Source organism: Sorangium sp. So ce117, from assembly GCF_051524395.1.
Taxonomy (GTDB): domain Bacteria; phylum Myxococcota_A; class Polyangia; order Polyangiales; family Polyangiaceae; genus Sorangium; species Sorangium cellulosum_B.
Window position 1 is genome coordinate 3,712,501 of record NZ_CP150309.1, and the last position, 57,671, is coordinate 3,770,171.

The 57,671-nt window shown below is 71.6% G+C and carries 41 protein-coding genes and 1 tRNA gene (2 of these 42 only partly in view); 21 read left to right on the top strand and 21 right to left on the bottom strand.

Annotated features, from left to right (window positions below; translation table 11 throughout):
• A protein-coding gene (locus WMF46_RS14025; protein WP_437986068.1) for a transglycosylase domain-containing protein crosses the window boundary here: on the top strand, window positions 1-2,168 show its 3' portion. Its footprint begins 202 nt before the window's first position; only the last 2,168 of its 2,370 coding nucleotides appear in the window; the start codon falls outside the window, past its left edge; it ends in the stop codon at window positions 2,166-2,168.
• A 24-nt stretch (window positions 2,169-2,192) separates the two neighbouring features.
• On the opposite strand, the gene tadA is transcribed toward WMF46_RS14025, so the two are convergent.
• The 3 genes from tadA to WMF46_RS14040 all read right to left on the bottom strand — a co-directional run bounded on the left by tadA (window position 2,193) and on the right by WMF46_RS14040 (window position 4,116).
• A complete protein-coding gene (gene tadA / locus WMF46_RS14030; RefSeq protein WP_437986069.1) occupies window positions 2,193-2,717 on the bottom strand; it encodes a tRNA adenosine(34) deaminase TadA in 525 nt (174 codons plus the stop codon).
• 43 nt (window positions 2,718-2,760) lie between these two features.
• Window positions 2,761-2,834 (bottom strand) — tRNA-Arg (locus tag WMF46_RS14035).
• Window positions 2,835-3,492: 658 nt separating this feature from the next.
• Entirely contained in the window at window positions 3,493-4,116 is a 624-nt protein-coding gene (locus WMF46_RS14040) for a hypothetical protein (RefSeq protein ID WP_437986070.1), read from the bottom strand.
• 24 nt (window positions 4,117-4,140) lie between these two features.
• On the opposite strand from WMF46_RS14040, the gene WMF46_RS14045 reads away from it, so the two are divergent.
• The 5 genes from WMF46_RS14045 (at window position 4,141) to WMF46_RS14065 (ending at window position 11,907) form a co-directional block, all read left to right on the top strand.
• Complete coding sequence (locus tag WMF46_RS14045; protein WP_437986071.1) at window positions 4,141-4,995, top strand: redoxin domain-containing protein; 855 nt, start codon at window positions 4,141-4,143, stop codon at window positions 4,993-4,995.
• A 39-nt stretch (window positions 4,996-5,034) separates the two neighbouring features.
• Window positions 5,035-6,438, top strand: a complete 1,404-nt coding sequence (locus tag WMF46_RS14050) for a VWA domain-containing protein (RefSeq protein WP_437986072.1) — start codon at window positions 5,035-5,037, stop codon at window positions 6,436-6,438.
• Window positions 6,439-6,454: 16 nt separating this feature from the next.
• On the top strand, window positions 6,455-7,987 hold the full coding sequence (locus WMF46_RS14055; RefSeq protein ID WP_437986073.1) for an acyl-CoA carboxylase subunit beta: 1,533 nt from the start codon (window positions 6,455-6,457) through the stop codon (window positions 7,985-7,987).
• A gap of 90 nt (window positions 7,988-8,077) precedes the next feature.
• The gene (locus WMF46_RS14060) at window positions 8,078-10,513 is read left to right on the top strand and encodes a S8 family serine peptidase (RefSeq protein WP_437986074.1); all 2,436 of its coding nucleotides are present in this window, start codon (window positions 8,078-8,080) and stop codon (window positions 10,511-10,513) included.
• A 125-nt stretch (window positions 10,514-10,638) separates the two neighbouring features.
• Window positions 10,639-11,907, top strand: a complete 1,269-nt coding sequence (locus WMF46_RS14065; RefSeq protein ID WP_437986075.1) for a pyridoxal phosphate-dependent aminotransferase — start codon at window positions 10,639-10,641, stop codon at window positions 11,905-11,907.
• Here WMF46_RS14065 and WMF46_RS14070 read toward each other — a convergent pair.
• From WMF46_RS14070 to WMF46_RS14095, 6 genes are all read right to left on the bottom strand, one after another.
• Window positions 11,894-13,579 carry a L,D-transpeptidase gene (locus WMF46_RS14070; RefSeq protein ID WP_437986076.1) on the bottom strand — a complete coding sequence of 562 codons (1,686 nt, stop codon included), beginning with the start codon at window positions 13,577-13,579 and terminating at the stop codon, window positions 11,894-11,896. The two genes, WMF46_RS14065 and WMF46_RS14070, sit on opposite strands and share 14 nt — an antisense overlap.
• Window positions 13,580-13,673: 94 nt before the next feature.
• Window positions 13,674-13,832: a hypothetical protein gene (locus WMF46_RS14075; RefSeq protein ID WP_157906653.1), complete on the bottom strand. Its 159-nt coding sequence runs from the start codon at window positions 13,830-13,832 to the stop codon at window positions 13,674-13,676.
• A 196-nt stretch (window positions 13,833-14,028) separates the two neighbouring features.
• Entirely contained in the window at window positions 14,029-14,763 is a 735-nt protein-coding gene (locus tag WMF46_RS14080; RefSeq protein WP_437986077.1) for an AgmX/PglI C-terminal domain-containing protein, read from the bottom strand.
• Window positions 14,764-14,849: 86 nt separating this feature from the next.
• Window positions 14,850-15,683, bottom strand: coding sequence for a metallophosphoesterase family protein (locus WMF46_RS14085; RefSeq protein ID WP_437986078.1), 834 nt, complete (start codon window positions 15,681-15,683; stop codon window positions 14,850-14,852).
• Between the two features lie 76 nt (window positions 15,684-15,759).
• Window positions 15,760-17,928, bottom strand: a complete 2,169-nt coding sequence (locus WMF46_RS14090; RefSeq protein WP_437986079.1) for a DUF1565 domain-containing protein — start codon at window positions 17,926-17,928, stop codon at window positions 15,760-15,762.
• Window positions 17,929-18,011: 83 nt separating this feature from the next.
• Window positions 18,012-19,706 carry a hypothetical protein gene (locus WMF46_RS14095; RefSeq protein WP_437986080.1) on the bottom strand — a complete coding sequence of 565 codons (1,695 nt, stop codon included), beginning with the start codon at window positions 19,704-19,706 and terminating at the stop codon, window positions 18,012-18,014.
• 254 nt (window positions 19,707-19,960) lie between these two features.
• Between WMF46_RS14095 and WMF46_RS14100 the strand changes: the two genes are divergently transcribed.
• Window positions 19,961-20,332: a hypothetical protein gene (locus WMF46_RS14100; RefSeq protein ID WP_437552426.1), complete on the top strand. Its 372-nt coding sequence runs from the start codon at window positions 19,961-19,963 to the stop codon at window positions 20,330-20,332.
• A 241-nt stretch (window positions 20,333-20,573) separates the two neighbouring features.
• Here WMF46_RS14100 and WMF46_RS14105 read toward each other — a convergent pair whose 3' ends face one another.
• Together WMF46_RS14105 and WMF46_RS14110 are read right to left on the bottom strand one after the other, a co-directional pair.
• The gene (locus WMF46_RS14105; protein WP_437986081.1) at window positions 20,574-21,095 is read right to left on the bottom strand and encodes a hypothetical protein; all 522 of its coding nucleotides are present in this window, start codon (window positions 21,093-21,095) and stop codon (window positions 20,574-20,576) included.
• A gap of 148 nt (window positions 21,096-21,243) precedes the next feature.
• Window positions 21,244-21,969 carry a hypothetical protein gene (locus tag WMF46_RS14110; RefSeq protein ID WP_437986082.1) on the bottom strand — a complete coding sequence of 242 codons (726 nt, stop codon included), beginning with the start codon at window positions 21,967-21,969 and terminating at the stop codon, window positions 21,244-21,246.
• A gap of 112 nt (window positions 21,970-22,081) precedes the next feature.
• On the opposite strand from WMF46_RS14110, the gene WMF46_RS14115 reads away from it, so the two are divergent.
• From WMF46_RS14115 to WMF46_RS14125, 3 genes are all read left to right on the top strand, one after another.
• Window positions 22,082-23,086 carry a beta-ketoacyl-ACP synthase 3 gene (locus WMF46_RS14115; protein ID WP_437986083.1) on the top strand — a complete coding sequence of 335 codons (1,005 nt, stop codon included), beginning with the start codon at window positions 22,082-22,084 and terminating at the stop codon, window positions 23,084-23,086.
• 186 nt (window positions 23,087-23,272) lie between these two features.
• A complete protein-coding gene (locus tag WMF46_RS14120; protein WP_437986084.1) occupies window positions 23,273-25,459 on the top strand; it encodes a glycoside hydrolase family 3 N-terminal domain-containing protein in 2,187 nt (728 codons plus the stop codon).
• A gap of 204 nt (window positions 25,460-25,663) precedes the next feature.
• A complete protein-coding gene (locus tag WMF46_RS14125; RefSeq protein WP_437986085.1) occupies window positions 25,664-29,584 on the top strand; it encodes a DUF2169 domain-containing protein in 3,921 nt (1,306 codons plus the stop codon).
• Window positions 29,585-29,594: 10 nt separating this feature from the next.
• On the opposite strand, the gene WMF46_RS14130 is transcribed toward WMF46_RS14125, so the two are convergent.
• From WMF46_RS14130 to WMF46_RS14140, 3 genes are read right to left on the bottom strand one after another with little or no spacing between them, the layout of a single operon-like run.
• The gene (locus WMF46_RS14130) at window positions 29,595-30,005 is read right to left on the bottom strand and encodes a PAAR-like domain-containing protein (RefSeq protein WP_437908989.1); all 411 of its coding nucleotides are present in this window, start codon (window positions 30,003-30,005) and stop codon (window positions 29,595-29,597) included.
• 28 nt (window positions 30,006-30,033) lie between these two features.
• The gene (locus tag WMF46_RS14135) at window positions 30,034-30,909 is read right to left on the bottom strand and encodes a DUF3540 domain-containing protein (protein ID WP_437986086.1); all 876 of its coding nucleotides are present in this window, start codon (window positions 30,907-30,909) and stop codon (window positions 30,034-30,036) included.
• Window positions 30,906-32,843, bottom strand: a complete 1,938-nt coding sequence (locus tag WMF46_RS14140; RefSeq protein ID WP_437986087.1) for a pentapeptide repeat-containing protein — start codon at window positions 32,841-32,843, stop codon at window positions 30,906-30,908. The genes WMF46_RS14135 and WMF46_RS14140 overlap by 4 nt, the downstream gene beginning before the upstream one ends.
• 126 nt (window positions 32,844-32,969) lie before the next feature.
• Between WMF46_RS14140 and WMF46_RS14145 the strand changes: the two genes are divergently transcribed.
• On the top strand, window positions 32,970-34,682 hold the full coding sequence (locus WMF46_RS14145; protein ID WP_437986088.1) for a hypothetical protein: 1,713 nt from the start codon (window positions 32,970-32,972) through the stop codon (window positions 34,680-34,682).
• 58 nt (window positions 34,683-34,740) lie between these two features.
• On the opposite strand, the gene WMF46_RS14150 is transcribed toward WMF46_RS14145, so the two are convergent.
• Window positions 34,741-37,683: a type VI secretion system Vgr family protein gene (locus WMF46_RS14150; RefSeq protein ID WP_437986089.1), complete on the bottom strand. Its 2,943-nt coding sequence runs from the start codon at window positions 37,681-37,683 to the stop codon at window positions 34,741-34,743.
• Window positions 37,684-38,106: 423 nt separating this feature from the next.
• Here WMF46_RS14150 and WMF46_RS14155 point away from each other — a divergent pair, with 423 nt between their 5' ends.
• Window positions 38,107-38,958, top strand: a complete 852-nt coding sequence (locus WMF46_RS14155) for an SDR family NAD(P)-dependent oxidoreductase (RefSeq protein ID WP_437986090.1) — start codon at window positions 38,107-38,109, stop codon at window positions 38,956-38,958.
• Window positions 38,959-39,064: 106 nt separating this feature from the next.
• Here WMF46_RS14155 and WMF46_RS14160 read toward each other — a convergent pair whose 3' ends face one another.
• On the bottom strand, window positions 39,065-39,598 hold the full coding sequence (locus tag WMF46_RS14160) for a hypothetical protein (protein ID WP_437986091.1): 534 nt from the start codon (window positions 39,596-39,598) through the stop codon (window positions 39,065-39,067).
• A gap of 28 nt (window positions 39,599-39,626) precedes the next feature.
• Between WMF46_RS14160 and WMF46_RS14165 the strand changes: the two genes are divergently transcribed.
• A complete protein-coding gene (locus WMF46_RS14165) occupies window positions 39,627-41,213 on the top strand; it encodes a hypothetical protein (RefSeq protein ID WP_437986092.1) in 1,587 nt (528 codons plus the stop codon).
• Between the two features lie 55 nt (window positions 41,214-41,268).
• Window positions 41,269-42,099 (top strand): hypothetical protein, encoded by an 831-nt coding sequence (locus WMF46_RS14170; RefSeq protein ID WP_437986093.1) that lies wholly within the window; start codon window positions 41,269-41,271, stop codon window positions 42,097-42,099.
• Here WMF46_RS14170 and WMF46_RS14175 read toward each other — a convergent pair.
• Entirely contained in the window at window positions 42,044-43,009 is a 966-nt protein-coding gene (locus WMF46_RS14175) for an alpha/beta hydrolase (protein WP_437986094.1), read from the bottom strand. The genes WMF46_RS14170 and WMF46_RS14175 overlap by 56 nt on opposite strands.
• 167 nt (window positions 43,010-43,176) lie before the next feature.
• Between WMF46_RS14175 and WMF46_RS14180 the strand changes: the two genes are divergently transcribed.
• From WMF46_RS14180 to WMF46_RS14195, 4 genes are all read left to right on the top strand, one after another.
• The gene (locus WMF46_RS14180) at window positions 43,177-44,418 is read left to right on the top strand and encodes a hypothetical protein (protein ID WP_437986095.1); all 1,242 of its coding nucleotides are present in this window, start codon (window positions 43,177-43,179) and stop codon (window positions 44,416-44,418) included.
• Window positions 44,415-44,654, top strand: a complete 240-nt coding sequence (locus WMF46_RS14185; RefSeq protein WP_437986096.1) for a hypothetical protein — start codon at window positions 44,415-44,417, stop codon at window positions 44,652-44,654. The genes WMF46_RS14180 and WMF46_RS14185 overlap by 4 nt, the downstream gene beginning before the upstream one ends.
• Before the next feature lie 376 nt (window positions 44,655-45,030).
• Window positions 45,031-45,789: an SDR family NAD(P)-dependent oxidoreductase gene (locus WMF46_RS14190; protein WP_012235241.1), complete on the top strand. Its 759-nt coding sequence runs from the start codon at window positions 45,031-45,033 to the stop codon at window positions 45,787-45,789.
• Between the two features lie 96 nt (window positions 45,790-45,885).
• Window positions 45,886-46,881: an aldo/keto reductase gene (locus tag WMF46_RS14195; protein ID WP_437986097.1), complete on the top strand. Its 996-nt coding sequence runs from the start codon at window positions 45,886-45,888 to the stop codon at window positions 46,879-46,881.
• Here the strand turns inward: WMF46_RS14195 and WMF46_RS14200 are convergent.
• On the bottom strand, window positions 46,823-47,098 hold the full coding sequence (locus WMF46_RS14200) for a pentapeptide repeat-containing protein (protein WP_437987894.1): 276 nt from the start codon (window positions 47,096-47,098) through the stop codon (window positions 46,823-46,825). The two genes, WMF46_RS14195 and WMF46_RS14200, sit on opposite strands and share 59 nt — an antisense overlap.
• A gap of 213 nt (window positions 47,099-47,311) precedes the next feature.
• On the opposite strand from WMF46_RS14200, the gene WMF46_RS14205 reads away from it, so the two are divergent.
• The gene (locus WMF46_RS14205) at window positions 47,312-49,084 is read left to right on the top strand and encodes a hypothetical protein (RefSeq protein WP_437986098.1); all 1,773 of its coding nucleotides are present in this window, start codon (window positions 47,312-47,314) and stop codon (window positions 49,082-49,084) included.
• 19 nt (window positions 49,085-49,103) lie between these two features.
• On the opposite strand, the gene tssI is transcribed toward WMF46_RS14205, so the two are convergent.
• The 3 genes from tssI to WMF46_RS14220 form a co-directional block, all read right to left on the bottom strand.
• Window positions 49,104-52,037, bottom strand: coding sequence for a type VI secretion system tip protein TssI/VgrG (tssI, locus tag WMF46_RS14210; protein ID WP_437986099.1), 2,934 nt, complete (start codon window positions 52,035-52,037; stop codon window positions 49,104-49,106).
• A 147-nt stretch (window positions 52,038-52,184) separates the two neighbouring features.
• Window positions 52,185-53,576, bottom strand: coding sequence for a sigma-70 family RNA polymerase sigma factor (locus tag WMF46_RS14215; protein ID WP_437986100.1), 1,392 nt, complete (start codon window positions 53,574-53,576; stop codon window positions 52,185-52,187).
• Window positions 53,577-53,831: 255 nt separating this feature from the next.
• Window positions 53,832-55,475 (bottom strand): ribonuclease J, encoded by a 1,644-nt coding sequence (locus WMF46_RS14220; protein WP_437986101.1) that lies wholly within the window; start codon window positions 55,473-55,475, stop codon window positions 53,832-53,834.
• A gap of 177 nt (window positions 55,476-55,652) precedes the next feature.
• Here WMF46_RS14220 and WMF46_RS14225 point away from each other — a divergent pair, with 177 nt between their 5' ends.
• Both WMF46_RS14225 and WMF46_RS14230 read left to right on the top strand, forming a co-directional pair.
• Window positions 55,653-56,195 (top strand): SPW repeat domain-containing protein, encoded by a 543-nt coding sequence (locus WMF46_RS14225; protein ID WP_437986102.1) that lies wholly within the window; start codon window positions 55,653-55,655, stop codon window positions 56,193-56,195.
• A gap of 222 nt (window positions 56,196-56,417) precedes the next feature.
• Window positions 56,418-57,671, top strand: the start of a protein-coding gene (locus WMF46_RS14230; protein WP_437986103.1) for an AAA family ATPase. Its footprint extends 3,741 nt past the window's final position; 1,254 of the gene's 4,995 nt are visible here — the first part of the coding sequence; its start codon is at window positions 56,418-56,420; its stop codon lies off the right edge, out of view.

The window sequence follows — 57,671 nt, forward strand, 5'->3', positions numbered from 1 at the left end:
CGAGCATCTCCATCCGCCTGGAGGAGGTCGCCGTCGCGCTGGGCGTCTCGGGACGGCGCGTGACGATGCGCGGGGGGACGGTCTCCGCCGTCGGCCCGCGCGAGGCGATCCTCCACGAGCTGGAGACCTGGCGGGCGGGGCAACCGGCAGGACGTCCCGGCACCGCGACGAGCGAGGGGGGCGGTAGCACCGAGCTGGAGGGCTTGCGGCTCGTCTGGACCGATCGGGCTGACTCACCCGTGGAGAGCCTCTCGGCCGATAACGTGCACCTGTCGCGCGCGGGAGGGCGGACAGCCATCGCTGCGCGCGAAGCGATCCTGTCCCTGGGACGGGCGGCCTTCTCGGTCCGGCACGGCCGGCTGGTGCTCGCCCTGGAGCAGGGGCGATACCAGGTGAGCGAGCTCTCGGCCGACTCCATCGACGCCAACGTGGCGCTCCCGGAGGGGACCCCTGAACCTCAGGTCGTGCCTGAGCAGAGCGGGCGCACCCATCCGGCACAGCTGACGAGGACGGCCGAGCGCGGCGACGGGGCCGATGCGGGGCGGAATCGAGGGGCTGCGGTTCGAGAAGCCCTTCTGCGGGCCGCGCATGGCATCGATCTGGCGCTAGGCAAGGACGCCAAGGTCGACGTCGCAGGTGTCACCGCGCGCCTCCGGCGCGACGCCGATCACCTTAACCTGGGACCAGGGCACCTCGCCGTGCGGCGCGAGGCTGGCTCGCTCGTGGTGGAGCTCTCGCCTGGAGAGGCCGCGATCGCGGCCGCCGGCGCCGACGCCCAGCAAGCGCTCACCTTTCGCCTTCGCGTGCCGCTCAGCGACGCGAAGGAGACCCCGCAGGAGATCGTCGCCGACGTGCAGGGCGGACCGATCTGGCTCTCCACCCTCGGCGTCCATGAAGGGGACATGGGCCTGTTTGATGTGGCGCGGACGTCGATCGTCAGCCGCGCGCGGGTCGTCCTCTCGGCCGACGGCCAGACGCTCGGCGTCGACGGTGAAGGAAGGCTGAAGAACCTCTCTCTGCGGAGCGCGGCCCTGGCAGACGAGCCCATCGCAGGCCTCGACCTGGCATGGCGGGCGAAGGCGAACGGCAAGCTCGACGGGTCCAAGCTCGTCGCCGAGGACGCCGAGGTCGACCTCGGTGCGCTGAGGCTGATCGCGCGCGGCGAGTACGAGCACGCCGGGAACTCACACCGGGTCCGCGGTACCTTCGAGGTGCCCCTCACGGCTTGCCAGTCGATGCTGGATTCGGTGCCCAAAGGGATCGTGGCGAAGCTCCACGGAATGAGGCTCGCCGGCTCGTTCGGGATCGAAGGGAAGCTCCGGTTCGATACCGCGAACCTCGACCGGAATTTTTTGCTTGACTGGGGTGTCTCCAACACCTGCCGCGTGACGGAGATGCCGCCGGAGCTCAGCGTCGATCGCTTCAAGCGCGCGTTCCGGCGTCTGGTTTACGGGCCCGGGGGCAAGCGCGTCGACATCGAGTCCGGGCCAGGGACCGCCGATTGGGTCCCCTACGAGGACATCTCCCGCTTCATGGAGGTCTCCGTGCTGACCACGGAGGACGGCGCCTTCCACCGGCACCACGGGTTCGACGAGGAAGCCATCAAGAACTCGATCCGCGAGAACCTCCGGAAGAGGAGGTTCGTGCGGGGGGCGAGCACCGTCAGCATGCAGCTCGCCAAGAACCTCTACCTCGAGCGGACCAAGAGCGTGGCGCGCAAGCTCCAGGAAACCTTGCTCACCATGTACCTGGAGCAGGAGCTCACCAAGGAGCAGATCATGGAGCTCTACCTGAACGCGGTGGAGTTCGGGCCGCTGGTCTACGGCATCGGCGCCGCCGCGCGGCACTACTTCAACGCGTCGGCGGCGCAGCTCTCGCTCGGACAGGCGCTGTACATCGCCTCGATCCTTCCAAACCCGAGCGTGCAGCACTTCGATGCCAACGGCGAGGTCACCGCTGCGTGGAGCGGGTACCTGCGCAAGCTCATGCAGATTGCGCACAGGCGCCATCGGATCTCCGACGAGGAGCTGGAGAAGGGGCTCCAGGAGGTCGTGGTGCGAGGCTCCCCTGCGCCTCATCTGGCGCCCCGTCAGCCCTCCGAGGACGGCGGTGAGGCGGGTGAGGACAGATCGGGAGAGGACGAGGGGGGCGCCTGGGCGGCGCCTTGACGCCCGCACGCGCGGGCCGGGCCGTCAGCGCTTCGACGCGGCGGTCCGGAGCTTCGCGAAGAACGCGCGGAGCACGCCGGCGCACTCGTCTGCCAGCACGCCCGACGTGACCGCGAAGCGATGGTTGAGCCGGTTGTCGCGCCCGATCGCGAAGAGCGTGTCGACCGCTCCCGCCTTCGGGTCCGGGCAGCCGTAGACGAGCCGCGCAATCCTGGCATTGACGAGCGCGCCGGCGCACATGGGACACGGCTCCAGCGTCGCGTAGACCGTCGCCCCTTCGAGCCGCCAATGACCAAGCCGTCTGGCCGCCGCCCGCAGCGCGTCCACCTCGGCGTGACCGGTCGGATCCTGATCGATCTCGCGACGGTTTCGACCGCGCGCGAGCACCGTCCCAGACCCATCGACGATGAGCGCCCCCACGGGGACGTCACCGGCACCTGCCGCAGCCTCGGCCTCCGCGAGCGCCTCGCGCATCCACAGCGCGTCGACGCTCGCTGGGTCCTCCGGCTGTGCCACAGGGGAGAGGAGCAAATCCGCTCCGTCATCCATGACATCCATGAGAGGCTCAGGACCTTTTACACGACCGATCAGGCGCGCCCAGGAAGATTCGAACTTCCGACCCCCGGCTTCGTAGGCCGATGCTCTATCCAGCTGAGCTATGGGCGCTCTGGTGAAGACAAGTGCAAGGCGTGGCTACGCCACCGCACTCCCGCGTCGCGCTCGGTTGCGCGAAGTGAGTGCCGGCGTTTATACGCCCCTGAGCGAGCTGTCAAAGGAAAAGTGATCGATGCCTGAGGGCGCCTGCTCGGAGCGCAGGACAAAAACAGGGCGCGCGGCGACTCCGTCACGGAATGGCCGCGCGCTTTCACACGCTCTCGAAGGGCAAGCGAAGCTCTGAAAGCGCACCACGAGACGAGCAGGCCAAGCTGACGAAACGGGAAGAAGCCGTAAGCCAAGCAGCAGCGGCGCCATGAAAAGGCGGGATGGCGCCCGCTGAACGACCAAGCACAAGCTAGTGAGGCCCGTTACGAGGGGAGGAGGACCGAGACACGCTGCAGCCCACAGCGCAGAACACGGCCAATTCCGCCTGGAGCAGCCTCTGTGCCATCTCGCAGCCTCCTCCTCGGCGCGTCCTCGCGCGCGCGTACGTCCAGCGGAATACTCACGTTTCGCCGCGGTTTCTTCGGCTGTCGTGGATCCGTGTCCGACGAGGTGCTCGGGCAGCGGTGTCGCGTGCCATGCCGTGTTTCGCAATCTTTGCGGACCAAGAGCCCCGGCCAACGGACGCTGTGACGCGTCGCGCTACCGAGGGCCACGCGAGCGCCTATCGGGGGCCGCCGAAGAGGTGGTCGTGCGGGGCGTCGGCATGACAGCGCTTGCAGAGGGGCAGGGCGCCGCGGTGGGTGGAGGTGCCCTGGGGCGTGAGGACGAGGTACTCCCAGTTGCCGCCGTCGGGGTCGTAGCCAGCCGGTCGCTTCACCATGGCCAGGAGCGTGTCCGGCTCCGATGCGCCCGCCCGGTAGTGGAACTCGACCACGGCCGCGCCAGAGGGGAGGACGCGATCTGGACCGAGCTGCGGGTAGGGCGCAGCCGCCGCGTTGATCCTCACCTCCGCCTCCATCTCGCCGGTGAAGTGCTGGGAGCGAGCTCGACCCGTGACGGGCTGGAAGCTCGTGAGCTGCCCGGCGAGCTCCCACGCCGAGGGCGCCGCGGCCGGAGGTGCAGCCGGCGCCGGGGCGGACGCACGCGCCTCGGGGACGGAGCTGGAGCCGCGTCCGATCCACTCCGTGGTCTCTGCGACGTGAACGGGGGACGGCGGGGGCGGCGCACAGCCGAGCGGCAGGGGGGCCCACCCGGAGCGGACCCGCGCCTCCGTCGAGAGCGTCATCGAGGCGAGCGACGCCGCAGCGAGCGCGCACCACGCAGAGAGGCGGGTTCGGGACCGCACCGGTCGAGATGCTACACTGCCCGGATGTACCTGGCCTCTTCCAGGCGAGGCCGCGCATGGCGCGCCCTCTGGGCCGCCACGCTGGTGTCGCTGTCGGGCGCCGCGCTGCTGGGAGGCGCCCCGCACGCAGCCGCCGAGGAGGCGTCCCGCCGCGCCTGGCTGGGCGTGGAGCTGGAGCCAGGGCCGGCCGGGGGGGTGGTCGCGAAGCACGTCGTCACCAGCTCGCCGGCGGCCAAGGCGGGCATCGTGGACGGGGATCAGGTCATCGCGGCGGATGGCGTCCAGATCGACGAGCCAAAGCAGCTCGTCGCGCGTGTCGCGCTCGCGGGGCCTGGAAACGTGGTGAACCTCCGGATCCGGCGCGGCGGACGAGAGCGAGACGTCGCTCCGACGCTGGTGCCGTTCCCCGGGCACGATCAGATCCTTCGCCTCGACAAGATCGGCACGTTCGCGCCAGCCTGGAGGTCGCTCACCACCGTCGGAGGGACCGTCCCGGCGAACATCGGGACCCTGCGCGGAAACGTGGTGCTGCTCGATTTCTGGGCGACCTGGTGCGCGCCGTGCCGCTTGATGGCCCCGCAGCTCTCGGCGTGGCACGCGGCGTACGCCGCGCAGGGGCTGCGGGTCGTGGGCGTGACGACCGACGACGTGAGCGTCGCGACGAAGACAGCGCAGGCCCTCTCGATGCGCTACGCGGTCGCGGCGGACGCGTCGGAGTCGACCTCCGCGGCCTATGGCGTCAAGGCGCTCCCCACGATGTTCGTGATCGACAAGAAGGGCGTCATCCGGGACGTGGTGGTCGGGTACGACCCGACCCGGCACGCCGAGGTCGAGAAGCTCCTCAAGGCGCTGCTCGCGGAGCCCGCGCCGGCGCCGTAGCCGCCGCGGGGTCGCGCCGGCTGGACCGGTACGCTCTCCATGCTCCTCTCCATCGACGAGTTCCTCTGGGCGCTGCGCCGCGACGGCTTCGCCGTCTCGACGGCGCAGGCCATCGATGTCACGCGCGCGTGCGCCCTCGTCGGGTTCGGCGACCGAGGGACGCTGCGCGACGCCATCGGCGCGGTGGTCGTCGAGCGCGCCGCCGATCTCCGCCGGTACCGCGCCTGCTTCGATCGCTTCTTCTCCCCCGCGGGCGCGCACGTCGGCGATCTGTGGGGGCGCCTGCGGGAGCGAGGGTTCTCGGATGGGGAGCTCTCCGCCCTGCGCGATCTGCTGAGCGCGGCGGCGGAGCGGAGCGGCGCCTCGGGCGACGCGATCGCGTTCCAGGCGCTCGCAGGGACCGCGGGGGAGCTCGACCGCGCGCTCCAGGCGGCCGGGATCGCGCGCGTGCTCGCGCCGATGACGAGCTCGCTCCAGGTCGGGTTCTTCGCGCAGCGGGTGATGGATCAGCTCGGGGTGCCGGCCGTCGCCAGCGCGCTGCGGCGGATCCGGAGCGCGCTCGAGGAGGCGCTCGGCGAGGAGCGGGGGAGGGCCCTCGCTGAGGCGCTCGCCGCCGAGCTGGAGCGGATGCGGCACCGCGTGCGCGAGCACGTGACGCTGTCGCTCCGGCGCGTCGAGGGCGAAGAGCCAGCTGCGCAGGGCCGCATGGATGTCCCGTTCGCTTCGCTCGGCGAGGGCGAGATGGAGGAGGTGCGCCGCGCCGTGAAGGAGCTGTCCCTGCGGCTCCGGGGCGCGGAGCGGCTCCGGAGGCGCCGCGCGCGGCGCGGGAGGATCGATCCCCACCGGACGCTGCGGCGCAGCCTCCAGACCGGCGGCGTGCCGTTCCAGCCGGCGCGTCGAGCGCGGCGGCGCGACAAGCCGCGCCTGATGATCCTGTGCGACGTGTCGGACTCGGTCCGCGTCGCCGCGCGGTTCATGCTCGAGTTCGTCTGCGCGGCGCAGGAGCTCTTCGACCGGACGCGCTCGTTCGTCTTCGTGAGCGAGCTCGCCGAGACGACCGAGCTCTTCGAGGCGTTGCCGGCGAGCTCGGCGCTCGAGCGGATCCAGCGCGGCGAGGTGGTGAGCCGGGCGCACAACTCGAATTACGGGCGCGCCCTGCTGGCCTTCGAGGAGCGACACGGGCGCGACGTGGACCGGCGGGTGACCCTCGTGATCCTGGGCGACGGGCGCACGAACTACTTCGCGGACGAGGCGGAGGTCGTGGGGAGGCTCCGTGACCGGGCGCGGGCGCTCCTGTGGCTGTGCCCCGAGGGGCCGGGCGCCTGGGGGACGGGAGACAGCGCGATGCCGCGCTACGCCGCCGCGGCGACGAAGGTGCTGGTCGCCCGGACCGCGCGGGAGCTCGAATCGGCGGCGCGGGAGGTGGTCGCCCGGCGCGCTTAGGGCTATGGGTCGCGCCATGTCGCTCGATCAGAAGCTGCGGGATCTCACGGCGCGCATCGAGAAGGGAGGCGCGCAGAAGTACCACGACAAGAACGCGGAACAGGGCAAGCTGTTCGCGCGGCAACGCGTCGCGCTGCTCGTCGATGAAGGCAGCTTCATCGAGGACGCGGCGCTCGCCAACGCGGTGGATCCCGAGCTGCCGGCCGACGGCGTCATCACGGGCACCGGGACGGTGGGCGGGCGCCCCGTGTGCGTGATGGCGAACGACTCGACGGTGAAGGCCGGCTCGTGGGGGCGCCGCACCGTCGAGAAGATCCTGCGCGTGCAGGAGACCGCGCGGCGCCTCCGGTGCCCGCTGCTCTACCTGGTCGACTCCGCGGGGGCGCGCATCACCGACCAGATCGAGATGTTCCCCGGGCGGCGCGGCGCGGGCCGGATCTTCTACAACCAGGTCGAGCTGAGCGGCCTCGTCCCGCAGATCTGCCTGCTGTTCGGCCCGTCGGCGGCGGGAGGCGCCTACATCCCGGCGTTCTGCGACGTCGTGTGCATGGTCGAGAGCAACGCGAGCATGTACCTGGGCTCTCCGCGGATGGCCGAGATGGTGATCGGCGAGAAGGTCACGCTCGAAGAGCTCGGCGGAGCGCGCATGCACTGCTCGGTCTCGGGGTGCGGCGACGTGCTGGTGAAGACCGAGGAGGAGGCGATCGCCTTCGCGAAGCGCTACCTCGCGATGATGCCGCAGAGCTCCGCCGAGACGGCGCCCCGCGTCGAGCCGAGGCCGGAGAAGCCGGGGCAGCGGCCGCTCGAGGACGTGATCCCCGCCGACGAGAACAAGCCGTTCGACATCATGGCCGTGATCGACGCGATCATCGACGAGGGCAGCTTCGTCGAGATCAAGAAGCTCTATGCCCGAGAGATCGTCACGGGGCTCGCGCGCGTGGAGGGACGCGCGGTCGGCATCGTCGCGAACCAGCCGAAATACAAGGGCGGCGTGCTGTTCGTGGACTCGGCCGACAAGGCGGCGCGGTTCATCTGGCTGTGCGACGCGTTCAATATCCCGCTCCTGTACCTCGCCGACGTGCCCGGCTTCATGATCGGGACCGTCGTCGAGAGGCAGGGGATCATCCGGGCCGGGGCGAAGATGATCGCCGCGGTGAGCGAGGCGAGCGTGCCGAAGCTGTCCGTCGTCGTGCGCAAGGCGTACGGCGCCGGGCTCTACGCGATGTGCGGGCCGGCGTTCGCGCCCGACGAGTGCATCGCCCTGCCCTCGGCCTCGATCGCCGTGATGGGGCCGAGCGCCGCGGTGAACGCCGTCTACTTCAACAAGATCCAGGCGATCCCGGCGGGGCCCGAGCGCGATGCGCTCGTCCAGAAGCTGCGCGACGAGTACCGGGCCGACGTCGATCTGGAGAAGCTCGCGAGCGAGCTCGTGATCGACGCGATCATCCCGACGGCGAACCTCCGCCGCGAGGTGGCGCGCCGCTTCGAGCGGTACGCCGGCAAGGTCGAGGAGAGGCCGCGAAAGAAGCACCTCGTGCCGCCGGTGTGAAGCGGCCCGCGGCGCGCTCCGGAGAGCGCGCCGCGAGGGCAGCGCTCTTCGAAACCTCGGCCGCGCGCGGACGTGGTGTAGACTCGCGGCGTGCTCGCCCGCAGGTTTCCGCTCTCCATCGCGCTGTTCGGCCTCGCCCTCGCGGCGGGTGAAGCGCGCGCCGACGTCCCGGCCACGGCTGTGGCGCGCCTGCTCGGCTCGCGCCTGGGTCGGCACCCGCTCGCCGATCTGCGGGGGCGCATCCCCGTGATGGTGCCGTTGCCCGCCGGCGCCGACGCGCGAGCGCTCGGGCTGCTCCCGGTCGCGCCAGGCTTCGGGACCATCCGGCTCGCGCCCGGCGACGTCGGCGCCTTCTCCGCCGCGCACCCGGAGCTCAGGCTGCTCTCAGGACCGCCGCGGCGGCCCCTGCTGGATCGCTCCAAGGGGTGGATCCGCGTCGAGCCGTACAGGAAGGCGACCGGCGCGGACGGCGAGGGGGTGGTCGTCGGCGTCGTCGATACCGGCCTCGACGTGACCCACCCGGATTTTCGAGACAAGGACGGCAAGACACGGATCCGATGGATGCTGCAGGCCGGAAGCCCGAAGGGGCTGCACGCGGCGCTCGAGCACACCTACGGGTGCGATGATCCGGACCAGTCGGCGTGCGCGATCTTCTCCGACGCCGACATCGACGCGATGCTCGCGCAGAGCAAGCCCGGCATCCTCCGCGATATCGCGGGGCACGGCACGCACGTGGCCTCCATCGCCGCGGGCAACGGCGGGCCGATGGTCTCGGAGCGGCCCCGGTACGTCGGCGTGGCGCCCGCCGCGACGCTGATCATCGCCGCGCCGGCGCGGCCCGGCGAGGGCTTCGACGATCCGGACATCCTCAAGGCGGTGCAGTTCATCTTCGACCGCGCCGAGGAGCTGAACATGCCGGCGGTCGTCAACCTGAGCGTCGGGAGCGATTTCGGGCCCCACGACGGGACGAGCCCGCTCGAGGCGGGGCTCGCCGCGATGGTCGGCAGCGCTCATCCGGGGCGGGCGATCGTCGTCGCCGCCGGCAACAGCGGCGCGACGTACGAGATCGACGGCGAAGGGCCGCTCGGGATCCACACCGAGGCCCACGTGTCGGCGCACGCCGAGACGCGCGTGCCCATCCGGACGCCGAGCGCGGAGCGCGGCGAAGGATACGTCTGGATCACCTTCCGGCCCGGGGACGAGGTGTCGGTCGGCCTCGACGGGCCAGGTGGCGAGGCGTGGATCGGCCTGATCGAGCCCGGAGATGACGCCGGCTACACAGGCGATGACGGCGAGACGACCGGCGCGGTCATCAACCGGCTCGCGAACGGGAAGTCGCCCATCACCGCGGCGACGAACAGCGCCGTCGTGGCCTTCAGCGGGGCGTGGAAGGCGGGCGAGTTCGCGATCCGCCTGCGAGGCCAAGGGGACGCGCAGCTCTGGGTGACAGGGCTCGGCGACGTCTCGCCGTCGCACGATCTCGGGCTCCTGTTCCCGCGCGCCATCAAGCAAGGGACGATCAACGTGCCCGCGAGCCACCCTGGGCTGCTCGCCGTGGGGTGCACCATCAACCGCGTCCGCTGGCAGCCGCAGGGGAGCTCCACGAGCGTGCGCCTCACGAGCCTCGACGGTGTGGACATCGAAGAGGACAGCGCCTGCTACTTCAGCGCGGCTGGTCCCACGCCGTTCGGCGTGGCCAAGCCGGAGATCAGCGCGCCCGGCGGCCTGGTCGCGGCCGCCATGGCCAGCGGCGTCGACCCGCGCGACGATCCCGGAGGGCTGTTCGATACGCCCGGGTGCCCCGGTGACGAGCCTTGCTTCGTCGTCGACGACCACCACGCGATCGCGTCAGGGTCGTCCATGGCGGCGCCGCAGGTCGCAGGGGCGATCGCGCTCCTCTTCCAGGTCAACCCGAACCTGAGCCAGGCGGAGGTCACGGAGGCGCTCCAGGCAGGCGCGCGGTATCCGAGGGGCGCGGTGCCGCTCGACGCGCAGCTCGGTCCCGGCGTGCTCGATCTCGAAGGCGCGCGCCTCGCGCTCGAGGCCGCCGAGACCGGCGGGAACGAGCCGGCGCTCGACAAGAGCTGGTACGTCCTGTCGAGCTCCTACGCGAGGCCCGACCCGTCGTGGCCGGTCTGGGGGACGATCGAGCTGCGACGCCCTGACGGCGCCCCGGTGAGGGGCGTCGATGGGAAGCTCACGGTCGCCGTCCGCGGCGGGGTGATGCACACGCCGCTCCGGGAGGTGCGCCGCGGGCTGTGGCAGTTCGCGGTCGCCGCGCCGCGCGGCTCCGGAGGGGCGACGCTGGCCGTCGACGTGCTCTACGACGGCGCCTCGCTCGGCGCGCGCGAGCTCCCGGTGGGGAGCGACGTCTGGATGGCGAACGGAGAGCTCGAGGCGACCAGCGGCGCGTGCACCTGGGCCGCGGCTCGCCCGGACGGCACGCCGCCGTCGAGCCGCGCCGCCTGGGGCCTCGCGAGCCTCCTCGTGGTGGCGTCCGCGGCGCGCCGTCGGCGCCGCGGCTGAGCACCTCCGCTGCCCGCGCGCCCTTGCGTCGCCCGGGCGCGCGCGGCTGCCGTCCGCCGCCGTCCGTGTCACCGTGGCCGAGCGGCGGGGCGGGGTAGAGCACGACGGCGATGGAGCATGGACGCATGGAGAAACGGGTGATCGTGGATCGACCTCCCGCGGCAGAGGCGGACGCGGGACACGCGCGCGCGCCCCGGCCGCTGCGGTTCGCGGCGCGCACAGGCTGGGATCTCTCGGGCAACAGCCTCGCCTCCGTGCTCGCCGAGGCGCGCGGGGCGGGGCGCGCGCTCGTCGATTTCACCGAGTCGAACCCGACGCGCTGCGGGATCGCCGAGACGGCTCACCTCATCGCGCCGCTCGGCGAGCCGCGCGGCGCGCGGTACGCGCCGCTGCCGCTCGGCGATCCGGCGGCGCGCGCCGCGGTGTCGCGCTACTACCAGGAGCGCGGGCTCGACGTGGATCCGTCGAGCGTCGTGCTGACGGCCAGCACCAGCGAAGCGTACGGATGGCTGCTCAAGCTGCTCGCCGAGCGCGGCGATGACGTGCTCGTCCCCATGCCGTCGTACCCGCTGCTCGAGTACCTCGCCTGCCTCGAGGACGTCGCGCTCACGCCCTACCCGCTCCTCAGGGAGGAAGGATGGCGCATCGACCTCGGCGCGCTAGAGCGCGCTGCCGGCGAGCGGACGCGCGCCGTGGTGCTCGTCCATCCGAACAACCCGACCGGCTCCTTCGTGCGTCGCGACGACGCCGCCGCGCTCGAGGCGTGCGCCAAGGAGCGCGGGCTCGCGCTGATCGTCGACGAGGTCTTCGGGGACTACGCCCACGGAGACCTCGCCCCGGACCGCTTGCCGAGCTTCGCCGGCGCGCGGCAGGCGCTGACCTTCGTGCTGAGCGGGCTCTCCAAGGTGATGGCGCTGCCGCAGCTCAAGCTCGGCTGGATCGCGGTCTCGGGGCCGCCGGAGCTCGCCGCGGCGGCGCTGGAGCGGCTCGAGGTCATCGCGGACACCTACCTCTCGGTCGGCACCCCGGTGCAGCTCGCGCTGCCGGAGATCCTCGCCTCGCGGGCGCCCGTCCAGCGCGCGATCCTGTCGCGCGTGCAGGCCAATCTGGCCGCGCTCGACGCGGCGATCGCCGCGCGCGCCGGGGGCGCGGTCCGGCGGCTCCCGATCGACGGCGGCTGGTACGCGACGCTGGAGGTCCCGCGCGTGCACGACGAGGACGGCTGGGTCGAGCTCCTCGTGCGCGACGAGGGGATCATCGTCCACCCCGGCTACTTCTTCGATATGCCGCGCGACGGCTTCCTCGTGGTCGGCCTGCTGCTGGATCCGGACGTGTTCGCGGAAGCCGCGCTGCGGCTCATCGGCCGGATCGCGCGCGCGATCAGCGGTGAATGAGGACCACCGTGGAGCGGCCGGCGTCGCGGGAGGCCCGCAGGCCGTGCCAACCCTCCGGCACCGGCGGGTCGGTCCAGGCGAACATCTGCTTCGCGTCGATGGGGGAGAGGTTGACGCAGCCGCCGCTCTTCGGCTCGCCCCAGGCGTCGTGCCAGTACGCGCCGTGCAGCGCGTGAGGTCCGCTGAAGTTCTGCACGAACTGCACCTCGGAGTGGACGATCTTGTCGTTCGTGCTCGAGACCATCGTCGCCGTCACGAACTTCCCGTCGATGCGGAAGCGCCCGGTCGGCGTCGCCGCGGTCTCGATGGCGGGGATGCCCTGCCTCGGGACGCCGCCGCGCCCCGGTGAGATGAGCGTCGCGAAGACCGGGGTGAGCTCTTCGTAGGCGACGAACCAGCCGCCGAGCACGCTCACCTCGATCCACTTGCGCGGCGACGACGGATCGCCCTCGCCCTCGAGCGGCGAGCTCTTCGCCGCCTCGATCACGACGGCGTCGTCCGCCCGCACGTAGACCCCCGGCTCCTGCGTCTCGAGGAGCCGCTCGCCGTCCTCGACCTCGGCGCGACCGGTGAGCCCGACCGAGGCGAGCCGCGCGAACGACGCGCCGGTCGGCTCGAAGCGGCCGCCGGGGCCCCGCTGGTACTTCGGCCGATCGGTCTTGCGGAAGAACGCGAGCGGGAGCGAACGCCCGTCCTTCAGCCAGACGCCCTGGAAGCTCGAGCGCGGGTAGGGCTTCAGGCGATCCTTCGGCATGTACGCCTGGTCCGAGGTCACCACCCAGGTCCGATCCTGCGCGTCGAACGCGCGGGTGAACGCCACCGTCGAGCCGTTCACGATCCGGTCGCGCCCCTCGCGCACGAGGCCGCCGAATGGAAACAGCGCCGGGGCGGCGACCCCCACGGGCTTCAGGTCGACGCCCACGAGGGCCTCGTCGATCTCGCGGATGGCGTCCTCGCCAGCGCCCTCGGCGGCGCGCACCTTCGCGATGTTCGCGAGGTGCTCCTCGAGGTCCCACTCGGAGCGCCGCTGCTCCTTCGCGCTCGGGAGCTGCGGGTAGCGCGGCGCGCCGGTCGACTCCGCGTAGTCATAGGGCCACGGGGACTCGACCCTGGGCGCGTGCGGCCGCAGCGCGGCCACGACTGGGTCGTTCGGGTCGACCGCCGCGCTGGCGCCAGCGCAGACGTAGCCCCGCGGCTCGATGGCGTACCACGCGTCGCACCCCTCGCCCGGCGTCCGCGCGGACTCGACGCTGCCGCCGCGCAGCGCGACGGAGCCGCCGAGCCCCAGGTAGCCGCTCCAGCCCCGCGTCGGGTAAGGGCCAGGGCTGATCCACGCAAACCGCGCCTTGGAGTAGATGCGCGCGCCCTCCGCCGCCGCGCCGGCGGGCGGCGCCGTTGCCGCCGCGCTCGCCGCGGGCGGCGCGTCGGCCTCCGCGTGGGCCGGGTCCGACGCCTTCGTGACGTGCGCCGCCTCGACGACCGCGGCGCGCGGCGCGGCCGCTCCCGAGGACACGCGTGGCGCGTCCGCCTCGGGGGGCGTCCGCAGGGCGTCCGCCTCGAGCGAGGCAGGCGCCGCCTCGGCGGGGCTCTCTTCGGAGCAAGCTACGGCGCCCCCCGACGCGATCGCGCACGTCAGGGCCGCGAGGAGGAAGGAAGGCGGTGAGCTAGCCATGCAAGCGGGAGAGACTAGTTGCCGGTTGCGACCGCGGACAAGCGAACGACAGCCGCGCCGCCCGCGGTTGCCAGCCGGGGAGCCGCGCTCGCCGCTAAAGCCTGCCGAGCACGGCCACCACGAGCAGGATGACCCCGACGAGCGCCGCCGTGATCATCGCGAACCTCATGAGGCGCGGCTTCAGCCACTTCCACAGGACGAGGCGAGCCACCTTCCACAAGAGCACCAGGATCTGCCGGAGGACCTTGCCCACGACGAGAGCGTAGCGCAGTCCCGCGGCGCGCGCTGCCAGCAAGGGCGGTAGAATTCGCGGCCAATGGACGAGCCCTGCGGCCGTCGCCGCGTCGGACCAGGCGGGACACAGCGCGCCGCGGCGCGCCTGCCGGGCACCTCAGCCAGCGGCCAGCCCGGCGTGCGGGCGATCGCTGCGTGCGGTGCGCGGCGTCACGTCAATCGATGTCGACGCTCACCTTCGATGCATAGCTGCCAGGAGAGGGAAAGGTGATCTCGCGCAGCGCGCCGGCGACACACTCGGCCGCCTCCTCGCCCCGTTCGTCGTTGCTGGACACGCCCACGCTGAGCGGCTTGCCGTCGGTGTCGATGTAGAGCGTGGCCTTGATCTGGCTGGCGCCCGCCTGGCTCCGGCACGACGCGAGCGCCGGCCCCGCCTTCTTGTACGGCGTCCCGAGCTGGTCGGGCGTCCAGGGCACGGGCAGGCGCTCGTCGCTGCTCGGCTCGAAGGTGAAGCTGTTCTCCGCCAGGCCCTCTCCGCCGACCGGCTTCGGCCACCTCGTCGCCCTCAGGACGCTCAGCATGCACGCCTCGGTCTCGCGATCGCCCAGGTTGGAGTCCTTCACGAACGCCCAGCGCGCCGTGCCCTCCTCGGTCACCCGGACCTTGAAGCGGATCTCGCCCCCGAGATAGGGGATCCGCTGGACGCCTTTCTGGTAGCAGCGCGAGAGCCGAGGCGACACGCGCTCGAACGCCGCTTGCACCTTCTCCTCGTTCATGCCGCCGATCTCGGAACCCGAGCTCATCTTCGGGCCCGACGTCTCGACAGGCTCGGCGTCGACCATCACCGGCGCCACGGACGTGGGCGCGGCGCCGCCGCAGCCCAGCTGGGCCGCGAACGTCGAGAGAGCAACGACGGTGATGGTACCCCTGAGTAAGCGCGTGAATTTCATGATCGAACGAGGACTCTATACGAGCCGCGTCTTGGGCGAAAAGAGCGCGATGAGGGGAACGCTCGCTGCAGTGCGTGTGAGAGATTCTACGCCAGCGCGAACGCCGACGCGCCGCTCCGAACGCGCGCCCGCTCGGACAGGAGGCGCCCGCAACGCACACGGTAGAGGCGTAGCGGTGAAGGTCCGTCCACGAGCGCCTGAGCGCAGAAGATGCGAGGCGGCGCGCCTGAGCGCACCGGCGCGTCGTGCGCTCGGTGCGTATGGCCGTGGATCACGTGAAGGTGATCGTGCTCGTGGAGCAATGCCATGAGCTCAGCGCTGTTGATGAGGCCGTCCAGCCACTGCATCGCGCCGATCGGATGGCGGAGCGGCGGGTGGTGCTGGGCGAGCACGAGCGCGTCGCCCGAGCGGCGCGCCTCGGCGGCGAGCGAGGCGATCCACGAGAGCTCGCGGGCCGCGATCGCGCCCGCCGAGCGGGTCACAGGTTGCATCATGGCCGTCGAGACCCCGGCCACGACGGCCCCAGGCAGCGCGACGGCGGTCCCCTGCCTGCTCGTCGCCGCGAAGGGACGGAGGCAGCCCTCCAGCGCGCGCTCCCACGCGCCTTCGGTATACGCGTCGTGGTTGCCAGGCACCAACGTGACGTGGGCCGGGTCCCAGGCGCTCTCCGCCAGGACGGCGGCGAGCACCTCGAACTGGGCAGGGGTCCCGTCTTCCGTGAGGTCGCCGGTGAGCACCAGGTGGTCCGCCCCGCTCCGCCCCGCCTCGATGAGCGCGGCCAGCGTGCGACGGCGGCGTTGCGCCGCGTCGATGGGGCGGCCGAAGCTCAGGTAACGAAGCCGCCACCGCTCGGCGCCGCGGCGCCGGTCGTGATCCGCCTCGAGGAGATGGAAGTCCGTGAGGTGCGCGATCGTCGTCATCGACGCGATCGTGAGCCCTGACCGACGTCGTTCTCGCGACATCGACGCAAGCTCTCGGCGACGCAAACCGCGATCGTCACGGGGCGGGCGTGGCGCTGCTCGGGACGGGGAGCGCGCCTTCGGCGAGGTGATCGCTCTCCTGGTTGCCCTCGAAGCTGTTGTCCTCCGACACCGACGGCGCCTGCGCGCCCTGCACGACGAGGCCAAACCGGTTGCCGGTGGACTCCGAGCTCGCGAGCGTGCCGTGGCTGTCGCTGAACAGCAAACCGGCGCGCGCGCAGCGCCGCACCTGCACCGAGCTCACCTGCGCCGTCGAGCCCAGGACCACGAGGCCGTCGCCCAGGTCCGGCACCGATTCCGTCTGCCCACCGGAGCTCAGGGCCGAGAACGTGCCGCCCTCGACCCCGAGGATGACCGTGTCCTCCACCGTGCTCGGCGAGGCCAGCAGCAGGCCCGCCACGCGGCTCTCCAGCACGGCCGACCTCTGGACGAGGACCTGCGCCGCCCCGGCGCTCAGCAGGCCGACGCCGCCCGTGCCGTCGCGCTCCTCCGGCAGCGAGCGCTCGATGAGGCTGTCCGAGATCTCGAGGGTCGCGCTCCGGGACGCGGACACGCCTGCGACGTGGGGCTCCAGGACGTACGTCGACGCAAGCGCGGCGCGGCCACCCTGCACGAGCACGCCGGCGGCGCGATCCCGGTGCAGCGGGTTCGCGCGCGTGCCCTCGATGACCACGCCGCTCGCCGAGAGCGTCCCGCCCGAGACGAACAGCCCGGCGTCGCCGGCCTGGCGCACGAGGCTCGACGACAGCGAGAGCGCTCCGCCGCGCTGCTCGACGGCGACGCCGAGGTGACCGCTCTCCGAGGTCGACGCGCCGTCGAAGAGGTTGCCAAAGGCCTCGACCTCCGTGCCGGCGTCCGCGACGGCGAGCAGCGCGTCGCACGCGCCGGACAGCACGCTGGACGCGAGCGACGCGCGCGCGCCCTGCTCCACGGCCACGCCGCCGGCTTCGGGCGCCGCGTCCGCCGGGGCGGCGATGAGGTTGCGCGCCGCCACGAGCTCCGCGCCGGCGCCCGTCACCAGCGCGCCCAGGTGATGGTGGACGAGCGCGTTCGCGTCGAGGCGGAGCATGCCGTCCTCGAGGTGCACGCCGACGCCGTCGCTCGTCGCCGACCGCAGCGCCGCGGCCTCCAGCAGGTTGCCCTCCGCGACCACCTCCGCCGCCTCGGAGCTGATCCGCAGGTTGACCGTGCCGCCGACCAGCGCGTTCTCGGTGAGCCGCGCCTCGGCCCCGGAGACGACGAGCACGCTGGTCCAGACCTCGCCGGCTCCATCGTCCGCCCACGACGACTGGACGAGGCTGCGCGACAGATCGAGGCTCGCGCCAGGGAGCGCGACCACGAGACCATTGCCGCTCTCGCCCGTCACCCGGACGTCGCGCACCGAGACCGCCGCTGCCTGGATCAGCACCCCGATCGAGGGGCTGAGCACGCTCACGCCGCGCACGCCGGCGCGGTCGACGTCGTGGATCCAGACCGCGCTGACGTTGCCGCTGGGATCGCTCTGCTCGCCCCGGAGCACCACCCGCGAGGCGCACCTCCCGACGATCTCGATGGGCTTCGTGATCTCGATCGGCTCGTCGTACTCGCCCTCGGCCAGGACGACGCGCCCGTCCGCCTGGACGCCCGCCAGCGCCTCCGCCAGCGTCGTGAACGGCCTCTCCCGCGACCCGTCGCCGTCTCCGCCCTCGTAGCCAGGATCGACGTGGAGATCGCCGGGCGTCTCGACGATCTCGCCCCACGGCGCCGAGCCGCAGCCGTCCGGGCCGTCGATGGAAACACAGCCCTTCTGCGGGACCGCGAATGTTCCCTCCGGGCACCTGGCCATGGTGGGATGGCAGGCACCGCCCTCCACGAACTCCGCCGCACAGCCGGGGATCCCGACTTCGATGCAGCCCTCGTCGTGCTTCGGGATCGTCCCGGGCGAGCACTTCGCGAGCGCGGGACGACAGAAGCCGTCCTCGTCGACGAAGGCGTCGGCGCAGCCCTGAATGCCCACCTGCGCACATCCGCTGGCGCCGCTGATCTGCCCCGGCGCACACCCCGAGCCACCGGCGCCCTCCCCCGGGAGGTGGGTATACGGCGGCAGGTCGGTGCTCTCGCAGCCGAGGAGCGAGACCGCGCACAGGCTGGAAGCGACAGAGAAGAGACACCAGAGCGCCGAGTGTCCAAGCTTCGCGCGCAACACTCCACCAACCTAGCAGATGCTCCGATGCGCACGCCGGCAATGCGCGCCTCTCTCGCCGTCTCCAGCCGCTCGAGACCGGACATTCACGGGCGTGACCCGGACAGCCGCACGTCGGCTCGCGCCCAGGCGCGCTTGAAGCGCGCGTGTGCGGCCTCCGCTTCCTCTTCCTTGCCCTGTGCGCGGAGGCTGCGCTCGAGCCCGGACAGCGACCAGCCATTCTGCGGGTTCTGGCGCAGGTCCTCCCGGTACGTCGCCTCCGCATCGCGCGCGCGGCCCGCCGTGAGGAGCACCGCGCCGAGCGTGTGGCGGACCGGCTCGGGCCAGTCGGGCGGCTCGAAATAGCGCAGCTCGTCCTCGATGCGCGCGGCGTCCTCGAGCACGCGAGCAGCGGCGCCGGTGTCGCCGCGCTCGGACGCGATCTGGCCCTCGAGCACGAGCGAGGCGATCTCGAGCAGATCCTTCGCGCGGTTCCTGCCGATCGTCGCGTCCTCCCGGCTCTCGGACGCTATCGCCCGGAGCACCGCCGCCTCGCGCGCGGCGTCGTCATGGCGCCCCGTCGCGGCGAGGGCGCGGCCGCGCGCATAGCGCCATATCCCCGTCGTGTACCGCAGCTCGGGCGGCGGCGCCGGCTCTGCGAGGACGTCGTCCCACCGTCCGAACCGGACGAGCGCGAACAGCAGCGCAGGGCGGAACATCTCGAGCATCGGCATGTGTCGGACGTTGTGGTCGGGCACCGCCGCGGCCAGCTCTCGCGCGGCGCGCACGGCGACGGCGCTGCGCCCCTCCATGCTCGCCGAGACCGAGAGGAAATGGAGGTTGTGCGGGAAGTACATCATCGGATAGATGCCCTCCGGCCGCCGCTCGCGGATGTATCGGCGATCGGCCAGCACCGCCTGCTCGTTCGCGTCAGAGGCGTCGGCGTAGCGACCGACGCGCATGAAGATGTGCGACGCCATGTGCACGAGGTGCCCAGCGCCAGGGGCCAGACCGCCGAGCCGCTCGGCGCTCGGCAACGCCCGCTCCGGCGCGCGCGACGCTTCGACCGCGTGGATGTAGTAGTGATTCGCGCCGAGGTGCTCGGGATCTCGCCGGAGGACGCCCTCCAGCGTGGAGACGATCTCCTCGGTCCCGGGCTGCGGCCGGCCATCCTGCGTCCAGAGATCCCACGGGCGCAGATCCATGAGCGCCTCGGCGAAGAGGACACCCGCGTCGAGGTCGTCGGGGAAGCGACGGGCGAGCTCGCGCATCGCGCTCGCGTAGGCGCGGTCGAGGTCCGCGCGGTCGCGGCTCGACGTTGAAGCGTGGCGCTCCGCCAGCGCGTCGATGTACGCGCGCTCGCGCTCGCTGGCGGACGCGGCGAGCGCGCGCGCCTCCTCCACGGCCTCGAGGGCGGCCCGCTCCCGCGCCGCGTCGGTCGGCTGGTTGATGTTGGGGCCGAGCGTGAGCGCGATGCCCCAGCGGGCCATGGCGAGGCCGGGATCGAGGCGGGCGGCCTCCCGGAATGCCTTCCTCGCCTCGTCGTGGTTGAACGCGTAGACGAGCCGCAATCCCTGATCGAAATAGCGTTGCGCGAGCTGCGATGACGTCGTCACGGGGTGATGGAGAGCGCCGATGTCCTCGAACAGAGGGACGCGCTCGGCGTCGGGCGCCTCCGTAGGCCCTGGGTCGGTCGGCGGCTCCGCTCCGGGCGAGGCGGGGCGTGGCTCCGCGCCGCACGCCGCGAAGACGGCGCAGGCGCAGAGCAGGGGCAGGCTGAAGAGCGCGCGTCGAGCTGTCATGGGCAACCTCCCTGGAGCCCGGATCGCCACGGGTTCCGACGGTCCAACATCCCCTCGCGGGGTCGCTTTGCCTCGGGCGCCGCCCTCCGGCGCGATCGCGGAGGTCGAGCCGAGCGAGGACCATGCACGCGCGGTTCCCGCGGCGCGGGAAGGCAGCGCACAGAAGGCCCGAGCGTGGCCGGGCCTTCGACGCGCCCGCGCCGTCAGCGCGGTGCTCGATGGACGGACGGCGCGACTTGCGGCAACCTCGGGACATGACGACGTGCAGGGATGAAGCTCTCCGCTGGGTTCACCGCTACGCGATCGGCGGGGCGGCGTTCGCCGCGCTTCCGCTCCCGATCTCGACCTCCGCCGGGCTCGTCGCGATCGAGACGCACATGATGGCGATGGTCGGCGAGATCTACGGCGAGAACATGGGATCCGTGGTGACGACCGCCGCCGGCGGGAGCTTCGCGATCCTCGGGCAAGGCCTGAAATTCCTGGCAACCCGGGCGGTCGGCTTCGTCCCCCTGATCGGGCCGGCCATCAAGATGGGCATCGCGGCGCTCACCATCGAGGCGATCGGCCGGGGCGTGGTGGGGCACTTCGAGCGAAAGTACCCGGGCAAGATCTTCGAGAAGGCGTGAGCCGGCGTGGCGTGCGCGGCGCGCGTGCGAGGCGCGCCGCGCGCAATGCGCTGCCTGCCGTGCGCACGAGGCGCGGCGCCCGGACGAGGCGCGGCGCCCGGACGAGGCGCGCTGTCCGCAGTGCGCCGGCGCGCGGCGCTGCCCGACGCGCACGAGCGGCAGCCCGCACACGAGGCGCGGCGCGCGCAATGCGCCGACGCGCGGCACCGCCTGGTGCGCCGCGCGCCGCTATCGACGTCCGTCAGTTCTCGCAGCCGCTGCAGGCGAGGGGGCAGGTGCCGTTCACCGTCGCCTGACAGTGAAGGTCGGGCGCGCCGGCGCTGTCGCCGTAGTCGCAGCAGATCTCGCCAGCGTCGCAGCATCGCACGCCGCAGCAGAGGCCTTCTTCGCAGCCGAAGCCGGGGGCGCACGCATTCGCGCACTCGCCCTGGATGCAGACCTGAGCCTCGGTGCAGGTCGTGCCGCACGACCCGCAATTGCGCGGATCGCCGGCCAGGTTGACGCACTCCGATCCACAGCACGAGAGCCCGGGCTCGCACGTGCACATCGTGCCGCCCTCGCCGCCCATGCCGCCTTCGCCCCCCGAGCTCGTCGTCGCGACGGTGGAGGTCGCTCCGCCTTCCCCGCCCGCGCCCCCGCTGGAGGAGCTCGATGCGGTGACATAGGTCGGCCAAAGGTCGACGGTGCCCGGGTCAGCTTCACATCCAGCGACGGCGAACAATGCGGCCCACGACAGCAACGCGATCACCCGATGACAGGGCATGAGCACCTCCAAGCCGAAAATCACACTACCACGGAGGGGCGCGGCCACACGAGGGGGGCATGGCACACGGCGCGGCGCCGGCTGTATGCACTGCGTCGTGAGCCGCTTTACGCGCGTCACGACGATGCACGCAGCGGCGCCTGCGACATCAGGGGGTGATGAGCTTGCAGTCCGACAGGAGCCCCGTGTACCAGTCATCGGTCCTGTCGAGCCATGCGCCCTCGCTGGACCAACGGATGCCGGGCCGCTTCATCCTGCCTTCGACGGTGTAGGTGCACTTCAACGCGAACCGCGCGGACGGCAGCTTGCCTGAGGTGAGCGCGGGCTCGCTCCAGAGGCCGGCCGCGAGGAACTGGACGCGGTCCGTGGTCGTGTAAGGACGGAGCAGCTTTTTGTCGTCCGCATCCCCCTTGGACCAACCCTGGGTGGGCGACTCGAACGCGCAGTGCCGGCCGCTGATCTCCTCGGCCGACCAGCAGGCGAGATCCTTGATGTCGGTGGACACGAGGGTGACCTCGACCTGGGACTTGTCCCCGGTTTTCCACTTGGGGCCAGCGGTGCCGGCCGCAGGCTCACGCCCGAAATAGGCGAAGGCCGCGGCGAGGCCGCCGATGATGATGAGGAACAGGATCATGCTCTTGCCCAGCGAGCCGCCCTGCGGTTGGGCGGCGGCGCGAGGCCGCGCGCCGGGCTTCTTGCCGGCCGGGCGCCGCGCTGCGCCAGCCTGCTTTGCAGGACGCGAGGCTCTGGCGGGCGCCGCGGCGTCGGCGCGGCCCTCGCCGTCCTCCTCGCTGCGGGTGTCCTGCGCGTCGGCCTCGCCGGGAGGCGCTTCGTCCGTGTCGGGGCGGTCTCTGTCTTCGGAGCTCGTAGCCATCGAGGCGCTTTATGTACCGGAGCGCGCCCGCGACTCAAGCATTCCGTGGACCGAACTGCAGGGCACGATCGCCCGTTCCAACGAGCAGCCCTTGATGTAGGCTGCGGCCGCGATGACGTTCGATGCCAGAAATCCACGCGCGCGCATCCTCGGCACAGGCCGCTCCCTGCCGCTCGCCGTCCCGACGAGCGAGGCGCAGGCGGGCGCGCCGCCGGCGGACGGCGCGGCGGGCGACCCGGGCGCGAGCGACGAGCGGCGCCGCGTCGCGCCCGGCGAGCGGACGAGCGACCTGGCGGCGCGGGCGGCGAAGGCGGCCCTCGAGGCGGCCGGCGTCGGGCCGCGGGATCTCGAGATGATCATCCTCGCCACCTCGAGCGGCGACGCGCCGATGCCGGCGACCGCGGTGTACGTGCAGCAGAAGCTCGGCGCCGAGCACATCCCGTCGTTCGACCTCTCCGCGTCGCTGACGGGCTTCCTCTACGGGCTGTCGGTGGCGAACCAGTTCGTGACGGCGGGGACCATGAAGCACGTGCTCGTCATCGGCGCGGACCTGCTCTCCCGCCGCCTGGATCCGCGGGACAGGGCCTCGGCCCAGCTGTTCGGCGACGGCGCCGGCGCGGTGGTGATCGGGCCGGCGACCGGCGACGGGCGCGGGATCCTGAGCGTCGGCTTGCGCGCCGACGGGAAGAGGGCCGATGTGCTCCAGGTGCCGGGCGGAGGATCCGCGGAGCCGCTCACGGTGGAGCGGCTCGCCGACCGGCGGCACTACCTGCGCGTGAAGCAGCCCGAGCTGCGGCAGGCCGCGGAGGAGCACCTCGGGGCCCACGCCCTCTCGGCGATCGCGGCCGCCGGGCTTGCGCCCGCGGACGTCGACTGGGTGATCCCGCACCACGCCGACCCGCACCTCGTCGCCCTCCTCGCCGAGCGCCTCGGGTGCTCGCCCGAGCGCGTCCTCGGCGCGGTCGACGGCGCCAGCGCGGCCGGGACCTGCGCGGGCTCGGTGGCCATGGCGCTCGACGAGGCGCTCCGCGATGGCCGGATCCTGCCCGGGAATCACGTGCTGCTGTGTGCGCTCGGCGGCGGCCTCACGTGGGGCAGCGCCGTGCTCCGCGTCTGAGTCGACGAGGGCCGCGGTCTCTGGCGGCGCGCGGCCCGGCCGGCAGACGGCCCTCGAGGGAGCCCGCGCGCTGCGCTCGGTGGTAGTGGGGGGATTCCCCGTACCGCCACCGAGCGCAGCGCGACGAGCGCGACGAGCGCGACGGTGGACTTGTCGCCGTGCGCTCCCCATCGTGCAGGAGAACCCATGAACGACGCTCCTCTCTACAAAGATGCCAAGCAGCCCGTGGGAAAGCGGGTGGAAGACCTCCTGAGTCGGATGACCCTGGACGAGAAGGTGGGGCAGCTCATGCAGCTCGACGCCCAGGGAGATCTGGAGGACGCGATCGGGCGGATGAAGGTCGGCAGCCTCCTGCACTGCAACGGGAAGGACGCTGACACGGCGATCCGGCGCGCGCTGGACACCCGCCTTGGCATTCCGGTGCTGATGGCCGACGACGGGATCCATGGCCATTCCTTCTGGGCGGGCGCCACGATCTTCCCCACGCAGCTCGCCATGGCCTGCAGCTGGGATACGGGGCTCCTGGAGCAGGTCGCGCGGGTGACCGCCGCCGAGATGCGGGCCACGGGTCTCAAGTGGACGTTCTCTCCCGTCCTGTGCCTCACACGCGATCTCCGCTGGGGCAGGGTGGGGGAGACATTCGGCGAGGATCCCTATCTGATCGGCGAGCTCGCCTGCGCGATGATCAAGGGCTATCAGGGCAAGGGCCTGGACGATCCGGACGCGGTGCTGGCGACCGCCAAGCACTACGCGGGGTACTCGGAGACGCTGGGCGGCCGCGACGCCTCGGAGGCGAACATCTCGCGGCGCTACCTGCGCTCGTATTTCCTGCCGCCCTTCGAGCGGGCCGCGAGGAGCGGCTGCATGGCCTTCATGACTGGATATCAGTCCATGGACGGGATCCCGGCCACCGCCAACCGCTGGCTCCTGACGGAGGTCCTCAAGGAGGAGTGGGGGTTCGAGGGGATCGTCGTGACCGACTGGAACAACGTGGGCAATCTCGTGCTCGATCAGAAGGTCTGCAAGGACATGGCCGAGGCGGCCACGGTGGCGGTCCGGAGCGGAAACGACCTGATGATGGCGACACCGCAGTTCTACGAGGGCGCTCAGGAGGCGGTGCGCCGCGGGCTCCTCGCCGAGGCCGAGATCGACGCGGTCGTGCGGCGCGTGCTGTCGCTCAAGTTCTCCCTGGGGCTCTTCGAGGACCCGGGGTACAGCAGCGAGCAGCGCATCCAGGAGATCATCGGGTGTGCGGCCCACCGGGACCTGAACCTGGAGGTCGCGCGGGCGTCTCTCGTGCTGCTCAAGAACGACGGCCTCCTGCCGCTCGCGGAGGCGGCGGCGTCGAGGCCCTTGGGGCGGATCGCGGTGATCGGCCCCAACGCGGACGACACGATCGCCCAGCTGGGCGACTGGTCGCTCGGCTCGGGCCAGATGAGCGGCGGCAACGGGCCGCAGCACCCCCGCTCGAGCATCGTCACGATCGTGGAGGGGATACGGGAGCTCGCGCCCCCGGGGTGTGAGGTGGTCTATGCCGCGGGCTGCTCGGTTCTCAGTGAGGACGAGTCAGGCATTCCTGCGGCGGTCGAGCTGGCCCGGGGCGCAGACGCGGTGGTGCTTGTCCTGGGGGACAGGATCGAGCTCATCGGCGAGACGAAGAGCACGGCGACCCTCGAGCTCATGGGCGGACAGAGGGCCCTCTCGGACGCGATCGCCAGGACCGGCGTTCCCACGGTCGTTGTCCTCGTCAACAGCAAGCCGCTGGTCCTGCCGCGCTCGGCGCTCGGCGCGGCGGCGATCCTCGAGGCGTTCAACCCGGGGATGATGGGCGGGCGGGCCGTGGCCGAGGCCGTGTTCGGGGCGATCAACCCCTCTGGCAAGCTGACGATCTCGTTCCCCTACCACGTGGGCCAGCAGCCGATATTCTACAACCAGGCCCGCGGCCAGCACGGGAATCGCTACGCCGACCTCACGCAGGAGCCGGCGTTCGCCTTCGGCTTCGGCCTGAGCTACACGCGCTTCACCTACGGCGATCTGAAGGTCCTGACGCCGAGCGTGGAGCGAGGCGGCACGGCGTCGTTCGAGGTCACGATCACCAACGCTGGCGGGCGCGATGGCGTCGAGATCGCCCAGCTGTACATCGAAGATCTGGTGACGTCGTCCACGTGGGCGCAGAAGGAGCTGAAGGCCTTCCGCCGCGTGAGCCTGGCCGCGGGGGAGGCGCGCAAGGTGCGCTTCGACCTGCCCGTGGCGGAGCTGTCCCTGGTCGACGCGGAGGGGCGCCGCGTGGTGGAGCCGGGGGATTTCCGTGTCCACGTCGGCTCGTCGTCCCGGCCGCAGGACCTGCTCAGCGCCGGCTTCGGCGTGGCGTGACGCCACGGCGGAGACACGGGAGAAGAGGACCGCCACGGCGCGAGGAGCTCCAGGGATCTCGCGCCGGGTCGCCGAGGTTCGTCTCTCATCCTATCTTCTGAGGATCACTGCTCCTCACCCCACGCAGGTCGAAGCGCGGAGCGGCCCCGCGTCGCCGAGGGGGGCGCATCCGCCGGCGCTCTCGGCTAGTGTGCCGGGCCGTTCATGCAGCTCATCTCCCTGTCCCCCCTGGCCGCGTCGGCGTTGCTCTGGCGAACGGCGAACGGACCCTGTGTGACGGTCGCCGTGAAGGCGACCTTCCAGCTCTCGCCCGACGGCGTCGCCGCGCTGGCCGCGCCGCTGCCGCTCTTCGACGACGTCTTCCACGAGCAGAACGCGGGCCGGAGCCTCTATGTCGCCTCGGATGCCGTGCCCCACAAGCCCCGCGCCGACGTCCTGCTCACCGGCAGCGCATACGCCCCGCCCGGCCAGCGCGTGAGCCGCCGGTGGGTGCGCCTCGCCGTCTTCGAAGCGCACGGGCACGCGCCCGCGGTCGACAAGCGGCTCCAGGTCGTGGGCGAGCGGCAGCGCGATCCCGCGACCGGCCAGGCGACGGCGCCGGCCCCGTTCTCCAGGCTGCCCGTGCGCTACGAGCTCGCCTTCGGCGGCGCGCGCTGCCCCGAGAACCCTGTCGGGAGGGGGGCCGATCCCGCCGACCTCCGGCTGCCGAGCGTGGTCAACCCCGCTGCGCCCGACGCCCCCGACGGCTTCGGGCCCATCTCGAGCGCGTGGCCGCAGCGGCGGCGCGCGCTCGCCGCGTGGGATCCGGCGAAGCTCCTGCTGCCCGTCCCGGAGCTCCCGATCGCCATGGACTGGGGCTACTTCAACGCGGCCCCGCGCGACCAGCAGATACGCTACCTGCGCGGGGACGAGTGGATCCTGCTGGAAGGCCTCCATCCCACGGCCGCCCAGGTGCGCTCTCGCCTGCCCGGCGTGACGGCGCGCGTGCTCCTCCGCGCCCCGCGGCTCGCCGACCCCGCCGGCGTCGAGCTCACCGTGCGCTGCGACACGCTCTGGATCGACGCCGACGCGCTCCGGTGCACGCTGACCTGGCGCGCGTCCCTGGCCGTCGCCGAGCGCGCCCTGGAGGCCGTCGAGCGCGGCAGGATCCTGGTGACGCTGGCGCCCCTCGACGAGCGCGCGGCGTGGCCTGCGCCGGAGCCCGCCGCCGCGGCCGCGCCGCCGGTCGGCGCGACGACGGCGCCGCTGCCGGAGGGCGTGAGGCCGCCTGCGGGCGCGCGGCTGTCGCTCCCGATTCCCGAGCCGGATCCGTCGGTCGCCCGCGGCATGAGCGCCGAGGAGTGGGCCGCGCGCGGCGCGGGCGCGGAGGCGGCGCGCCCGTCGCTCGACCTGACGCAGACGCGCCCCCTCGACCCCGCTGCCTTCGCCGAGGCCCTCCGCGCGTTCGACCCGGCGCCGCCCGGCGCCGTCGCCGCGGAGGCCTCGCAGGCGGGTCCCGGCGCCGGGGAGGCGGCCGGAGGCGCGGGCGCGCCGTCGCCGCCGGTGTCGGGGCAGCCGCTGGTGTCGGGGCAGCCGCCGGTGTCGGGGCAGCCGCCGGTGCTCGCGGACACGCGCGAGTTCAATCTCCAGGACGTGCTGCGCGGCGCGCGCCAGGAGGACGCGCCGTTCCCGATCGCGCCGCCCCGGCCCGCGGAGCAGGCCGAGCCCGCGCGGGCCCCCGCCGAGGTCTCGCTGGAGGCCCTCCGGCAGGCCTTCCCCGCCATGGCCGCGCACATCGCGGCGCACGCCGGCGCGCCGCTGCCCACGGCCACGCTGCCGCTGCCCGAGCCGGAGCCGTCGAAGCCGACCAGCGAAGATCTCGCCGGCTCGCCCGACCTGCCGCCGCCCGCGAGGACGACCGAGCACGTCCCGATCCTGAACACTACCCCGTTCGCCGCATTCACCATCCCCTGGCAGGCCCGGCCGCCGAGGGACTCGCTCACCGTTGTGGTCAAGGGCACCTTCGACCTCGTGCCCGGGGCGCCGGCGGCGATCGCGGCCGATCAGGATCTCCCCGGCGGCGACGTCCACGTCGACGACGACCCCGCGAAGAGCCTCCGCTACCCGTCCGATTTCGCGATCTTCAAGCCGAGAGCCGACGTCCTGCTGGTCGGGCACGCGCACCGCACCGGCGACGGCGGCGCCACGGCGCTCGTCCGGCTGCGCCTGGGCGACGCGCTCGACCGCTCCGTCGCGGCCGTCGGCCCGCGCCGCTGGGACGCGCTCGGCGCGCCCACCGCGCCCGGGCCGTGGGACCGCATCCCGCTCCGCTTCGAGAGCGCCTTCGGCGGCGCCGGGTTCGGCCCGAACCCCGTCGGGACCGGGTACGGCGCGCGGGCAGGCGGCGCGCTCCCGTCGCTCGAGCTGCCGGATCGGGTGATCCGCTCGGCGGGCGACAGGCCCTCTCCGGCGTGCTTCGCGCCGATCGCGGCGACGTGGAGCGATCGCCTCGAGAAGATCGGGTCCTACGGCGAGCGCTGGAGGAAGACGCGCTGGCCGTTCTTCCCCGACGACTTCGACTGGACCTTCTTCAACGCCGCGCCCGCGGAGCAGCAGATCGCCTATCCCCGAGGGGACGAGCCGTTCGAGCTCTGGTCCGTGCGCCCGGAGGGCGAGGTCGTCCGGGGGCGGCTGCCCGAGCTGCGGGTCCGCGTGTTCAAGCAGGCGACGGAGAAGGCCGGCGGTGGGTTCTCCGAGGTCCCGATGCGGCTCGACACCGTGTGGTTCGACGCCGACGCGCTCCGGCTCGTGCTGGTCTGGCGGGGCCTGCTCGACGTGGCCGACGAGGACGCTTCCGAGATCGCGTCGCTGTTCGTCCTGAGCGAGCCGATGGCGCAGGGCGGGGCGAAGCGCGAGCCGACGGCGAAGCGCGACGCGCGGGCGCGCTTCTTCGCGGAGCTCGCGGCGCGCGAGGCGGCCGAGGCGCCGGCGGCAGGCGAGGAGGGGGCGGCGAACGACACAGCGGCCGAGGAGGGCGAATCGGCCCTCGAGGCGCGCATCGCCGAGGCGCTCGCCCAGGCGCGCGCGCGGCGGCGCACCGCGGCCGGGAGCGGCGCGGCGGCGGCGGGGGCTGCCGCGGCGGAGGCTGCCGCAGCGCCGGCGCAGGCGGAAGGCGACGTCTCTCCGCGAGAAGACGCTGCTCCCAGCGATCCCGTGGCGGCGCCGCCGACCGCCGGCCGCGACGCCATCCTCGAGCTCCTTCGCCTAGGCGAGCCGCTCGCCGGCATGGACCTGACCGGCATCGACCTCTCCGACGCGGACCTCGCCGGGGCCGACCTGGGCGGCGTCATCCTGAAGCGGGCGAACCTCCGGGGCGCCCGCATGGACGGCGCGCGGCTCGTCGAGGCCGTGCTCGCGGAGGCCGACGCCGAGGGCGCGCGCTTCGAGGGAGCCGACCTCACCCGGGCCGACCTCACCGGCGCGAGCCTCAAGGCCGCGCGCTTCGCCGGCGCCGTCCTGGAGCTCGCGGCCGCGGCCGAGGCGCGCTGCGAGGGCGCCGTCTTCGAGGGGGCCCGGGCGCCCGGCGCCAGCTTCGCGGGGGCCACGCTCACGAGGGCCTGCTTCGATCGCGCGGACCTCACCGGCGCCGAGATGATGCAGGCCGCCCTCGACGAGGCGAGCTTCCGCGACGCGACGCTCGATGATGTGAAGATCTATGGTGCTACAGGGGCGCGCGTCACCCTGGACGGGGCCTCGCTCGCCGACCTCCGCGCCGACGACGTGGTCCTCCGGAACGGGTCGTTCCGTCGCGTGCGGGGCCCGGGCTCCGTGTGGGAGGGCGCCGACCTCACCGAGGGCGTCTTCGCGGGCGCGGCGCTCCCGGAGGCGAGCTTCACCCGGGCGACGCTCGACCGGGCCACCTTCGAGGGCGCCGACCTAGTCGACGCCCGCTTCCGCAAGGCGCGGCTCCGCGGCGCGCGCCTGCGCCAGGCGAACCTGATGCGCGCCGCCTTCGACAGCGCCGATCTCGAGGGGGCCGACCTGCGCGGCGCCAACCTGTATCAGGCGGAGACCTGGAAGGCGCGCACGGCCGAACTCCACATCGCAGAGGCCTTCACGGCAGGGACCAAGCTGGAGGAGCGATGAGCGGCACGGATCACACCGCCACGAACACCTTCAGCTGCGAGGGCGCGACGTGGGCGCCGGCGGGCATGTTCGCGTTCGAGCCATTATGGGCCGACATCGCGGTGTGATAGACGATCTTCTTCCCCTTGGCGTAGACCTTCGAGCTCGCGCGCTTGAAGGTCACCTGCCCGCGGTTCACGTTCGAGACCATCCCGCCGAGCGTGCCGGCCTCATCGCCCTTGCTGCTCGGCATCTTCGACGCCTCGGTCACTGTCTCCTTCTTCTGGACGAGCACCTTGGAGACTGTCGACTCGCAGCCGTTCAGCGTCCCGATGTTCGGGAACGGCGTCGGCACGGGGGGCGCCGGCGGCGCTGGCACCTTGCACACGTCCGGCATGGCGAAGCACATGCCTCCGGCCTTCGTCGCTGCGGGCATCTTCATCTCGGGATCCCTCCACTGCCACGCTGGCTCATCCGAGCAGCACGCGCTCGCCGTCGATCGATGTCTCCTTCTTCGAGACCATCGATGTCCGCTCGCTGACGAGCTGATACGCCTCGCGGATGAGCGAGCGCGCGCGCCTCGCCCGGGTCTGGAGCAGCCCGTCGACGTCGCGGTAGGCGTCCTTTGCCCGCTCGATCAGCCGCTCGGCCTGGATCTCCATCCGACCGGCGGTGGCGGCGATCTGCGCGGCGGTCGTGGCGATCCGCTCGGCGAGCACGGTCGCCTCGGTCGCGTGGAGCGACGCCCTCTCCGAGGTGACGTCGACCGCCGCCGCGGACACGCGCACGGCCGCCCGCTCGACCACGAGCGCCGGCTCGCCGCCCTCGCCGACCTCGCTCGCCACGCGCCGACCCGCCCTGTGCCGGACGTCGCGCCGCGCGCGGAGCTCCACGTCCGTGGCCGCCTCCACGACGACCTTCCCCCGCGGCGCCGCGAGCGTCAGGTCCCCCGCGGGGGCGGCGACGCGCGCCGCGCCCGTCGCGGCGTCGTACGTGACGGCGACAGCGCCCGACGCGTCCCGGATCGCGATCGTGCTCCCCTCGGCCGACGCCGTGGCCCCCTCGGCCGTGTGGATCACGGGCCCACGGGCGGCGAGGAGGATGCCGACGATGTAAAAGTCTGATGTGGTTGCGTGTTTTGAGACGAGCACCCGGTCGCCGGGGGTGGCCTGGTAGCCGGGCACGGCGAGCCGCGCGCGCGCCGTGGCGCCCTCGGCGCCAGGGGCGCCGGGCCGGACGAGGCGCACGACGGCGCGCGCGGCGTCTTCCAGGTCGACGAGGGTGGCCTCGAGCACGCCGCCCGGGGAGGGCTCGTGTTCGAGGGCGACAGCGTCGTTCGCGTTCATCGGGTCTCCGTCCGGAAGTCTTCCGCGCGCGCGCGGTCAGGGTCGGTGTTCTTCATGTTGCGGGTGCGCGCCCCGAGCAGCTCGGCGTCATCGAGCCTGGCCCGGTGCAGGTCGGCGCCCTCGAGGTTGGCGTTCACGAGGTGAGCGCGCTCGAGGCGCGCGTGCGAGAGATCGGCCAGCGAGAGATCGGCGTTCGCCATCACCGCGTCGCGCAGGTCCGCGCCTGGGAGCCTCGCGGCGCCGAGGCTGGCCTCGCGCAGGTGGGCGCGGCGCAGCACGGCGTCGTTGAGCGCGGCGTCGGAGAGGTCGGCGCGGGAGAGATCGGCGCCGTCGAGGATCGCCCTCCTGAGGTTCGCGGCGGGGGCGCGCAGGCCCGCGAGCTTCGCGCCCTTCAGATCGGCGCCTTCGAGGTTGAGCTGAGAGGCCTCCACCGAGGTGAGGTTGGCGCCGCGGAGGTTCGCGCCCGACAGCGTGGCATTCGTCAGGACGCAGCCGCGGAGATCGGCGCCCTCGCCGTTCGCGTCGCAGAGGAGCGATTGTTCGAGCACCGCGCCGGCGAGCTGCATGGTGCGGAGATCGGCGCCGGAGAGGTCGGCCGCGAAGAGCCGTGTCCGGCGGAGGTCGGCTCCGGTGATCGAGGCGGTGGACAGGGAGGCTTCCGAGAGATCCGCGTCGGAGAGATCGGCCTCGGTGAGGTCGACGTCGGCGAGCTGCGCCCCGCGGAAGGTGGCGCCGCCGAGCTTCGCGCCGGCGAGGCAGGCGCCGGAGAGGTCGGCGTCCGAGAGGTCGGCGCCCGCGAGGTCGGCGCCGCGCAGGTCGGCCTCGGCGAGATCGGCGCCGGAGAGGTTCACGCCGGCCCACGACAGGCCGCGGAGAGCCGCCTTGCCGAGGGACACGCCGGCGAGGTCGAGGCCGCGCAGGTCGACGCCCGCGAGGCGGACGCCCTCGAGTGAGCAGCCCTCGAGCTTCGCGCCGGCGAGAGACGCCTCGTCGAGGGTGGCGCCGGCGAGGTTGGTGTTGCGGAGATCGGCGCCGTCGAGGGAGGCGCCGGTGAGGTCCGCCCCGGCGAGCGAAGCGCCGCGGGCCCGCCAGCGCTGGAGCTGGGCGCCCCGGAGCGAGGAGCCGTCGAGGACGAGCCCGTCGCAGCTCGCGCCGGAGAGGTCGGCCCGGGCGAGGTCGCACTGGACGAGGCGCGCGCCCTCGAGGGCGGTGCGGCGGAGATCGATCGCGGTGAGCCGGGAGGCGTGGAGCTCGGCGCCCGCGAGGGACGCCGGGGGGCCCGAGGCGGAGAAGTCGAGTCCGGCGGCGGCGGCGCGCAGGAGATCGGCGCCGCCGAGGAGGAGGCCTGTCGTGACGGCGGCGCGGAGATCGACGTCGCGGAGCGAGGCGCCCGTGAGGTCGGCGGAGGAGAGATCGGCGCCGTCGACGGCGGCGCGGTCGAGGCGCGCGCCCTGGGCGTCGCAGCGCTGGAGGCGCGCGCCGGAGAGGACCGCGTCGAGGAGCTCGGCCTTGTGGAGGCGCGTGGCGCGGAGATCGGCTCTCTCGAGCAGGGCGCCGGAGAGCTTGGCGCCGGTGAGGTCGACCTGGTGGAGGGAGGTGTTGGAGAGGACGGCACCGCGGAGATCGGCGCCTGCGAGGCGGCAGGCCTCGCCGGGAGGGCCGCCGAGGAGGGCGTCGGTGAGGTCGGCGTCGGTGAGGTCGGCGCCCTCGAGGTTCACGTTGCGGAAGATGGCGCCGGAGAGCGTGGCGCCGGCGAGGTTCGCGCCGCGCAGATCGACGTCCTGCCAGAGGGCCTGCGAGAGATCGGCGCCGCGGAGATCGATGCCGGGGGCGACGGCGCCCGAGATGCGGCTGCCGGCGAGCTCGTCGCGCTGGCTCTTCTGCAAGAGCTCGGCAGGCGTCGGGGGTGAGCCATCGTTGCGCTCCGCGGGCATGGTTCGGGCGAGGCTAGGCCATCGCGCGGGGGGTGTCACTGAGGTAGCGTGCAGCCTGAAGTGCCTTCGCTGGCGTTGCTGGGGGGCGTTGGCTGGGAGCGGGGGAGGGGAGAGGAGCGGAGGGGCATGATCAGCGTCGCGGTGAGGATCGAGACGGAGTGCGGCACCTGCAGGATGCCGATGCCGGTCAACACGCTGGCTCGCGAGGTGGGCTGCCCGAGCTGCGGGAGGCCGACGGAGGTGAGCGACGATGTCTGGCAGGCGCTGCTGCGCGATCCGGTCTACGACGGGCCGAGGATGCTAGCGAACGAGGGGCGGCAGTGCTCTGCGAGGAAGCTCTCGGCCGCTTACACCCGGCGCGGTCCGTGCTGCCAGGGATGCGAGAAGGAGATCCCCGTCGCGAGCATCGTAGAGGTGCGAGAGCAGGCGATGCTCCAGTGTGACCGTTGCGCCAAGCAGACCTGGGTGCGAGCGGTGCCGGTGGAACTCGCGGGAGCGCTCCCGAACATCACGCACCTCGTAGGCGAAGATCCTGACTCGCCCGCGATGGCGCAGGCAAATGCGGCGGAGGCGGCGACGTTTCCATGCCCGCAGTGCGGCTCACCCGTCGCGTTCGACGGCGTGAACCGAGCGTACACGTGCCGCTTCTGCAGCGCGAACGTGCACGTACCGGACGACTTCGTATATCGCGGGCGAAGGAAGGTGGCGGCGGACTGGTTTCTCATCTTTCATCCGTCGATCGTCGACAGCGCACCGGCCCCGCAGGCCGTCGCCGCAGGGCTGTTCGACTGGGAAGAGCCGCCTGTGGCGGCGGTCGACGCGGAGGGCAACCTCTACTGCGCGGCGAGGCAGCTGCACTGGGTCTCCGTTGGTACACATCTCGCCCGGGAAAAGCACGAGAGCGTACTCTGGTGCATCGATCCATCGATGAACGTCCGCTGGCTGCAGCGCGGTCGATCGCGCGCTGTGCACCTCGTGCTCTCTCCGAAAGGCACACTCCTCGTCACGGATCGGCAGACGTCAGTCCAGCCTTGGCTATCGGGCAGAACCGGTACGCCTATCGGAGAACCAGCACGTATGGTGAAGGAGAGCCATGGCGGTTTGTCCGATTGCGACGACTTGGCTTGCGATCGCGATGGCTCCCTCTTGATCCTGGACGGTGGTGTCCTTCGGCGGCTCTCGTCGGATGGGGCGGAGTTGCCTCTCTGGACTGGCGGCGCTCCAGGGAGTGTGGATCTCACCGAGATCGCAGGCGGGCTCAAGCGTCTTCAGTGCGGGACGGACGGGTCGATCTTTCTCCTGTGTAGCGCGTCGATCGTGCGTTTTGCTGCGGATGGGCGCGAGATCTACCGCGCGGAGTTCTCCTCGGAGCCTCCGGATCCTCGATATCGCACGTTCGGCGTCGACCGCAACGGCAACGCCTACGTCGTCAGGAGCGGACAGCTCGCGCGGATCAGCGCGACGGGTGAGCTTTCCGTCGTCTTGGAGTCGAAGCGCGACAGGCTGCCGCAACCGGAGATGAGCATTGCTGTGTGTCCCGATGGATCGTACTGGCTCTTTGGTAGGGAGGGGCGCGCCTGGAGGTTTGACCGCGACGGCGAGCTTCTCTTCGCGAGTGAAAAGGAGTCCAGACCCAAGAAGTTGACGTACCAACAAGTCGTCGAGCGACAGATGGATGCGGTCAAGGCCAAGACCCAGGCAGAGCACGAAGCATCGGAGCGGCTCATGCGTGAGCGGAGAGCAGAGGCGGCGAGAGTTCAGCGGATCGTTGGGATTGTTGCAGCTATCGTTGTGCTGGGGCTCTTGGCGCTATTGATGGCCGCTGCTGCGGCGTCGTAGATCGATCTCTGGTGCAGGAGCGTGGGGCTCCTGTTCAATCAGAGCTTGTATGCGTCTGCTAGCCGAGGTCGATCCGGCCGCCACGGATAGTTACCTTGGAAGAAGAGCACGCGACGCTGGTCCCGCCTTTTACCAGCTTGGCTGCGCTGGCTCCCAGGATACACTGGGAACCTCCGTTTTTTACCGACACTGTCCCGCCCTTGACTGACAGGCCGTCGGTCCTTGAGCCGACCATGACGTTGCCGGGCTTTGCGCTCATTCCCCACCCGCCGCCCATGACTTCCGCGAATTTCCCCCCGTGGACCTTTGCGTCGCCGGCGGCAGCGAGATGGATGTTGGCTCCCTTTTCCTGGAGGTCTCCCGCTGTTTTTATGCTCGTGTTTCCGGTCGCTTGTATGTCGAGAGTGGCCTTCGACTTGAGTTGAGCGCCGCCCACTGAGCTTATGGTGAGCGAGGAGGCTGTCGTAATTCGCATGGCACCTCCGCTGTGCGTCTTGGAAGTGCCCACTGTTTTGGATACATAACTGTCGAGGGCGAGGATGTCGACCTTCTTCCCAGTGATGAGCGCCGCGGCGGCGCCTGCAACGGAGACTTTGCCCAAAGATTTCAGCATGGCGATCGCGCCACCAGAGACGATGGCGTTGCCAGCGGAGGAGAGCGCAGCGGACGCGGCGCCGCCGACGAACGCGTCGACCTTACCCATCAGCACCGCTGAGTTGTCCCCGCCACCGAGGAAGAAGGGGGCGCCCATGCCAGGTATGACCGCCGAGACGCGAGGGACCGCGGCGATCCCGTTGGCCGCGCCGATCATGCTGTTCGCAATTCCGACTTGCGCGACCTCCATCGCCTTCCCGGCCTTCTTCGCGGCGTCGCTCAGCAGTTCGACTCCGGCCTTCTTGCCCTCGCGGAGCGCCTTCGCGGCCCCGCTGGTCCCCGATACGATGTCATGCACGATCCCGGCTTTTCGTCGCGTCTGTTCTTCTTCGGCGATCTTCTTCGCCAGGTCCTCGGCTCTCTTCTTCGCGTCAGCGTGTTGTTTGGCGGCTGCGACCGCTGCCTCGTACTCGGGGGCCTCCTTCTCCCATTCTTCCTTCGTCATGGCCCTGAGCAACCCGTAATGATCCTTCTTCGGCGGCGGGTTGTTCTCCGGGTAAGGAGCCTTCGCCTGGGCCGCCGCGAGCACCCTCTTCATGTGCTCCTCCGCGATGACGACCTCCTCGTTCGCCTTCGCCTGCTGCATCGCGTCCCATTTCTTCGGTATATCGAGCGCGGTCTTCGCGACGCCGAGGATGTCGTCCACGATCTTATGATGCTTGTCATCGGTCAGCGCCTTTGAGAACGCTTGCGCGGCGGTCGCGTACTGTGTGATGCTCGAGGAGGCCACGACGGACGCGATGTCCGTGAGGGTCGTGGCGACCGACGTCAATGTGCTGACGCCGGCAGCGCCGAGCGCCGTGATCGCCTCCTTCGTGGTGAGCGCCGCGCCGGACTCCGGCGTGTTCGGAGATCCGAGCTGGAAGGTCGCGCCGCCGTACGGCGTCGAGAGCTTGATCCGCTCCTCGCCCTCGTTGTCATCGATGTTGATCTCGTTGCCGCCGCCGGTCCGGATGACGTTCCTGCGCCCGTTCTTTGCGTCGACGGTGCTCGGTGTGCGGGGGTTCGGCACGGCGCCTGCGATGATGGGCCGGTCTGGATCGCCATCGATGAAGGTGAGGATCACCTCCACACCGCTGCGAAGCGGGAAGTGGAACCCGTAGCCCGCTCCGGTATGGGGCTGGGCCATGCGGATGAGCCTCGATGCCTTGCCGTCCTCGGCGCTGCTGGTGTCGAACAGGAAGCGCACGCGGTAGCGGCCGCTCTCGTCGACCTCGGCGTACTGGCACTTCTCCGCGGCGTCGATGACGCCCGTGATCACGCCGTGCACCTTGGGCTTCGGGGTGACGCGCGGCGGGCGGTACGTCGTCGAGAAGGGGATGGCCTTGAACTCGTTCTCGTAAGCGCGCTCCTCGCCCGTCCCGGCGTTGAGCGTCGCCTGCTGTAGCCGGTGGCGCACCTCGACGAGGAGCAGCTCGATGTCGCCGCGCGGGTGCCCCTCGAGCGTGACCTTCGCCCCGGCGCCGAGGGCCTGCACGTCGCTGGCTCCCTCGAACACCCTGCGGCCGGCGCGCAGCTCCTCCGCGCGGAGGACCGCGATGCGCTCGCCCTCGTCGGGGGTCTTGAAATGAGCGCCGTACTCGACGATGTCGCCGCCGGACGCCTCCGAGACGGTCGCGGCCGCCATGAGGGGCACGTGCGGCGTCCGGTAATTGTAGTCCTTCACAACGTACCGGCTCGGGACGGTGCGCGTCGTGCCCTCCAGGCGGTGGACGCCGATGCGATCGCCGCGCGGGTAGAAGTGCGCGCGCCCGTCGCCGGCGACGGGCTGAAAACCGCTGTTCGTGTCGGAGAAGACCACGACGTCGCGGCCGTCGCGGTGCTCGAAGAAGAACGAGATGCCGAGGTGCTCGGCGAGGCGCGAGACGAACTGGAGGTCGGTCTCCTTGTACTGCACGACGTACTCGCGCGGCGGGTACGTCGAGACCAGGCGGAGCTCGAAGTCGTCGCCCTCGTGGAGACCGGCCCGCTCGAGCTTCTTCTTGAGGATCTCCGGGACCGAGAGATCCATGAAGATCTCCGACGTCTCCGTGAGCGTCAGCCGGAAGGCGCGGGGCACGAAGGTGAGCGTGTACGCCATGTGCAGCGTCTCGGTATGGAGCGCGTCGCGCACGACGGAGATGACGCCGAAGAGCCGCCGCTCCTCGCGGTCGTCCCTGAGGAACACGAGCGCGGCGGGCTCGGCGAGGAGCGCCTCCTCGTCGAGCCCCTCGGGGCTCTTGCACACGATGTGGAGCTGGAACTCGAACGGCTGCGAGATGACCTCGCGCCCGGTGAGGTCGTGGAGCTCGACCGCGTCGGCCGAGAAAGCACGCGATTCCAGGCGAGCAGAGAGGATGTCCTTCATGAGCGTCCTTCGGGTGAAGAGACGCTACCATCGCCCGTCGGCAAGCTCTCTTTCAAGCTGTTCGTGCAGCGGAGCACCGCCGCGTCGCCGCGCGACACAGCTCGCGGCAGCCTCTCAGCCCTCCAGCGGCACCTCGCGTGCCTGCCGCCGCGACAGCATCCGGAGCTTGCTCAATGCGTTGTTCTCGATCTGCCGGACCCGCTCGACTCGTCGTCCCGGCCATAGGACCTGCTCTGCGCCGGGTTCGCTGTGGCGTAGGGCGTGTCGGCGGCGACCGCCGACGCCTCCGGTTTGAATTTGAATCCTGGCTGGATGGTACTGTACACATCCATCCAGAATTCCAATTTTCTCCGGGTCGTGTATCACCGTCGACGGGGCAACGAGCGCCGGGTGAGGCCTCGGCGCCCGAGGAGGGAAGGACCGATGACGGCGAAGCGGGTGGCGCTGGTGACGGGCGCGAGCACGGGGATCGGCCGGAGCGTGGCGGAGACGCTCGCGAGGAACGGGTATGTGGCCTTCGCGGGCATGCGCGATCCCAACGGCAGGAACCGAGCGGCGCGCGACGAGGTGGCCGGCCTGGCGACCGCGGGGATCCCCATCGAGGCGGTCGCGCTCGACGTGACGGACGACGCCTCCGTGGCCGCGGCGGTCGCGACGGTGGTGGAGAAGACGGGGAAGATCGATGTGCTCCTGAACAACGCGGGCGGCTGTGTGATGGGGCTGGCCGAGTGCAGCAGCGTCGAACAGCTGCGGCGGCTCTTCGAGACGCACGTCTTCGGGACGCAGCGCGTCTGTCGCGCCGTGCTGCCGCACATGCGCCGGCGAAAAACCGGGGTGCTCGCCTTCACGTCCAGCGTCGCCGGGCGCGTCGTCCTACCGACCACGGTGCTCTACTGCGCGGCCAAGGCCGCGATGGAGATGATGGCCGAGGGCTACAAGCGCGAGCTCGTGTCCTTCGGGATCGACGTCGTGATCCTGGAGCCGGGAATGGTCCAGACGAAGATCTTCGACAACATGTGGCTGGACGACGACACGGCGCGCGCCGCCGAGTACGGGGCGCTCGGGGGCGTGGCGCGCGCCACTCTCGAGATGGTCAGGACCATGAAGGGACCGCCCCCGGAAGAGCTCGCGGACGTGCTGCTGAGGCTTCTGGAGATGCCGCACGGGCAACGGCCGCTGCGCACGACGTTCGGCGCGGACGCGGCGCTGGTCGACCCGGTGAACGTCGCCGCGGACGAGGCCACGCGGGCGCTTCACGCCCTGTACGGGGCATAAGGCGTAAGGCGATGTCCAGCCGCTCCAGGGCTGGCGCTGATCCAAGAGAAAACTCTCGCTGCCATTGCAACCAATCGTTATTGGCGTCGCCGGTGAGGCGAGCGCGTTAGCGCTGCCCTGCGGTCCGCGGCCGTCCGCCGGGCCTCGCTGCCGCTCCTTGGCCCGCGAGGTCCTGCGGCGTGGGCAGGTACTCGAGCGTCACCCAGGTCTCGCTGCCCGCCGCGCGTATCGCCCCGCGGTACAGGTGGTAATCCACGGCCTCGAACGTGGCCGTTACGGCCTCGGCCGCGGCGCCCGGCTCCGGGGCGAACGCGCCCTCGAACCGGAAGCTACGGTGATCGATCGGGGTCAGCGCCCCCTCGATGCGCCGCGGCTCCTCGAGGCTCGCGAGCCGCCGCCCGCCGTCGCCCGGATCCGTGATCCGGCACGGGAGCCGCGGCTCCTCGCGCTCACCGTGGTGGAGCCGGCAGAAGAACTCGCCGGGCCGCGCCTGGAAGGGAAGTCGCTCTGCCGCGCTGATCCCCGGCGAATCCACGCGCGGCGCCGCGGGGGGCGGGGTCGGGGCGCAGCCCACGAGACCGACGACCGCGAGCCTGGCCAAGGACCAGAGAAAAGCGAATTCCGTACGCTCTCGCGGCATCCCGGCTATCGTAGGCGACGCCCGGCCGATGTCGATCCCACACGACCGCAAGCGAACGCGCCACGGTCCCTTCGCGCTGGCGCTCCTCCTGCGCGGCCTGCCCGTCCTTCTCCTCGCGGGGTGCCCCGCGAGCCCGACCAGCAACCCTCGCGGGCAGGACCGCGCGGCGATCTCCGGGAGCAAGCCCGCCGCGCAGCGAGGCCACGTGCCTGTGACGGTCACGGCCGACCGCGGCGCGCTGCGCGGCGGCACCGTCTCGCTCGGCGTGCCGTTCCCGCCCGGCGCGCTCCTCGACGCCGCACATCTCCGCGTCTTCGACGCCGCCGGGGCCGAGGTGAGCCGCCGCGCCGTCTCGCTCGCGACCTGGCCGGCGGACGGCTCGCAGCGCGCCGTGCTGGTGGCGTGGCGCGCCTCGCTGGACGAGCGCGCGTCGGCGACCTTCACGCTGGAGTACGGCGCGCAGGGCCGCGAGGAGCGCGGCGCGCTCGCGCCCACCCCGGACGGCCCCGCGGTCGCCCGGCTGCCGCCGTCCTGGTACGCCCGGAGCCGCGTGATCGGCTACCAGCTGCCCGCGACCGAGAACACGGCGTTCAAGGTCTGGGAAGAAAAGACCGAGCGCTACCTCGCCGAGATGACGCCCGCCTGGCAGGCCTATGGCATCGGCTGCGGCGCGACGGCCCTGGAGCGCACCTATTACGACGCGCCGCACGCGCTGTTCCAGCGCTTCATCCACCACGGCACCGCCGGCGCGTACCGGCGCGCGCGCGAGGAGTCGACCTGGTACCGCGGGAACGAGCTCCGCTGGTTCGCGGGCGGCGAGGTCGCCCTCTACGCGTGCGCCGATCGATGGGACCCGGCGACGCCGATGGCCTGGCAGCACCTGCGCAACATGCTCGGCCAGGGGATGCTCGACGACTACCTGCTCACGGGCGATCCAGCGGCGCTCCGCGCGCTCCGCGGGCTGGGCGAGGCGTACCTGCGGAACCTGCCCGCCCTGATGGCGGGGGACACACCCCCCATCCGGGCCACGGAGCGCAACCTCGCGTGGACGCTGATGGGCCTCACCAGCTACTACGCCGCCGAGCCGCGCCCCGACGTGCGCGAGGCGCTCGTCGCGCTGATCGGCACGGCGCTCGACTGGCAGCGCGCGAGCCGGAGCGGCGCCTTCGAGCACGACATCCATGCTCCAGATCCCGGCGAGTGCGGGGACGGCCCTCACGGGGGCTCGCCGTTCATGACCTCGCTGCTCGTCGACGGCCTGATGGACGCATGGCTGCTCCTCCGCGACCCGCGTATCCCCGAGATCGTGGTCAGGGCCGCAGTGTGGTACCGCGACCACGCGATCAACCGCGACGGCGTCGCCTTCCAGTACCTCTGGGGCTGCAAGGACGTGGCGTACCAGAGCAGCGCGTGGGCGACGCTCAACCTGCTCATCTCCCACGTCTTCGGCGCCGCTTACCTGGTCTCGGGCGATACGTCATGGCTCGACTTCGGCGACCGCATGGCCCGCCACGGCATCGAGCACCTCTACGCCGGCCGGCCGAAGAACTGGACCCAGGGGACGCGCGGCTTCCTGAAGTACATGGGTTACCGCGCCGAGGGGCGCGCTCCCTGAGAGCGGCGTTCATCCGCCGCGGAGTCGGGTCGTCCCGGAGCCTTCGGAGCCCTCCATGTTGAACCTCCTTCTACGACTTTCCCCGCTGCGCCCAGCCGTCCGCCTCGAGACCGTCGAGCGGCGCGACTTCACCGAGCCGCGCCTCCGCGAGCTCCACGCGCTCTCGAACGCGCTCATGGCCGAGGATTTCGGGCACTTCTGCGTCCACGCGAGGACCAACGATGTCGTGCACGTCTTCCGCCGCGCCGACACGGGAGCGATCGTGGGCTTCCAGTTCTGGAAGACCGCGCCGCTCGCCTTGCCCCGCAGCCGGGCCATCGTCGGCGGGAAGCTCAGGATCTCGCCCGACTTCCGGACCCGCGGGCTGCACCTCGCCTCGGGCCTCGTGTTCCTGCTCGAGACGAAGCGCCGCGCGCCGCGGACCCGCCTCTACCGGCTCTCGATCGCCAGCCTCTTCGGGTTCGTCTCCATCACCGAGGCGCTCGCGCGCTACGAGCTCTTCGATCCGAAGCGCCGGGGCGACGCGGAGGACGAGGCGGTGCGGGAGGCGTTCTTCAGGCTCGCCAGGGAGAGCAACTACCACGTCGACGACGAGACCGGCCTCGTCCGCGTCAACATCTTCATGACCGAGGAGACGGTGAGCCGGTATCCGCCGCGCTACTTCGAGCGCCCGGCCGCGCGGCGCTACGCCGCGGCCAACCCCGGCTTCCGCACGAACGGCTGCTACGCCGGCTTCTGGTTCCGCTTCACCAGCGATAACCTCCTCGCCATGACCCGCGCCGTCATGCGGCGGCTCTTCCTCCGGGGCGCCCCCGTGGATCCATCCGGCCCTATCGGGCGTCCGCAGCCAGGCTCGTCAGAATCTCCTCCATCTGATTCACGATGAGGCTCACGTGCCCCTCTGCTTCGAATTCCCGGAAGCGAGCGCCCCTCAGGATCTTCGCCGCTCGCCTCGCCATCCCGATCGGACTGTTCTGATCCAGGCCTCCGTGCCAGAGCGTGAGCTTCATGTTCTCGATCTCCTCGAGCCCAAAGCCCCACGGAGCCCCGAGGAGCTTCGCGTCCCACGCCACACCCTGACTCCCCATGTGAAAGCTCTCTCGCGCGGAGTCCAGGAACCTCCTGCGGAAGCCTTCATCGTCTTCGACACATTTCCTGTCCACCCCGGGCCTCTTGCGCATGTCCCGCATGACGATCTCGTCAAAGACGTTCGGCTTCGCCGAGTTTCGTGCGGCTTTGCCCAGGCTCGCATCCAGGAGCAACGCGACCGCCGGGGCCATCCGCGACGCGACCCAGAGCAGCATCCGCCCTTCCCAGAGCATACCTCCCGTTCCGAGCGCCACGGGGTAGAGCCCGGACACGACGGCAGCCGCGCGCAATCGCGCTTCTGGGAGCGATTTCGCGCAAGCGAGCACATAGGGTGCACCGCCGGATGCACCGAGCACGCCGAAGCGCTCGACATGGAGGTGGTCTGCAAGGGCGAGCACGTCGCTCGGCCAGTCGAGGAGGGTGCGGGCGGGCTGGAACGTGGACAGGCCCACGCCGGGGCGGTCGGCAGCGATCAGTTGAACGTTCGAGCGACGGGCGGCGGCGTGCCAGAGCGCTCCCTCCAGGCGGGAGGCCGGAAAGCCGTGAAAGTAGAAGACCGTGACAGGGGCCGCGGTGGTGGTGGTGGCGGTGGCGTGCGGGTCGGCTCCAAAGGAGGCGTAAGCAAGCGTTCGGCCATCGGAGAGCGCCAGACTCTGCGGCTCCGGAGAGAAGGAGTGCGCCACCATTTCGTTCTTGTACCAGCTCAACGGAAAGGACACGGATCATTCTTCCCGCCATCCCGCCTTCAGGTTGAAGGCCAGCCACCACCGCCGTATGCGAAATCGGCCATCCGGCGAGAAAATCCCCGGAGCCTCCTCCGATCCGCCACATCTCGCGCGCAGCCCGGCCACGGCGCCGCGCCACGCTTCGTCTCATGACCGACCTCTCCTCCACCGCCGGCGTCGTGGTTCGCCCTGCGGCGGCAGCCCGCCTGCGCCGGCTCGGCGCCGCCGCGCTGTCGCTGCTGGTCGCCACGGCCGTATGGCTTCCGTGCCTCCACCTCTTCTTCCGGAGCGAGCCGGGCGAGCACCGCGCCTCGGGCGCGCTCTCGCCGCGTGGCCAGGCGCTGCTCGCGCATCAGCTCTCGCTCTGGGAGAAGGACAGCGCCGCGCAGGGCGCGGCGCTCGCGCGGATGCGGGCCGCGAACGCCGAGTGGGACTTCATGGGACGGACCTTCCTCGTCCTCGGCCTGGCCAACGCCGCGCTGCGGGATCCGGTCGCCCAGGCGCGCCACCTCGCCGTCATCGACCGGATCGTCGACGAGACCCTCGCCATCGAGCGCGAGCGGGGGATGCTGCACTTCATGATGCCGTACGCCACGCGGCGGCCGTTCGTGCAGCAGCCTGCGCGCAGCCTCTTCGTGGACGGCGAGATCGCGCTCATGCTGGGCGCGCGCGCCCTGGTCGCGCGACGCGCCGATCACGAGGCCGAGCTCGACGCGCGCGTCGCCGAGATGCGGTCCCGGATGGAACGGAGCCCCATGCTGTCGGCCGAGAGCTACCCCGACGAGTGCTGGACCTTCTGCAACACGCTCGCCCTCTCCGCGATGCGCATGGCCGACGCGCTGCACGGCGAGCGCCGCGGCCTCGATCTCGGCCGCCGCTGGCTCGCGGGGGCGCGCGCCCGGCTCCTGGACCCGAAGACGGGGCTGCTCGTGTCGAGCTACACCCACGACGGCAGGATCCTGGACGGCCCGGAGGGGTCGTCCCTCTGGCTGGTCGCGCACGGGCTGCTCCTGATCGACCCTGATTTCGCGCGCGATCAGTACGCGCGGGCGCGCCGCGAGCTCGGGGCGGAGCTCCTCGGCTTCGGCTGGGCGCGCGAGTGGCCCCGTTCGTGGGCCGGCCCGGAGGACGTGGACTCGGGCCCGATCGTGCCGCTCGTCGGGGCGAGCGCCGGATCGAGCGGCCTCGCGCTGCTCGGCGCCGCGGCCTTCGGCGACGCGCCGTACCTCGGGGGGCTGCTCACGTCGCTCGACCTCGCCGCGTTCCCGATCCGCGAGGGCGACCGGCTGCGGTACGCCGCAAGCAACCAGGTCGGCGACGCGGTGCTGCTCTACGCGCTGAGCTTCGGCCCGCTCTGGGAACGGATCGCCGGCGCGGGAGGTGCCCCGTGAGCCGACAGCTGGCCCTCGGCGCCGCGATGCTCATCGCGGCCTTCGCTGCCTGCCACATGCTCGGCCTGCGCGAGCACGTGTCGGTGCTGAGCGGCACGCCCCCGCCCGCCGGCGGGGGCGATCCGTTGCTCGGCGTCGCCTACGCGCTGGCGTGGTTCGGCGGCGTGATCTTCGCGCCGATCCTCGCGATCGCGGCGGGCGTGCTCGCGGTGGTCGACCAGCTCCGGTCGCGGTGACCCGCGCCCTCTCGGGCGGCTCGCCGCCGCGCTGAGCGGCCGCCTGCGCCGCCTCGGCGGGCTCTGCAGGGCGCCCTCGCGCGCGAGGCGCTCGCTCCGCGCGCCTCGGCGATGGGCGACCTGCTCCGCCCGCAGCACGTCGCCAGCAGGCTGCTGCCTGCGAAGCAGACACGCCGCCCGGCGTGCCGGCGTGCCGGCGCGCGCGGCGCCGCCAGCAGCGCCCCGCGGGCGCGGGCAGGGCGACGCGGACGCCGGCGAGCGCCATCCCCTCTGCGAACACGGGGCAAGCGCAGGGTGGAATGAAACGTGCTCAGGCGCGGCTCCCTCGGCGCGAGAAGACACTCGACCTCATGTCTGCCGATGGAAGGAGCTGATCGTGGATCTCGAACTCACCGGCAAGCGGGCCATCGTCACCGGCGGCAGCCGCGGTATCGGCAAGGCGATCGCGCGGGAGCTGGCGCGGGAAGGCGCCGACGTCGTGATCGCCGCGCGCGGCAAGGACAAGCTGGAGGCGACCGCCGCGGAGCTCTCGGCGGAGACGGGCCGCCGCGTCGTCCCGCTGGTTGTCGACACCGGCAACGAGACCTCGGTCAACGCGCTCGTCGAGCGCGCCGTCGCCGCGCTGGGCGGCGTGGATATCCTCGTCAACAACGCGGCCGTGCCGGGCGGGATCTCGACCGCGACGCGCCTCGACCAGATCGTCGACGCGCAGGTGATCGAGGACATCAACATCAAGGTCGTGGGCTACCTGCGGACCGCGCGCGCCGTCGCCCCGCACCTCATCGCGAACGGCTGGGGCCGCATCATCAACATCGGCGGGCTCGCCGTGCGCAAGGCCGGCCGCCCGGTCGCCACCCTGCGCAACGTCGGCGTGGCGGCGATCACGAAGAACCTCGCGGACGAGCTGGGCCCGAAGGGGATCAACGTCACGGTCGTGCACCCCGGCGCGACCCGCACCGAGCGCACCCGGCCCGAGCCCGAGAAGGACCTCGCCGCGTCGGTGAGCATCGGCCGGATCGTCGACTCCCGCGAGGTGGCGTGGGTCGTCGCGTTCCTCGCCTCGCCGAGGAGCGTCGCGATCAACGGCGATGCCGTCGTCGCCGGCGGCGGCAGCGTCGGGCCGATCTATTATTGAGCCCTGACCGACGGGCCCGCGCCACGCGCGGGAGCAGAAGACGAGGGCGCCAGCTCGACGCCTCACGCCAACCTAGCCAAAGCACCACGGAAAATCATGAGCATCCCGACGACCCGACTCGGCCGTACCGGCCTCACCGTTTCTCGCCTGTGCCTGGGCACGATGACGTTCGGTTTCCAGACGGACGAGGAGACCTCCCGCGCCATCCTCGACAAGGCCGCTGCGGCCGGCGTCAACTTCCTCGACACGGCCGACGTGTATCCGCTCGGCGGCGGATTGCCGACCGCCGGGCGCACCGAGGAGATCGTCGGCCGCTGGCTCAAGGGCAAGAGAGACCGCTTCATCCTCGCCACCAAGTGCGTCGGCCGGGTCGGCCCGAACCCGTGGGATCAGGGCGCCTCCCGCAAGCACATCCTGGACGCGATCGACGCGTCCCTTCGCCGGCTCGGCACCGATTACGTGGATCTCTATCAGCTCCACTCCGACGATCGCGACACCCCGATCGACGAGACGCTGGAGGCGCTCGACATCGTCGTTCGCTCGGGCAAGGCGCGGTACATCGGCGTATCCAACTACCTGGCATATCGCCTGGCGCGCGCGCTCGGCCGCGCCGACGTGCGCGGGCTCGCGCGGTTCGTGTCCGTGCAGCCGCGTTATGCGCTCCTGTTCCGGGAGATCGAGCGCGAGCTGCTGCCGCTCGCGCAGGAGGAGGGGCTCGGCGTCATCCCCTACAACCCGCTCGCCGGCGGGCTCCTCACGGGCAAGCACCGCCGCGGCGAGCCGACGACGGGCACCCGCTTCACGCTCGGCACGGCGGCGTCCAACTACCAGCAGCGCTACTGGAACGAGCGCGCGTTCGCGACCGTCGAGAAGCTGCAGGGCATCGTCGCCGAAGCAGGGCTATCGCTGACGAGCGTCGCGGTCGCGTGGGTGCTCGCCAACCCGGCGATCACGTCGGCGATCATCGGCGCCAGCCGGCCGGAGCAGCTGGACGCGACGATCGCCGCGGCCGAGCTGGCGCTCGATCCAGCCCTCAAGGCCCGGCTCGATGAGGCGACCGCGGAGTACCGCCGCGGGGACTCGCCGCGCTGAGCGGGGGCTGGCGGGCTCCCGCCAGGAGGCCCGAGGCCGTCCCGACGCCCCCGGTCGGGGTGCGCGGCGCGCCAGAACCCCTCTGGATGGCATAGAAGTTCACGTTGCGGAAGACGGCGCCGGAGAGGTTCGCGCCGCGGAGATCGATGTCGCGCCGGAGGGCCTGCGAGAGATCGGCGCCGCGGAGATCGATGCCGGGCGCGGCCGCGTCCGCGATGTGGCTGCCGGCGAGCTCGCCGCGCTGGCTCTTTTGCCGGAGCTAGGCTGCGGTCGCGGCGGAGCCGTCGTTGCGCTCGGCGGACATGGTCGCGGCGAGGCTAGGCCATCGCGCGGCCTGTGTCGCTGAGGTAGCGTGCGGGCTGGGCGTGAGCTCGCCGGGGGTGCCGGGGGCGTTGGCTGGGAGCGGGGGAGGGGAGAGGAGCGGCGAGGGATGATCAGCGTCGCGGTGAAGATCGAGACGGAGTGCGGGACGTGCAGGATGCCGATGCCGGTCAACACGCTGGCTCGCGAGGTGGGCTGCCCGAGCTGCGGGAGGCCGGCGGCGCTCGGTGTCGATCTCTGGCAAGCGTTGCTCCGTGATCCGCTCTACAACGGCCCAAGATTGCTCCCGAACGAGGTGCGTCGCAGCGCGGCTGGCAAGCTGTCGGCCGCCTACATTCGGCGCGCGCCCGCGTGCCAGGGCTGCGAGAAGGCGATCCCCGCATCGAGCATCCAGGCGGTGGTGGATCAAGCGATGCTCCGTTGCGATCGCTGCGCGGTGCAGACCTGGGTCCGGCGGGTGCCGCCGGAGCTGGCCGGAGCGCTCCCTGACATCACCCACCTGGTCGGCGAGGAGCCGGACCGGCTCGCAGGAGCCCCTGCGCCCCAGGCGGAGCCGGCGACGTTTCCGTGCCCGCAGTGCGGCTCGCCGGTCGCCTTCGACGGGGTGAGCCGAGCGTGTGCCTGCCGCTTCTGCAGCGCGAGCGTCCACGTCCCGGATGAGTTCGTGTACCGGGGACGAAGGCGGGTGGTGGCGCACTGGTATCTCTGCTTCGCGCCGTCCGTCGTCGTGCGCACCCCCGCCGCGCAGGCCGTCGCCGCGGGGCTGTTCGACTGGGAAGGGCTGCCGGAGGCGGCCGTCGACGCGGAGGGGAACCTCTACTGCGCAGCCACGCAGTCGCGCTGGTACCTCGATCAAGCCGGCAGAACGCAACACAAGAACGACAGGGTCCTGTGGTCCATGGACCCCTCGCTGGGCATCCGTTGGCTCCAGCGCGATCGACCGGATGAGGTGCGCTTCTTGGGATGCGCGAAGGACACGCTCCTCGTGATCGACGCCGGAGGTGCGCCACCGCTCCGGCTCGCGTCGGCGACGGGTGCGCCCCTCGAGAGCGCAGGCGCCGTGGCGCCGAGCATCGAGCTGAGTTTGATCGAGCAGGGCTGCCTGAGCTACGATCATGACGGCTCGCTGCTGCTCCACAAGGATGGCAAGCTCCAGCGGATCGGGCCGGACGGAGCGGCGATGCGCGTGTGGGCCGACGGCGCCACACGGAGCGACACGGGTGAGGACTCCTACTGGAGCTTGACGTCGCTCGCCGATCATCCGGTGACGCTTTCGTCCTTGGCGAGCACGTCTATACATTGCGGTCCGGATGGTTCTCTCTACCTGCTCGACGCGAACCTGCTCGCTCGCTTCGAACGAGGCGGGCGCAAGGTATACTGCGTCGAGATCGGTGGCGGCTCCGCGGATCGACCGAGGGGTGCGGTAGGCGCCGATCGCGACGGGAATGCTTATGTCATCCGCGGCGATCGACTCGTGCGGGTCGGCGCAACGGGCAACGAGAGCGTGATTCTGCACGTGGAGCGTGACGCCCTGCCGCGCTCGGACATGAGCATCGCTGTATGTCCAGACGGGTCGTTCTGGCTGTTCGGTAAGGAGGGGCTCGCCTGGAAGTTCGACCCGAGGTGCAAGCTCCTCTTCGCCAGCGAGAAGGAGCCCAGGCCGAAGAACCCGGCCATGCGCGAGGTCATGGATCAGCAGCTGGAGAACGGCCTCGCGATGATCAATGTGCAGGTGGAGGCCATCCGCGAGGATGCGATGCGAAGCGCCAGGGAGATGGACAGGCTGGAGAACGAGAGGCAGGCGCGCCCGTACAAGTACTCTTGGATCTTCATGATCCTGTTCATCGCCGCGCTCACCGTGGTCAAAGAATGTCGCTTGTAAGCGGCCACGCAGCGCCGCGTCATCCGAGATCGATCCGGCGCGCGGTGACCTTCACCGCGCCTTTCCCTACCGTGACCTTCGTCGAGCCGGCCAGCATCTCGACGGTGCCGCTGGTCACGCTGCACATCGAGCCTCCCTTGATGAGGCGCGCCTGGCTCCCTGTGACCGCGAGACGGCTGTCTTGGTTTCCGACGGTGACCGTGGCGGTGTCCGCGTTCAGGCTCCACTGGCCGCCCTTGACAAGCGCGGTGCTGCCTTCCACCGTGACCTTGCCTGCGCTCTTGAGGTTCATCGCGCCGCTGGACTTGATGTTCGTCGCGCCGCTCGACTTGATGTCGACTGTCCCGCTCGACTCGGCGAGGAGCGGACCTGTGGCCCGCATCTCGAACGAGCCGCCGGCTTTCATGCCGAGCCTCGTGCCGGACTCTATCTCCACGACATTGCCGCTGTCGATGGTGAGCGCCAGGCTGCTCTTGAGCTTCATGAGACCGAGCGACAGCAGGTCCACGCACGCATCGGACGTGACCAGAGCGCTGCCCCTGCCTGCGATCTCGACGGCGCCGCCGGACTTGAGCACGGCGACCGCTCCGCCGGCGACAATGGCATGCCCAGTGGACGACATCGTCGCATTGGCATTTCCGCACACGAACGCGCTCACGTTCGCGGTGATGGCGGAGGTGACCGCGGCGGAGTTCAAGTTGATCGGGGCTCCAGGCGTGGGGACAGGAGAGGGAACCCGGCCCGCCGAGGCGAAGCCGTTGGCCAGGAGCGCCATGCCTTTCGCGGTCGCGACGCTGGTGTGATCCATGCTCCGTTGGGCGATCTTCGTGGTGGAGCTGATGAGGTCTTGCCGGGCCTTCCTGGCCGCGCTGCCCGCCTTGGCTGTCTCGATCCAATCCCCGGCGGTTCGCCAGGTGACCGCGTCATCGCTCTCCGCGTTCAGCGTCTTGTACGAGTCGGCCAGGGCCTTTGCGGCCTTCGCCTCTTCCGTCGCCTTTGCGATCCTCTGGACGTCCTCGGGATGGCTGGCATCCCACTCCTGGCGTGTGGTCGGCCGGCTCGCGCCCTTCGCGTTGTCACCCTCGGGGCGCGTCATGAAGTCGATGGTTTGCATCCTGCTAGTCACCGAGCGTTCGAGGGCGTCGACACGCGCCTGCGCTTTCACGGCTTCTTCGTCGAGCCTTGCGTGCTGAAGGCCGTGCCATTTCGTGTTGGTGTCCACGACGCTCTTGGCGACGCCGAGCACGCCGTCCAGCAGCTTCTGCCCCTTCTCTCCCTTGAGCGCCTCCATGACGCTCGCCGCTCCCGCGTGATTGACGATATTGCCGGAAGCCAGGACGGAGGCGACGTCGGACATCACCGTGCTTACGGATGTGAGCGTGCTCACGCCTGCGTTGGCGACGGCCGTGTAGGCCTCCTTCGTGGTGATCGCAGCGCCAGCCTCGGGGGTGTTCGGAGAGCCGAGCTGAAAGGTGGCGCCGCCGTAGGGGGTCGAGAGCTTGATGCGCTCCTCGCCCTCGTTGTCGTCGATGTTGATCTCGTTTCCGCCGCCGGTACGGATGACGTTCCTGCGGGCGTTCTTTGCGTCGACGGTGCTGGGCGTGTGGGGGTTGGGGACGGCGCCTGCGATGATGGGCCTGTCGGGGTCGCCGTCGATGAAGGTAAGGATGACCTCGACGCCGCTGCGCAGGGGGAAGTGGAAGCCGTATCCGGCGCCTGCGTGGGGCTGTGCCATGCGGATGAGGCGCGAGGCCTTGCCGTCGTCGGCGGCGCTGGTGTCGAAGAGGAAGCGGACGCGGTAGCGGCCGGTCTCGTCGACCTCGGCGTACTGGCCCTTGGCAGCGGCGTCGATGACGCCGGTGATGACGCCGTGGACCCTGGGTTTCGGGGTGAGGCGCGGCGGGCGGTAGGCGGTGGAGAAGGGGATGGCCCTGAACTCGTTGGCATAAGCGCGCTCGTTGCCGGTGCCGGCGTTGAGGGTGGCCTGCTGGAGGCGGTGGCGGACCTCGACGAGCAGGAGCTCGACGTCGCCGCGGGGGTGCCCCTCGAGGGTGAGGCGAGCGCCGGCGGCGAGGGCCTGGACGTCGCTGGCGCCGTCGAAGACCTTGCGGCCTGCGCGCAGCTCCTCGGCGCGGATCGCGGCGATGCGCTCGGCCTCGTCGGGGGTCTTGAAGTGGGCGCCGTACTCGACGATGTCGCCGCCGGACGCGGCCGAGACCGTCGCTGCCGCCATGAGGGGTACGTGCGGTGTGCGGTAGTTGTAGTCCTTGACGACGTAGCGGCTCGGGATGGTGCGTGTCGTGCCCTCGAGGCGGTAGACGCCGAGCCGATCGCCGCGCGGGTAGAAGTGGGCGCGCCCGCCGCCGGCGATGGGCTGAAAGCCGCTGTTGGCGTCGGAGAAGACGATGACGTCGCGGCCGTCGCGGTGCTCGAAGAAGAAGGAGATGCCGAGGTGCTCCGCGAGGCGGGAGACGAAGTGGAGGTCCGTCTCCTTGTACTGCACGATATACTCGCGCGGGGGATGGTCCGAGACCAGGCGGAGCTCGAAGTCGTCGCCCTCCTGGAGTCCGGCGCGCTGGAGCTTGGTCTTGATGACCTCCGGGACGGTGAGATCCATGAAGATCTCCGAGGTCTCGGTGAGCGTCATCCGGAAGGCGCGCGGGACGAAGGTGAGGGTGTAGGCCATGTGCAGCGTCTCGGTGTGGAGCGCGTCGCGCACGACGGAGATCACGCCGAAGAGGCGCCGCTCCTCGCGATCGCCGCGGAGGAACACGAGCGCGGCGGGCTCGGCGAGGAGCGCCTCCTCGTCGAGGCCCTCGGGCGTCTTGCAGACGACGTGGAGCTGGAACTCGAAGGGCTGCGAGACGACCTCGCGCCCGGTGAGCTCGTGGAGCTCGATGGCATCTGCAGAGAAAGCAGGTGATTCCAGGCGGGCAGAGAGGATGTCCTTCATGAGCGTTCCTCGGGTGAAGAGACGCTACACTCGCCCGCAAGTGCGCTGTCGCGCAAGCGGCTCGTGCGGCGGAGGGCCGCCGCGACATCGCCGCGTCCGCCCATCGCGGCGCGACGGCTGCCCGGGTCAGCCGCCGCGCCGTGCCCCTCAACCCCCGAGCGGCGTCTCCAGCGCCTGCCTCCGCGACAGCGTGCGCAGCTTGCTCAGCGCGCTCTCCTCGATCTGCCGGACGCGCTCCCGGCTCACCGAGAACATGCCCCCGATCTCGGCGAGCGTGTGCGGCTGCCCGCCGTCGAGGCCGAACCGGAGCCGCAGCACGTCGCGCTCGCGCGGCGTCAGCGACTCGAGCAGCGCAGAGACCTGCGCGTGCAGGCGGCGGTGGACCAGGAGCTCGTCCGGCGCGGCGCCCTCGCTCGCGAAGAAGTCACCCTGGCGCGCGCCGTCGTCGTCCCCCACCGGAGCGTCGAGGTACACCGGCGGCAGCGCCATCTCCCGCAACGTCTGGAGCTTCTCCATCGACAGCCCGCTCCGCTCGGCGACCTCCTCGGGCGCCGCCTCGCGCGCGTGCTCCTGCTCGAGCTCCCGCCGCGCCTGCAGCGCCCGGCGCCGGGTCTCGGCGATGTGGACCGGCACCCGGATGACCTGGCCCTGATAGAGCAGCGCGCGAGAGAGCGCCTGCTTGATCCACCACATCGCATACGTGCTGAACCGATAGCCGCGCCGGTAATCGAACTTCTCCGCCGCGCGGATCAGCCCGAGATTGCCCTCCTGGATGAGGTCGAGCAGCGGCACGCCCCGGTGCCGGAGCTGCCGGGCTGCCGCCGCCACGAGCCGCAGGTTCGCGCGGACCATCTCGGCCCTCGCCTCGGCCGCCTCCCGGCGGGCGGCGCGCATCGCCGAGAGCGTCCCCTCGATCGCCTGGCGCCCGAGCCTGTCGACCGCGGGGATCGCCGCGCTCAGGGCGCGCTCGATCCGCTCCTCCACCAGGGGGCCCAGGCGCACGTCGGAGAGCCCGGCCGAGAGCGCGGCGCGCGCTCGCTGCCCGCTCGCCTCCGTCCGCCCGGCCTCCGCCAGGGACCGCGCGAGCCCGAGCAGCCGCGCCATCCTCACGGACGTCGCGTCGCTCGGCGCGTCGCCTCCGTCGGCGTTCAGCAGCAGATCGCTCATGTCCACCCGCCCCGCCCGCACATCGTCCGCCAGCGCCGCGAGCGCCCGCAGCGCGACGGGCGACGCGACCCAGGCCTCGATCATCGTGCGCTCCGCCGACTCGATACGACGGCCGAGCTCGACCTCGATCTCGCGGCTTAGCGGCGCGCTTGCCGAGATCTCCTGGAGATAGACCGCGGCGACGTCCTCGCTCGGCCGCGCCGACGGCGCGGCCCGCCGGCTGGCGGGCGCCCCCCGCCGCGACGACGGGGGAGGGCGGGTGTCGGCGCCGATCGGCTCCTCGGCCCGCGTCTCGGCGACAGCGTCCCTTCCCTCCATGATCGTCGTCTCCGCCTCACCCAGAAGGCGCGAGCTCGTGGGACTCTCGTTCATCTCGCCTGCTCCACCATGATGCCGCGTCGCGCGGTGATCGGCTCGGGCGCTCGCCGGGACACGCGGCCTGAGGGCAACCCCCCAGGATGGACCATGAAGCGACTCCGGTCATGCGGCGACAGAACAAAGGGGCTCCGCCGGTCCGCACGATCCAGCGCCGGCGACAGCCGCGCTCACTCCAGATCGCCTGTCAGCGCGGCCAGGCGCCTGGGCCGCGCGGGCCGTCTGGCCCGCCTGACCGAGAGGCGCCGGACCTCACAGCAACACGGCCAGCGGGAGCACGGCGGGGCGCCGCGAGGCCTCGCGCCGGAACACCCGCCGCACGCCGCGGCTGAGCGCGTCCTCCAGCGCCGGCGCCAGCGTGCGCGCCGCGGGCGACATCGCAGCGAGCGCGTCGCGCGCGCTGTCGAGCGCGGCGGCGTACAGCGGGCCGCCCTCCTCGAAGTGCGCCACCCCGCGCCCCAGGAGATCGGGGCCGCGCAAGATCTCGCCCGTCTTGCGGTCGGCCACCACGAGGACCATCACGAGCCCCTGATCCGAGATCTGCTCGCGCTCGCGGAGCACCAGCTCGGAGACGTCGAGCCCGCCGCGCGCGTCGAGCCACACCCGCCCGCTCTTCACCGTCTCGCCGAGGCGCATCCGGCCGTTCTCGAGGATCAGCGAGTCGCCGTCCTCGACGACGAAGACCCCCGACGCCGGCACGCCCATCCGGAGCGCCGTGCGCGCGTGGGCGAGCAGCATCCGGTACTCGCCGTGGATGGGGACGAAGTGCTCCGGCCGGACGGCGTCGAGGAGGACCTTCTGCTCCTCGGCCTGCGCGTGGCCGCTCGCGTGGATGGGATCGAGGCCGCGATCGAGCACCACCGCGCCGCGCTTCGCCAGGCGGTTGGCGAGCTGGCTGACGGCGATCTCGTTGCCGGGGATCGCGCGGGACGAGAAGATCACCGTGTCCCCAGGATCGACCCGCAGCCGGTGGTGGTCGCCCATGGCCATGCGCGCGAGGGCGCTGTTCGGCTCGCCCTGCGCGCCCGAAGCGAGCACGACGAGGCGCTCGGGCGGGAGCGAGGCCGCCGTGGCGTCGTCGACGAGCACGCCGGGCGGGACGCTCAGGATGCCGATTTCCTGGGCGATCCGCGTGTTGGTCGCGAGGCTGCGCCCGGCGAGCACCACCTTGCGGCCGAGCTGGGCGGAGAGGTCGAGGACGCTCTGGACCCGGTGGACGTTGGAGGCGAACAGCGCGACGAGGATGCGCCCCTTCGCCTCGCGAAACCGCCGGGTGAACCCCTCGGCCACCGCGGTCTCGCTGACCGACCAGCCGTCGCGCTCCGAGTTGGTCGAGTCCGAGAGGAGCGCCGCCACGCCGGCGCGGCCGTACTCGGCGAAGCGGCCGAGATCGAGCCGCTCGCCGGCCACGGGGGTGAGATCGATCTTGTAATCGCCCGTGTGGATGAGGATCCCCTCGCCCGTCTCGATGGCGTAGCCGACCGCGTCGGGGATGGAGTGGGTCACGCGGAGGGGCTCGGCGCGGAACGGGCCCGCCGCGAAGTGCTGTTGCGGCTCGACCTCGCGGAGCGGCACGTCGATGCCGTGCTCGGCGAGGCGCTCGCGCACCAGCCGGAGCGTGAAGCGCGTCCCGTACACGGGGACGGGGAACTCGCGCAGCAGCGACGGCAGCCCGCCGATGTGATCCTCGTGGCCGTGCGTGAGCAGCACCGCGTCGACCCCGCCCGCCTCGCGGACGTAGCTGAGGTCGGGGATCGCGACCTCGACGCCGAGCACCTGGTCGTTGGGGAACATGACGCCGCAGTCGACGAGCACGCGGCGGCCTTCCTCCTCGATCAGCATCGCGTTCATCCCGACCTCGCCGAGGCCGCCGAGAGGAATAATCCGGACTCCCATGGGCGCAGCCTAGCATCGCGGATCGCACGAACAGAGGCCTCCGTGCGACGCGCCGCGCGCGCGGACCGACCTGCGCGGGGCGCGGGGGGGGCCGAGCTCAAGAGAGCTGGGCCCCGCGCCGCGCAGGAGGCCTGTCCCCGGTCCGTGGATTGCCTCTGCGCAGAGCGGGAGGACCTCATGGCACAATCCGACCTTTCGCTGGGCGCATACGAGCTGCCGACGACCTACCTGCCGCCGGACGACGTACCGACTGCGGAGCTCGCCTCGCTCGCCCCGAGCGTGCGGGAGGCGCAGCGGACGACGACGATCCCCTCGAGGCCGCTCCTCGGCGCCGCGCCCCTCGCGCGGATCGTCCCCGAGGACGTGCACTCCGCCCTCGATTACTCGAACGGGCTCATCGTCGCTCTGGCCGGGCTCGCCGCGCGGACGAAGGCCGCGAGGATCGCGGGCGTCGCGCTCGGCGCGTCGGTCATTTTCGTCTCCCTGCTCACCGACTACCGGCTGAGCCTGTCAAAGCGGATACCGATCGAGGCTCACGAGGTCATCGATCATGCCTTCGGCGTGTCGGCGATCGCGGCGCCGTTCGCGCTCGGCTACGCGAAGCGCGACCCGCTCGCCGCGGTGATCCACGTCGCCACGGGGGCGGCCACGATCCTGGGGTCGCTCCTCACCGACTATCGCGCGGTGAGGGGCGCCGGGCGCCGGCCGCGGCGGGCGTAGCCGCGCGCGCAGCCGGCCAGCGCCGGAACCTTCCCATGTGCCGAGTCGCCCCACCCTCGGTCCCACCAACGCTCCCCAGGGCTCCACGCGAGCCGCTGGTCCCCTCCCATGCGACTCGCGATGTCCGTGCCAGGGCGCACATCACACACCTGCAGCGCTGATCCTGAGAGGTTCTCCAGGCACTTGCCACAGGCGTTCTCCCCATGCAACCATCGAAAACCTATGCGCCAGACCAGGATTGGTGATCTGCCCTTCACACTGGTCGAGCTGATGTACGAAACGGGGGATACCGTACTCTACCGCGCGCAGCGCGACGCCGACGGCGCCCCCGCGACAATCAAGGTGCTGAAGGGTGAGCACCCTGGCCAGCGGCACGTCGCGCAGCTCCGGCACGAGCTCGAGATCTCACGTCACCTCCAGCTCGAGAGCGTCATTCGCGCCGACCGCGTGGAGAAGGTGCCGGGCGGGGCCGCGCTCGTGATGGAGTACTTCGCGGGACTGTCGCTCGACAAGCTCGCCCGCTCGACCCCGCTCGACCTCGAGGCGAAGCTGCGTATCGCGTCGTCGCTGGCCGGGACGCTGGCGGAGGTCCACGGAAAGCAGGTCATCCACAAGGACGTCAAGCCGCAGAACATCCTCGTCCACCGGGAGACAGGCCAGGTCAAGCTGACCGACCTCGGCAGCTCGACGCGGCTCTCCGAGGAGGCGCTGGCGGCGGAGAGCCCGGACCTCGTGGAGGGGACGCTGGCCTACATGTCTCCTGAGCAGACAGGCAGGATGAACCGCGTCATCGATTACCGGACCGATCTCTACTCCCTGGGAGTGACGCTCTACGAGCTCTTCGCGGGGGTGCTCCCGTTCCAGGCGACCGATCCCGTGGATCTCATGCACAGCCACATCGCGCGGGTCGCGACGCCGCTCTGCGAGCGGTCGCGGGAGATCCCGCGAGCGGTGTCGGACATCGTGCAGAAGCTGATGTCCAAGGTCGCGGAGGAGCGGTACCAGAGCGGCACCGGCCTCAAGGCGGATCTCGATGCGTGCCTGTCGGCGCTCGAGGCGACCGGGCGGATAGAGCCGTTCGAGCTGGGGTCTCGCGACGTATCGAGCGAGCTCAGGCTGCCGCAGAAGCTCTATGGCCGCGATCCGCAGATGGCCGAGCTGCTCGCCGCCTTCGAGCGGGCGCGCGGGGGCAGGTGCGAGCTCCTGCTCATCGCGGGGGGGCCGGGCATCGGGAAGTCGGCGCTCGTGAACGAGATCCAGAAGGAGGTCGCGCAGCGGCGCGGGCACTTCATCGAGGGGAAGTTCGATCAGCTGAGCCGGAACATGCCGCTCGCGCCCCTGGCGGGCGCGCTTCGCCAGCGGGTCCGCCTGCTCCTGACCGAGCCGGCCGAGTCGCTCCGGCGCTGGAAGGACAAGCTGCTCCAGGCCGCGGGGAAGAACGCGCGGATCCTGGTGGAGCTCATCCCGGAGCTCGAG

Bases quoted from the DNA above. Each gene is read 5' to 3' on its own strand.
- tadA (WP_437986069.1), bottom strand. From the start codon at position 2,717: ATGGATGACGGAGCGGATTTGCTCCTCTCCCCTGTGGCACAGCCGGAG.
- WMF46_RS14045 (WP_437986071.1), top strand. From the start codon at position 4,141: ATGTACCTGGCCTCTTCCAGGCGAGGCCGCGCATGGCGCGCCCTCTGG.
- WMF46_RS14050 (WP_437986072.1), top strand. From the start codon at position 5,035: ATGCTCCTCTCCATCGACGAGTTCCTCTGGGCGCTGCGCCGCGACGGC.
- WMF46_RS14055 (WP_437986073.1), top strand. From the start codon at position 6,455: ATGTCGCTCGATCAGAAGCTGCGGGATCTCACGGCGCGCATCGAGAAG.
- WMF46_RS14065 (WP_437986075.1), top strand. From the start codon at position 10,639: ATGGAGAAACGGGTGATCGTGGATCGACCTCCCGCGGCAGAGGCGGAC.
- WMF46_RS14070 (WP_437986076.1), bottom strand. From the start codon at position 13,579: ATGGCTAGCTCACCGCCTTCCTTCCTCCTCGCGGCCCTGACGTGCGCG.
- WMF46_RS14080 (WP_437986077.1), bottom strand. From the start codon at position 14,763: ATGAAATTCACGCGCTTACTCAGGGGTACCATCACCGTCGTTGCTCTC.
- WMF46_RS14085 (WP_437986078.1), bottom strand. From the start codon at position 15,683: ATGACGACGATCGCGCACCTCACGGACTTCCATCTCCTCGAGGCGGAT.
- WMF46_RS14095 (WP_437986080.1), bottom strand. From the start codon at position 19,706: ATGACAGCTCGACGCGCGCTCTTCAGCCTGCCCCTGCTCTGCGCCTGC.
- WMF46_RS14100 (WP_437552426.1), top strand. From the start codon at position 19,961: ATGACGACGTGCAGGGATGAAGCTCTCCGCTGGGTTCACCGCTACGCG.
- WMF46_RS14105 (WP_437986081.1), bottom strand. From the start codon at position 21,095: ATGCCCTGTCATCGGGTGATCGCGTTGCTGTCGTGGGCCGCATTGTTC.
- WMF46_RS14110 (WP_437986082.1), bottom strand. From the start codon at position 21,969: ATGGCTACGAGCTCCGAAGACAGAGACCGCCCCGACACGGACGAAGCG.
- WMF46_RS14115 (WP_437986083.1), top strand. From the start codon at position 22,082: ATGACGTTCGATGCCAGAAATCCACGCGCGCGCATCCTCGGCACAGGC.
- WMF46_RS14120 (WP_437986084.1), top strand. From the start codon at position 23,273: ATGAACGACGCTCCTCTCTACAAAGATGCCAAGCAGCCCGTGGGAAAG.
- WMF46_RS14125 (WP_437986085.1), top strand. From the start codon at position 25,664: ATGCAGCTCATCTCCCTGTCCCCCCTGGCCGCGTCGGCGTTGCTCTGG.
- WMF46_RS14130 (WP_437908989.1), bottom strand. From the start codon at position 30,005: ATGAAGATGCCCGCAGCGACGAAGGCCGGAGGCATGTGCTTCGCCATG.
- WMF46_RS14135 (WP_437986086.1), bottom strand. From the start codon at position 30,909: ATGAACGCGAACGACGCTGTCGCCCTCGAACACGAGCCCTCCCCGGGC.
- WMF46_RS14140 (WP_437986087.1), bottom strand. From the start codon at position 32,843: ATGCCCGCGGAGCGCAACGATGGCTCACCCCCGACGCCTGCCGAGCTC.
- WMF46_RS14145 (WP_437986088.1), top strand. From the start codon at position 32,970: ATGATCAGCGTCGCGGTGAGGATCGAGACGGAGTGCGGCACCTGCAGG.
- WMF46_RS14150 (WP_437986089.1), bottom strand. From the start codon at position 37,683: ATGAAGGACATCCTCTCTGCTCGCCTGGAATCGCGTGCTTTCTCGGCC.
- WMF46_RS14155 (WP_437986090.1), top strand. From the start codon at position 38,107: ATGACGGCGAAGCGGGTGGCGCTGGTGACGGGCGCGAGCACGGGGATC.
- WMF46_RS14160 (WP_437986091.1), bottom strand. From the start codon at position 39,598: ATGCCGCGAGAGCGTACGGAATTCGCTTTTCTCTGGTCCTTGGCCAGG.
- WMF46_RS14165 (WP_437986092.1), top strand. From the start codon at position 39,627: ATGTCGATCCCACACGACCGCAAGCGAACGCGCCACGGTCCCTTCGCG.
- WMF46_RS14170 (WP_437986093.1), top strand. From the start codon at position 41,269: ATGTTGAACCTCCTTCTACGACTTTCCCCGCTGCGCCCAGCCGTCCGC.
- WMF46_RS14180 (WP_437986095.1), top strand. From the start codon at position 43,177: ATGACCGACCTCTCCTCCACCGCCGGCGTCGTGGTTCGCCCTGCGGCG.
- WMF46_RS14195 (WP_437986097.1), top strand. From the start codon at position 45,886: ATGAGCATCCCGACGACCCGACTCGGCCGTACCGGCCTCACCGTTTCT.
- WMF46_RS14205 (WP_437986098.1), top strand. From the start codon at position 47,312: ATGATCAGCGTCGCGGTGAAGATCGAGACGGAGTGCGGGACGTGCAGG.
- tssI (WP_437986099.1), bottom strand. From the start codon at position 52,037: ATGAAGGACATCCTCTCTGCCCGCCTGGAATCACCTGCTTTCTCTGCA.
- WMF46_RS14215 (WP_437986100.1), bottom strand. From the start codon at position 53,576: ATGAACGAGAGTCCCACGAGCTCGCGCCTTCTGGGTGAGGCGGAGACG.
- WMF46_RS14220 (WP_437986101.1), bottom strand. From the start codon at position 55,475: ATGGGAGTCCGGATTATTCCTCTCGGCGGCCTCGGCGAGGTCGGGATG.
- WMF46_RS14225 (WP_437986102.1), top strand. From the start codon at position 55,653: ATGGCACAATCCGACCTTTCGCTGGGCGCATACGAGCTGCCGACGACC.